Here is a 42,515-nt window from a genome sequence, read left to right as displayed (position 1 = left end):
ACAATCACCACATCCCTCAGAAGGCGCTGCATCATCAATCACCGATCACGGCGATGAAGGAGTGGCAGGCCAAGCGACCTGAGTTATTTACCAAACGAGTGGTTAATCACACGGGACCCGACACTTAACTATTTCTTCGAGAGCTGGCGGAATCTAGTCATTATTCCCATTTCGCGAATTGATGAGGCTTCGGAGGCCTCGAGAATTGGTTCGGGTGTAAGCGATCTGTGATGTTGTCCGTAGTCCATCGCTGATGGCGGCTCGTCGATCCACGATTTCTTTTGGTCTGGCTTTCCACTCGGGGGCATGTTCTCCGAGGCGGAGAGTGGGCGATAAAGCGCAAAGGAAAATGCCATGAATATCAAAGGAACACGTCTATTCCCGTTGGCCGTACTCGTGATGGCTATTTCAATGGCGGGGTGTAGTGGAAGCTCAACCCTTACGCTACCTTCCGACGACGGCGGGGTAACCGATGGTGGCGGCGATGGCGGCGGCGATGGCGGCGGCGATGGCGGCGGCGATGGCGGCGGCGATGGCGGCGGCGATGGCGGCGGCGATGGCGGTGGCGGTGGCGATGGCGGCGGCGATGGTGGCGGCGATGGCGGCGGCGATGGCGGCGGCGACCAGGCGGGGTTGACTGTGCTGGAAACGATGGTCCGGGACGCCGGTGATGCCAGCGAAGGCGTAGGAAGCACGGTGGCGGTGCTGGGCGAGGGCATCAGTCAGCAGGAACTTCCCTTGATCGGTGGTGTGACCGATGGCACCGGAGACGTCCTGGTTCATCTGGGCACCGGCGTAAATACCCTGGCCGGCGGCCTCCGGGATGGCTTGGGTAGCTATGCCACCAATGATAATGCCCTGGGGACGACCCTGGGTGGGGTGACCGGCACCGTCGGGGATGCCGGGCGCGGCGTAGGAGCGCTGGGCGATACCGTTACCTCGTTAAAGTCGCTGCCGGTATTGATGCAGGTCGATAACGCCTCGGGACTGGTCACCACTCTCGGCAAGACGGTTGGCGAACTGGGAGGAAGCGTATCGGCCCTGGGGGATTCCTTGACCCTGGCGCTGACCGATGGGAATGGTCATCTGGCCGGCCTGACGACCGAGCTGACGGGGGTGGTGCGCCCGGTACTGCTCTCGGTGGAGGGGACGACGCAGCAGTTGGGTGATGCCCTGGTAATCGGGCCGGTGGCCAATGACCTGCTCAACGAGGCAGGTGGTGTCGTGGTGATGCTGGGTGACTCCCTCGGCGGCCAGGATCCCTTGCTGGGCGGCTTGGGGGGCACCCTGGGGGGCGTCGGTCAACTGGTTGCCGACACCGGAGGCCTGCTGACCACGGGAGAGGCGTCGGGCCTATTGGAGGGCGGCCTGCTAGGCGATGGCCTGCTAAGCGGTAATGCCGGCTTGCTGGGCGGCGAAGGTGGTCTACTAGGCGGCGAAGGCGGACTGCTCGGTGGTGATGGCGGCCTACTGGGCGGCGTCACCGGGACCGTGGATGGCGTGACCGGAGGCTTGCTGGGCGGCGAAGGCGGCCTGCTCGGTGGTGATGGCGGCCTGCTGGGTGGCGTCACCGGGACCGTGGATGGTGTTGCCGGAGGCTTGCTGGGCGGCGAAGGCGGCCTGCTCGGTGGTGATGGCGGCCTGCTGGGTGGCGTCACCGGGACCGTGGATGGTGTTGCCGGCGGCTTGCTGGGCGACGAAGGCGGGCTACTCGGTGATGGCGGCTTGACTGGCGGCGAGGCTGGCCTGGTAGGTGGCCTGCTCGGGACCGTCGATGACGTTGCTGGGGGCCTGCTGGGCGGATCATCCGGCCGGGGCGAATAAGCCATTCTTCACGGGTCCTGGGTCGCCTGGTAGGGCGGCCCGGGACCCTGTTTTGTCCAAATCCTCATAGTGATTAATACTCGGGGTGGTGTGGCAAGCATTCGTGTGATAGAAAGTAACGAATGGTAACGGAAGTAGTGCAGATGACGAAGATCATCATGGGTCCAGGGAAAGGATGCTATGCAGTCAAGCTATCGTGGTTTATTCAGGAAGCCGTCGGGCGTTTCGCCGCTTTCGTCCGTATGCATAAGTGTGTTGGGCCTGCTGGCGCCAGTTTCTATAGCGAATGCCAGTGATTCTCCGTCTTTTATTGACGAGCGCCAGCCGACTCAGGTGCCAGGCCTGGAACAGATTCGGGAATCCGAGGCGCGGCGAAGTGCCACCAGTGTCTCCCTGCCTCGGGTGGCCGGTGCCATTCGTCGCGAGACCGTGGTTCCGGTCGCGCATCTCGATTTTCGTGGCGGTACCGTCTTCGAACTCGAGGATCTCGCGGGCGGCTTGAGTCCCATGCTGGGGCAGCGGGTCACGGTAGGCGAATTGATCGATGCCGTCGAGGCAATCACCCGCCGTTATCAGCAGGCCGGTTACCCGCTCTCCTACGCTTATCTCCCCGATAACAACTTCCGTAATGGCGTGGTGACCGTGGTGGTCGTCGAGGGCTATATCGCCCGCACCGAGCTCGATATCGACAAGGCCGCGGTGGCGAGTCGCGTGCGGCGCCTCGCCGCCCGAATCCTCGACGAGCGCCCCCTGACTCGGGCCACCTTCGAGCGCTATACCGCCCTGATGGAGCGGATACCGGGGGCAACGCTTGCGATCAATGCTCCGGTGCCTCGCACTCCCAGCGGCGGTACCACCCTGAGGGTAGAAGAGCGCGCCATGCGCTCCCTGGATGGCGGCTTTTCCCTGCAAGGGGGCGATGAGGACGATATCCAGCTGCTGGCCAACCTGACGCTGCAGTCCAATACGCGTCATGCCGAACGCCTCTCCCTGGCGGCCCTGGTCCCCGTCGATACCGACGATGCATTCTACGCCGCCGAGTACCAGCAGGAGCTGGGCGTCGAGGGGCTGCGACTCTCCCTGGCGGCTAGCCGCTTCGAGACCGAGGAGCCGACCGGTATCAGCCTGTTGGGCAACCAGCAGGCGACGGAGGAGAAGATCACCGAGCGCTATCGTGCCGGACTCGACTATCCGCTGCATCTCTCTCGTCGCTTTACCTGGTTCGTGGGCGGCCAACTGGATCACCACCATCAACGCACCCGCTTCGTCGAGCAGGGGCTGGCCCTGCTGGAGCAGCGCCTGAACTTCTCGGCCTTCGAGTTCAATACGCGACTGCGCCGTGCCAGCGAGGAACGCATCCTCGAGTGGCGGGGCGACCTGCGCCAAGGCGTCGATCTGGGCGCTAACCGCAATCGCCTGAGCAGCGCAACCGGCTCGATCAATCAGCCGGAAGAGCTGCATTTCACCCGCCTGGGGAGCGAAGCCCGCTGGGTGGAGCAACTGGCGTCGCGCTGGCGGCTGACCAGCCGTATCGCCGGTTTCTGGTCGGATGACACCCTGCCGTCACCGGAACAGGGCAACTATGGTGGCAGTCGCTTCGGTCGCGGCTATGGCGATAGCCAGGCGGAGGGTGACTATGGGGTGGCCGGCGAGATCGAGCTGCGCTATCTGCAGCCGCTGGAGAGCGACTGGGTCAGCTCGGTGGAGCCCTATCTCCTGGTCGATGGGGCCCGTACGCGCTTTAACGAAAGCGATACCGAACACGAGATCGCCTCGGCGGTGGCCGGCGTCGAGTTAAGCCGGGGCAGTCTCTACCGCCTGGGCGTCGAGTATGCCCAGCCCATCGGCGACCGGGACCTGGATACCGACAGTCGGGATGGTCGCATCAATGCCCGGATCAGCTGGAACCTGGGCGGCTAGTCGTCGGGGTATGGGTTGCCCCGAGAGAGTTAATGTTTCGTTGCTGGCTGAATTAGTGAAATTTCAATAAGTCGGCTACTTTCGTACAGAGCCTAAGGTGGTAGATGCTTAGGTAATAGCCCCCATTTCGAGGGGATTTGGTTAACGCAGGGAGTGATAACCATGAAAAACATGTTCGAAAAAATCACCGCACTGATGCAGCGGGGCGCCGTGACCATGCAGCTTAATCGTCCGAAATTCCGTAAGCAGCGGGGGGCCAGTGCGATTGAGTATGTGGTCATTGCCGCGGTAATTGCCCTGGCGGTATTTGTGGGCTCTGAGTTGGGGCTGGCGGATGCTTTTAAAACTTTCTTTGAGAAGGTGAAGACCGCCGTAAACTTTGATAATGCCACGTAAGTATAGTGATAGGCTGGGTTTTTCATAGCAAGTTAAAATAACGCGCAGGGAAATGCGTATGTCCCCCAATCTGCTTAAGGGTATCGCCGCCGTGCTGGTGGCGATTGCCATCGGCCTGGCCTTCGCCGGTTGGCAACTGACCCGTGATCTGCCGCCGGCCATGGAGCCGGCCCCGGTGGTGGAGGCGCCATCTCAGGAGGTGTCTCCCCCCGGCTTTCCCGTGCTGACCGCCGCCGAGCCGCTCGCTATCGGTACCCGTCTCGAGGCCCGCCCCGAGGCGGGGGACCCCATGCTGCGCACCGTGGACTACCCGGTCGCGGTGGCGGAAAGTTTCGCCGAGATCGCCGAGGTGGAGGGGCGGGTGCTGACGCGTCCCCTGGCGGCCGGAGATATCCTGCGCCCCGAGCATTTTGCCCTGGGTGGCTTGCTCGCCGAGGCGGTGCCGCCCGGCAAGCGTGCCCTGGCGGTCAGCATCGACGAGGTGATCGGCGGGGGCGGTTTTATCGCCCCGGGTGATCGGGTCGATGTCTTCTACTATGCCCAGGGCAACGACCCAGCGCGCACCCAGCTGGCGCGGCGACTCTTCCGTGACGTGGAGGTGCTGAGCTTCGGCGCCGACCTGCGTGGGGTGCCCGCCGACGGCGAGCAGGAGGCTCAGCGCAGCGGGCGCACCGCGGTCTTGGCCCTCGACGAGGCCCAGGCACCGCGGCTGCTGCTGGCGGAGACCACCGGGCGCCTGCGTCTGGCGGTGATCGGCGCCAGCGAGCGCGCCCAGGGCCTGGTCGCGCCCCAGGAGCACGGCCTGACCCCCTTGCCCGGCCTGAGGCATGCCGCCCTGAGTGACGAGGCCGCCAACGGCCATGCCTCGGCCGACGGCGACGGCCTGGGGCCTGCGGTGCGCTTCGAGGAGCTCACCGGGGTTTCCACCCTGGGGTCTCGCCCGCCGGCGGCGGCCGCTCCGGCGCCGCATCGCGCATCGAGTCGCGCGTCGCATGGCGCCTCCTCGCGTCGCGTGGTCCAGCATGTGGGGGGAGAGGTGCGTGTCGTCGAAGTGCCCGGTGGCTGACCTTTCAAGATGATGGTTTCGGCATGATTTCATGCCTAAAGGATATCAATGCATGGCTAGATCGACGGCATCTCAGTGGCTCTTTCGTCTGGTGTTTCTGGTGCTGCTCCTCGGGGCCGCCCCGCTCGTCCAGGCCGATATCACCCCGCCCAGCGATCGTATTATCGATGTAATAGTCGGCGACCAGCAGCGACTGCACTTGCCTCGAGCGGTCGAGCGTACCGCCATCGGCTCGGGCGAGATCGCCAATGTGCAACTGGTCAGTGACAGCGAGCTACTGATTACCGGACTCGGCGTGGGGGCCACCTCGCTGCGGGTCTGGCTCGAGGGCGCCGGGGAACCACGCCTCTATCGACTCGAGGTCGCGCCCAGCGGCTCCCTGGGCCTGGAGGGGGAGTATCGGCTCAGCCAGGCCTCCGGGGTGCCGCGGATGATCGGCGACACGGCGTCCCTGGAGCGCCATGACCAGGCGCGGCAACGCTTCGAGGACCTGCCGCTGGTGGATGCCAGTCGCCAGGTGGGGCCCCTGCAGGTGCAGGCGGATATCCGGGTGATCGAGGTCAATCGCCGTCGCCTGGAGTCCGTGGGCTTCTTCCTGGGGCGTGACAACGGGGGAAATACCCAGTTTGCCGTCGGCAACACCGGCAGCGGTGCCGCCTTCCTCAATGACGGCAGCCTGATACCGCCGCTCTCGGAAGGGTTCTCGATTATCGGCGGCAACGCCAGTCGCGGTTATCTGGGAGCCATCAGCGCCCTGCGCAACAATGGCTTCGCCTATACCCTGGCCGAACCCAGCCTGGTGACCCTCTCCGGGCAGAGCGCCACCTTCCTGGCCGGCGGCGAGTTTCCCTTCCCGGCGCGCAGCAGCGACGGCGAAATCACCGTGGAGTTCAAGGAGTTCGGGATCCGCCTGCAGCTGACTCCCACGGTGCTCGACGAGAACCGCATCATGCTCAAGGTGGCCCCCGAGGTCAGCGAGCTCGACTTTACCCGCAGCATCCAGTCGGGGGGCGTCCAGGTACCGGCCCTCAACGTGCGGCGTACCGATACCACCATTCAGCTCGGCAATGGCGAGAGCTTTATCATCAGCGGCCTGGTCAGTAACAACACCCTGCAGAATGTCGACAAGATCCCCGGGCTCGGCGACCTGCCGGTGCTGGGGGCCTTCTTCCGCTCGACCCGCTTCGAGCGTGACGAGAAGGAGCTGATCATGATCGTCACTCCGCACCTGGTATCCCCCATGGCGGCGGGTACCACCTTCGACGAGTTGCCGGGGGATACCCTGCGACGCTACGACCCGACCTTCCTCGAGCTGCTCTTCGATCCCCAGGATGCCCGCGCCATCGAGCGCCTGGGTGAGGTCGGCTTCTCACGCTAAGGAGGTCCGCGATGCCCTTGAAACAATTCCAGCGTGGTCGCGGTGAGGCCAAGCGTACCCTGGTGGATGCGGACGACCCGGCCCTGAAGAATGACCTGCATCGGGCGGTGATCGAGCGTCTCGAGGACGAGAATGGCCTGCTCGACGATGACCCCACGGTGATGCTGATGCGGGTCGAGGGACTGGTTCGCGAGTACCTGGATGCCCGCCACCTGACCCTGCTGCCCCAGGCCCTGGAGCCGCTGACTCGTGAGGTGCTGCACGAGCTCACCGGCTTCGGCCCGCTGCAGCCGCTGCTTCGCGACGACAGCATCTCCGACATCCTGATCAACGGGCCGCGGCGGATCTTCGTCGAGCGTGACGGCGTCCTCGGCCGGGTGCCGGAGCGCTTCCTCAACGACGCCCATATCCTGCGGGTGGTGCGGCGCATGCTGGCTCCCCTGGGGCGCCGCCTGGACGAGTCGAGCCCCATGGTGGATGCCCGCCTGCCGGATGGCTCCCGGGTCAATGTGATCATTCCGCCGCTGGCGCTCGACGGCCCTTGCGTGTCGATCCGCAAGTTTCGCCGCGAGGCGTTGACCGCCGACGACCTGATCGAAAGCGATGCCCTCACCGCGCCCCTGATGCGCCTGTTGCAGCAGGCCGTGGCTGAGCGGCGCAATATCCTGATCAGCGGGGCCACCGGCTCCGGCAAGACCACTCTTCTGAATATTCTCAGTCGCGAGATTCCCCCTCATGAGCGGGTGGTGACCATCGAGGATGCCGCCGAGCTCCAGCTGGGCAATAGCCATGTGGTGCGCCTCGAGACCCGGGCCCCCAATAGCGAAGGGGAGGGCGAGGTCGGCGCCCGGCAACTGGTCAAGAATGCCCTGCGTATGCGTCCCGACCGGGTGATCCTGGGGGAGAGCCGCGGCGACGAGGCCCTGGACATGCTGCAGGCCATGAATACCGGTCACCTGGGCTCCATGAGCACGGTGCACGCCAACTCCGCCCGGGATGCCCTGGTGCGTCTGCAGATGATGGTGCGCCTGGCGGGCTTCGAGGGCACCGATGGTCTGGTCAATCAGATCGTCGCCACGGCCCTGGACCTGGTGATCCATATCACCCGCGATGCCGAGGGGCATCGCCATGTGGTGGAAGTGCAGCAGGTGCAGGGGCTCAAGGCGGGACAGGTGCTGCTCGAGCGACTCTACCACCGGGAGGATCGCCAACTGGGCAGGGAGATCGTCTGGCACAAGCGTATCGAGGAGCCGGCATGACCCCCTGGCAGCTATGGCTGGTTACCCTGGCGCTGCTGTTGGCCGCCGCCGGGCTGCTATGGAAGAGCGCCCAATATCAGAGCGAGCGGGCCCTGGGTGGCGATACCCTCACCACTCACCGTAAGCGTTTACCCCGCGACTCGCTGCAGGAGGTGGTGCTGGACTATCTGCTCGCGGCGGGGATTCATCTGGGAGGGCGGGGCTTGCTCCTGCTCGGCGGGCTGCTGCTGGTGATGATACTCGGCAGCCTGTTGATGTTCGGCCACCGCCTGGGGGCGCTGCTGGTGCTGGGCGGTCTGGTGGTGATCAATCTCGGGCTCGGCCTGCGCGCCCAGCACCTGCGCCGGAAGATTCGTGATCAGCTGCCCAACTTCATGGAGCAGGTGGTACGCGAGATCGGCGTGGGCGCCACCCTGGAGATCGCCTTTCGCCGCAACGTGGAGCGCGTGCCCTTGCCGCTGCGCGATGCCCTGAGCCGTATCGCCGTGCGCCGGGACCTCGGCATGGAGCTCCACGACGGGCTGCGGCGCGAGGCACAGCTGCTGAAGATTCACGAGTTCGACCTGCTCGCCGCGGCGGTGGAGGTCAATCAGGTGCATGGCGGCAGTCTCAAGGAGATTCTCGGCAGCTTCGTGGAACTGCTGCGCCAGCAGGAGCGTGGCCGCCGCGAGCTCAAGGCCCTGACCGGCGAGACCCGGGTAACGGCGGTGGTGCTGGCGGGAATGCCGCTGGCCCTGGCGGGCTTTATGGTTATCAACAATCCGGAGTTTCTGGCCCCCATGCTGGAGAGCCCGAGCGGCAAGCTGGCCCTCTGGGTGGCCCTGGGGCTGGAACTGGGGGGATGCTTCACCCTATGGCGGATGCTGCGCTCCGTCTAGGACAGAACGGCGTCGCCTGAGTGGCACGTGCCACCCATAATCTCGCCGTCACTTCGCAATCAGGGATCGAGTCTATGGCGATATTGCTGATATTGGGAGCCTGCACTCTTCTTCTGGCGGCCTGGGCCTGCTGGCTGGCGGGCCGCCGTGAGGCGATGCAGCGCGCCCGGGCTTCGACCGACCAGGGGGGCTGGCCGGGCCAGGCGCCAGAGCTCGAGCTGGCCCCGGGGGAGGCGGGGCAGGCCGCCATGCAGCGCCATCATGCCTATCTGGAGTCGCGCCTGCTGGGCGGCGGGCGTAGCCTGTGGCGCCGTCAGGCCAGCCGTCGTCCCTGGCTGGCCGAGCTGGCGTTGCTGCTGCGGCAGGCGGGCTTTATCGGTACCCGGGCCCAGGTGCAGGTGGTCGGGTCGGTGCTGCTGGTGGCCCTGGGCGCGGTGACCTGCGGGACCCTCTTCGGCTGGCAGCAGGGGCAGGCCTGGTCCCGCGCCATGCTGGGTGGCCTGGCCTTCGGGCTCCTGGTCGGCGTGCTGGGCTGGTGGTGGATCAAGGGATGCCGCGCCCGGCGCGCCGCACGTCTGGACGAGGAAGTGGAGGTGGTGGTGCAGGTCACGCGGATGCTCTGGGATGCCGGCATGACCCTGGAGGGGGTGCTGCGCGGCCTGATCATCAACCTGGCGCCGGTGGCCCCGGAGTCGGTGCGCGAGCTGCGCCTGGCCCTGCACCGTATCGAGGCCGGCCAGGCTCGGGAAGAGGTCCTGGAGGCGCTGGCCGAGATTCAGTGCTGCGAGGGGCTCCAGGACCTGTTCAAGCTGCTGGCCCAGGTATCCGCCTCCGGGGGCGGGGCCCGGCAGTCGCTGGTGACCCTGAGTGACCTGATTCGCGACCGTCGCCGTACCCGTATTCAGGAAGTGGTGACCAAGATGTCCGGCAAGATGTCGCTGGTGATGATGCTGTTTCTCTTCCCGGCCCTGCTGATCGTGTTGGCCGGGCCGGCGGTGATCAATCTGGGAGGGCTCTTCGATGCCCTGGGGAACTGAGATGTCGCCGCGACGCTGGCGCACCACGCTCTCGCTCCTGGCCCTGGTGGGCCTGCTCGGTGGATGCACCACCACCACGACCCTGGTATCCGGGGCCCTGGCGCCGGAGGAGGCGGATCGACAGGCCCGCGGGGCCTGTGGCGAGCGCTATGACGGCGAGGTGGGCGTGCAGTTGGCGATGATCGGCCAGCAGCTCGATGACGACCGCCCCCGGGCCGCCCTGGCCTACCTGGATACCTTCGGCTTCGACTATCCGCAGGCCAAGCTGCTGCGGGCCGAGGCCCTGCGGCGGATCGATCGGCGTGCCCTGGCGGATCGGGTCTACCTGGAGCTTCGCGAGACCTGCCTGGCGGCGGATGCCTACCGCGGTCTGGCCCTCAATGCGGCACACCGTGGCGCCCTCGACGAGGCCCTGGCGTTGATGCAGTCGGCCCGGGATCGGCGTCCCGCGGATGCCCGGATCCGCAACGACCTCGGTTATCTGCTGCTGCTGGGGCAGGAGCATCGCGAGGCTCGCCAGCAGTTCCTGACGGCCCTGGAGTTGGATGAGGGGCAGCGTAACGCGGCCACCAATCTGGTGCTTAGCCTGATGCAGGAGGGACGCCAGGACGAGGCCGAGCGCGTGGCGCGTCGCTATGGGGTGGATAATGCCCTGCTGGCGCGGTTGCGCCGGCTGGAAACCAATCACTGACGGTTCGATACCAGAGCCCGTGGGGGGATAGTCATATGAACGGATTCACCAAGGTCGCTGCTTCCTGTCTGCTGGTGCTTGGCATGAGCCTGAGCGGCTCGGCACTGGCCCAGGGGGTTACGGCCTCGTCCCGGGCCGGGACCACCACCTACCACAGAGAAACGGCGCCGCGGGTCACCGCCGGGAGTCACTCCGTGCGGGAGCTGCTGGCCCTGCAGCGCCACGGTCAAGCGGCCTCGCCCCATCGTCAGCATGTCTCAGGCGAGGTGCAGGCGCGCATCTACCGGCGCTACCTGGAGAGCTTTGGCCACCCGATTCCCGAACGCTATATCGACACCGATTTCTCTGGCGAGTAGGGCGGGCGAGCATGGCTATTGATCGCAGGGAAGCGGGCTCTCGCCGCCAGCGCGGGGCCATCGGCCTGATGGCCGCTCTGGTCATGGTGCTGCTCATCGCCTGCATCGTGGTGGCCCTGGATACCGGGCGCCTCTACTGGGAGAAGCAGAACCTGCAGCGGGTGGTGGACCTGACCGCCTTGACGGCGGTGGCAGAGGCCGACGAAGGCCTGGAGAGTATCGACCGCGCCACCCTCGAGGCGGCGGCCCGGCGCAATGGCTTCGATGTCGACCAGGCGGACGACAGCGGTTACCGGCGGGTCCTGGTGATGGAGCCCCCGCAGCTCGGCGGGCTCTGCCGCCTGACCCGGGGGGAGGAGGGCAGTGTCCATACCCTGCGCGAATTCGCGCCCATTGCCGAGGGCCAGACGCTGATCGAGTGTGCCGAGGTGTCCCGGGCCGATGGTCGCGGCTATGAGGCGGGAGTCGCCGGACGCAACGCCATCCATATCGCCGCGACCCTGACGACCCGCCCGAGCCTGGTCGAGACCATGCTGGGAGACACCACGGCGACCCTGCGCGCCGAAGCCACCGCCCAACGTCCCGCCGATAATATCGCCACCTTCTCCGTGGGGTCGCGGCTCTTGAGGGCGGATGGCAGCGGCCTGCTGGGCACCCTGCTGGGGCCGGGCCTGGACGTGACGGCGGTGGGGTACGAGGGGCTGGCCAATGCCTCGGTGTCCCTGCTCGACCTGATCGACCTGGCCGCCGATGCGGGTACCGCCCAGGGGCTTGTGGATGGCGTCAGCCTGAACCTGGCACAGCTGGCCAATATCACTGAACTGCGGGCATTGAGTCGCGACGAGGGCCTCTCCGAGTCGACCCTATCGGCAGGCGTCGAGCTCTTCGCCGAGGCCATCGAGCTGTTTATCGACCTGGGACTCGATAGCATCGAGCTGGCCGAGGTCGTGCGGGTGGACCCCGCGGCGGAGGAGAGCGCCCTGAATGCCCAGGTCGGCTTGCTGTCGCTGCTCGAGGCCATGGCCTTCGTGGGCAACGGTCGCTTCCTCCAGGTGGAGGACCTGGGGGTCGACCTGGGCCTGTTGGGGGGGCTGGACGTGGTGCTCGAGGTGATCGAGCCCCCGCGTATCGCCATCGGTCCCATCGGCTGTGCCGATGGCTCCCAGGGGGCCTGCGGGGGGCAGTGGCAAACCGAGGCGCGCACCGCCCAGGTCAAGCTGGGGATCGGCGCCGACGTCAGCGTGCCCCTGCTGGCGGAGGTGGGCATTCGGCTGGGGGTGCTGGCGGGCGGGGCCCGCGCCGGCATCGATCGGGCCGAGCCGCAGGGGCAGGGGCATCGGTTGATGGTCTCCGCCTATCAGCAGCCGACGGCCATCGCCCTGGACCTGGATGTCGGCATCCTCGGTACCCGGGTCTCCGACCGTCCCGATACCGGCTTCAGCGAGGCCGGCCTGGCCTCGGGCATCACCTCGTCGCTGGGTATCGATGAAGACTCGCCACTGGTTGGTCGCGTAGTGGACACCGCCGGTGGCCTGTTAGAGGGTCTGCTGAGCCTTGTTGGAAGCCTGCTGCCGCTCGGCCATCAGACCCAGATCAACCCAGATGATACGACCTGGATACAATCTCGCGATTGCCTGGTTTACTGCACCGACTGGGAGAATGAAAGAGAGGTACCCACCCTGGACGAGGAGATCGGCAGCCAAGGCGGCAGTACCGGGGGCTGGCAGGAGGATCTCGCGACCTGGCTCGCCGACCTGGAGCAGAGCTGGGCGGGTAGCGTGATGTCGCCCCAACCGGGCCTGGGGACCTGGCCGCCGCAGGTGCCCGAGGATAGCCGCATCGAATTCGGCGGCTCCTCGTCCGATCTGACCGAGTCACTGAGCGAAGCGCTGGACGAGATCGACCTGAGTGTCGATGTGCTGGGGGTGCCCCTGGGCGGGCTGGTCACGCCGGTGGTCGACCTGACCCAGGAGGTCCTCGGCGGCGTGGTGACCGGGATCCTGGCGGCTCAGGTGGTCGAACCGCTGCTGGAACAGCTGGGGTTGGAGGTCTCCGGGGCCGACGTGAATATCCTCGATTTCGAGCCCGGATTGGAGCAACAGGGGGCGGAGCTGGTGCTATGAAAATGATCGCTAATCCATACCATCAGCGGGGCGCCGTGGCCATCGAGTTCGCGCTGATCTTCCCGCTATTTCTGATCGTGCTCTATGGCATGATCAGTTACAGCATCTACTTCGTGGCACTGCATGACCTGAACCGTCTGAGCGGCGAGGCGGCCCGCTCGGCCGTGGCCCTGGAGCGACAGGAGGATGGTCTGCCGGCGTCGGGCGCCATCGCTGGCCTGGTCGACACGCTGATCGGCGAGCGGGCGCTGTTCGCGAGCCTGATCGCCCGCTGCGATGATGGCGACTTCTTCCCGTCGGGGAATCGCGAGCTGGAGGTTTGCCTGCGCCTGGACGCGGCGGCCTTCCCCCTGCCCGCCATCACGCTGGGGGAGGTCACCGTTCCCGACGTGGGTAATGCGACGATTCGCTCTAGGGTCACCCTATGAGGCGTCATCTTCTTGCCTGGGTCTGGCTGCTGGGTGTCTGGCTCGGCGCGGCGCCGGCCCTGGCCGCCGATCGGCCCGAGACCCTGATCATCGCCCCGGGCAGTCCCGGCCAGCCCCAGGATGCCGCCCTGATACGGGCGCTGGTCGAGGCGCTCGAGACGCGGGGGCAGCGGGCCGAGGTGGCCTATCTGCGCCACCAGGAGGGGCAGGGACTGCCGGGACGGCAGGCCCTGGCGCTCGCGGCCCTGGCACCGCGCATCGTGCTGCTGCACGAACCGGCCCTGCGCTTCTATCGCCAGCAGGCCCAGGCGCTGGGACGCCGGGAGCTGGTGGCCTATGGGATCTTCGGCCGCGAGCAGCGCGACTGGCTCGCCGCGCGGGGGATCGCCTTGATCGACCTGGCGCCCGTGCTGCGCCGCAGCCTGGCATGGGTGATGCACCGGGAGGCCACGCTGCCGGTGATATGGGGCGCCGGCGCGGCCCAGGAGTCGCGGCTGGCGCCCTATCTGGCGGAGGGGGCGGAGTTCAGCGGGCGTCAAGTGCGCTGGGAACGGCTGAGCCGCGATCCCTTGCCCCGGGCCGAGCATCGCCTGGCCTCCGGTGACGTCAGGCGCGACCAGGGGTTCCTGGTGGCGCCGCCGACGCCCCAGGCCCGTCGCCAGGCCGAGGCGCTGCGCCGCCTGGGATGGCGGCTCTGGTGCCTGGATCCGGCCTGGCTGCCGGAGGGGTGCCTGGGGGGCATTATCGCCGACGAGACGGCGGTGGCCGCACAGCTACTGGATGCCCTCGATGGCGTCTCGAGCCAGGACGGCGGCGGCGGGGTGGCCGCCGCCGCCGCCACGCCACGCCTTCACTACGCCGAGCGCCTCGGCTCGGGCGGCCAGGACGTCACCCGCTTCGGTCTCGACGAGGCGCAGGCCGAGCGTCAGCGGCGCGGCGGCTGGTTGGTGGCGGTCGCCGTGGGCGCCGGGGTGCTGGCGCTCCTCTTGCTGCTGCTGGCCGGTTGGGCGGAGATGCGTCGACGCCAGCGTCGGCGCCGGTTGTCACTGGATGAGCGCACGCGCCTCCCCGAGTGGCCGGCCCTCGAGGCGCGCATGAGCCGCTACCTGCAGCAGGCCTACCCCTTCCAGCTCTGCTGGATCGGCTTCGACCGCCTGGCGGCCCTCGAGGCCTCGGGAGAGGTCGAGCCGGCGAGTCGACTGCTGCCCGCCGTGGCGAAACGCCTGCGCACGCTGGTGGGCAGTCAGGCCTATCTGGCGCGCCTCGATGAGGGGGCCTTCGCGGTCATGGGCAGCTTCCCCGATGAGTCGCAGGCACGGCTATTCATGGAGCGCCTGCAGCGGGGCCTGGAGGACAGCATCGAGCTGGGCGGCGAGCATCATCGGCTGTTGCCGCGGCTGGGAGTGGCAATGAGCGAGGGGGACAGCCCCCGCGCCCTGCTGCTGGCGGCCAGAAACGCGGCGGATCGGGTGGCCGACGACGGCGCCCGGCGCCCGGCCTGGTTTCGTCCCGGGGAACTGGACCGCGCAAGCCAGCAGGCGGCGCTGCTGGAGGAGTTGCGACGCGATGCCGTGCCGCCGGCGGAGCAGTTGCGTGTTCTGGTCACCCCGCTCTACCGGCTTTCCACCCGCCAGCTGGCGGGTGGCACTTTCCAGCTGGAGTGGCAGCACCCCCGGTGGGGGAGGATGGCTCCCGCTACCTGGCGCCCCCTGGCGCGATTCTGCCAGCAGGTCCTCGGCCTGGAGCGCTACCTGATCAGCGTCGGGCTGCGACAGTTGAGCCAGCAGGCCCTGCTGCCGGGGGTTAGCTGGTGTTTCCCCCTCGCCGCCGAGCACCTGGAGTCACCGATGTTCAGTGACTGGTTGGAGGCGCGCTGCGAGGAACAGGGCATACCCCCGGGGCGTATCGAATTGTGTCTGGACGGCCTTGTCCTGCCGCCTGGCGAGACGGCCTGGAAGAACCTCAAGCGCCTGCGCAGGCTGGGCGTGGGGTTGTCCGTGGAAGGGGAGACCGGGGGGGTAGAACTCCTGGCGTTGCTGCGTCTACCGCTGAGCGTGCTGCGGCTGCCCGGGGAGATGATCCGGACCCTGCCCGGCGACCAGCGGGCGCTGCTGCTGCTCAAGGGCATTCGTGACACGGCGGTGATGCTGGGGGTGCGGATTCTCGTCACCGAGCTCGATAACGAAGAGCGGTTGAGCAGCCTGCGCGGCCTGGGCTACCAGTGGGGAAGTGGGCCCTTGCTGGGCCCGCCCGAGCCCCTGGCGTCGCTGCTGCAACGCCAGGGGGCGGGCGTTAGCGATTCGCCACCTCGATGACTTCATAGATCCCTTCCACCGGGGCGGGATCCGCTTGCGGTGCCCGGGGGGCCTCCTCGGCCTCGCGCAGCACCGCCACCGGCTGACCGCTGGGGGACTCCACCGCCTGACGCAGTTGGGCATAGTCGATCGGCGGCTCCTCGTCGCCGAAGGCGCGGCTCAATACCTCCAGGGCATTGAGCACCGGCTCGAAGCTCGCCTCGTTCTCCTCCAGGGCCGGGTAGGCCTGGACCATCAGGGTGTCGCCGGCCCAGCCCGCCTTGAAGGGCTGGTCGACGATATTGACCCGGGTACCGTTGGGCACCCGCTCGTAGAGGCTCTCGATGTCCTCCGGGAACATGCGGATGCAGCCGCGACTCACCCGCATGCCCACGCCGTCGGGACGGTTGGTGCCGTGAATCAGGTAGCTGGGCAGCCCCAGCAGGATGGCATGACGTCCCAGGGGGTTGTCGGGCCCGGGGGGCACGATGGCCGGCGGCGGCTCGCCGCGGGCCGCGGCTTCCTCGCGCATCGACTGGGGCGGCGCCCAGGCCGGGTCCTTGACCTTGACGGTGGTGCGGGTCACGCCCACCGGGGTGGCGAAACCGTCGCGCCCCACGCTGATGGGATAGGTCTCCACGCGGCCCGGATCCTCGGCGGGGAAGTAGTAGAGGCGCAGCTCCGAGAGGTTGATGACGATCCCCTCCCGCGGGGCATCCGGCAGGATGAACCGGGTGGGCAGCACCACCTCGGTGCCCTCGCCGGGGTACCACAGGCTGACGTCGGGGTTGGCGCGGCGGATCTCCTCGAAACCGAGGTTATGGCGCCGGGCGATATCCAGCAGGGTGTCCTCCTCGGCGGCGTCGATGATGCGCACCTCGCCGATCACGTCGCCCTCCTCGGGCAGCGCATAATGGCCGCGGGGCAACTCCTGCGCCCAAGCGAGCGCGGGCAGCAGGGCCAGGGTAAGCGGGGCCAGGCCCCGGGTTAGCACTTTCATGGTCAATGTCCTATGGGTTGCCCGGGCGGCCTTCCTGGCCGCCGCGAAATCATCGTCTAGGCTGCCTGGGTCTTGCGATTCAGGGTTTCCAGCAGCCGTTCCAGCGCCTCGAAACGCGATGCCTCGTCCTCCATGGCCGCCTCGAAGCGCAGGGTGTCGGCGCCCTCCAGGCGGTAGTGGCGCGGTTCCTTCTGGATCAGCCCCACCAGGGTCATGGGGTCAACCCGGGTGGTGGCGGCGAAGATCACCCGGCCACGGGCCCCGCCCGCTTCCAGGCGGCGAATGCCCAGACGCTCGGCTCGCTGACGCAATCGGGTCTGGCGCAGCAGCGTCTTGAGCGGCGCCGGCAGCAGGCCGAAGCGGTCGATCAGTTCCACCTGCAGCTCCTTGAGCTCGGCGTCGTCCGCGGCGCTGGCGATGCGTTTATACATGATCAGTCGCTGCTGCACATCCGGCATGTAATCCTCGGGGATCAAGGCGGGCAGGTTGAGGCTGACCTCCACCCCGTCGTCCAGCGGCGCCTCGATATTGGGCGTCTGGCCCGACTTGATCGCCTTCACCGCCCGGTCGAGCATCTGCATATAGAGACTATAGCCGATGGTCTCCATCTGACCGCTCTGCTCGTCGCCGAGCAGCTCGCCGGCGCCGCGGATCTCCATGTCATGGCTGGCCAGGGTGAAGCCGGCCCCCAGGTCCTCGGCGGCGCCGATCGCCTCCAGGCGCTTGAGGGCATCGCGGGTCATCGCCTTGGGCGGCGGGGTCAGCAGGTAGGCGTAGGCCTGGTGGTGACTGCGTCCGACCCGACCGCGCAACTGGTGCAACTGTGCCAGGCCGAACTTGTCGGCGCGCTCGATGATGATGGTGTTGGCGCTGGGCACGTCGATGCCGGTCTCGATGATGGTGGAACAGACCAGCACATTGAAGCGCTTGTGGTAGAAGTCCGACATCACCCGCTCCAGGGAGCGCTCCGGCAGCTGGCCGTGGGCCACCGCCACCCGCGCCTCCGGGACCAGCTCGCGGACCTTCTCGGCGGCGGCCTCGATGGTCTTGACCTCGTTGTGCAGGAAGTAGGCCTGGCCGCCGCGCAGGATCTCTCGCAGCAGCGCCTCCTTGATCACCGGCTCGTTGCGGTTCTGTACGAAGGTCTTCACCGACAGGCGCCGCGCCGGCGGGGTGGCGATGATCGACAGGTCGCGGATCCCGCTCATCGCCATGTTCAGGGTGCGCGGAATCGGCGTGGCGGTCAGGGTGAGGATATCCACCTCGGCGCGCAGGCTCTTGAGGCGCTCCTTCTGGGCGACCCCGAAGCGGTGCTCTTCGTCGATGATCAGCAGGCCCATCTTGGGCAGTTTCATCGACTTGCCGAGCAGCTTGTGGGTGCCGATGACGATATCGGCTCGGCCCTCCTGGATGCGCGCCAGGGTCTCGGCCTGCCCCTTGCCGCCGGTGAAGCGCGAGATCAGCTCCACCTGCACCGCGGTATCGGCGAAACGGTCGCGGAAATTCTCGTAGTGCTGCTGGGCCAGCAGGGTGGTGGGCACCAGTACCACCACCTGGCGTCCGGAATGCACCGCCAGGAAGGCGGCGCGCATGGCCACCTCGGTCTTGCCGAAGCCCACGTCGCCGCATACCACCCGATCCATGGGCCTGGGCGAGGTCATGTCGCGGATCACCGCCTGAATCGCCTCGCGCTGGTCCGGGGTCTCCTCGAAGGGGAAGCTGGCGGCGAAGCGCTGGTATTCCTCGACGGGGAGCTCGCAGGCGAAGCCTTCCCGGGCCTCGCGGCGGGCGTAGACATCGAGCAGCTCGGCGGCGGTGTCGCGGATCTTCTCGGCGGCCTTGCGCCGTACCTTCTCCCACTGCTCGGAGCCCAGGCGGTGCAGCGGGGCGCCCTCGTCGCTGGCGCCGGCGTAGCGGGCGATCAGGTGCAGGCTGTCCACCGGCACATAGAGCCGGGCGCCATCGGCATACTCCAGGGCCAGGAACTCCGCGGCCTGGCCGCCGGCCTCCAGGGTCTCGAGCCCCAGGTAGCGCCCCACGCCATGAGTCTGATGGACCACCGGGGCGCCGGGCTTGAGCTCCGCCAGGTGGCGTACCGCCAGCTCCCCCGCATCGGTGGCCTTCTCGCGGCGCCGGCTCTGGCGGACCACCTCGCCGAACAGCTCGCTCTCGGTCAGTACCGCGATGCCCTCGTCGAGCCACAGGCCGCTGGCCAGGCCCCCCTCGGTGATCGCCAGGCGGCTCTCGGCGGCGAGGAAGGCCGACCAGTCGTCCAGGTGGGGCAGGGACAGGTGCAGCGGGGCGAGCAGCTCCTCCAGGGCCTCGCGGCGGCCCCGGGATTCCGCCACCAGCAGCACCCGGGTCGCGGCGGCGTCGTCGAGGAAGGCCTCCAGGGCCGCCAGGGGGCGCTGGGCGCGGTTGTCGATGGCCACCGCCGGCGGCGTGCGGCTGGCGGGGCGACGGGCATGGAGGTGGTCGTCGTCTTCGACCAGGGCGACCCGGGGTCGCGCCTTGATGGCGGCAAACAGCTCGGCCACCGGGATAAAGGCGCGATGGGGCGGCAGCAGGGGGCGGCTGGGGTCGACACCGAGGTTCTCGAAGCGACTCTCGATGGCCGCCCAGTGATGCTCCGCGGCCTCATGGACCCGGGGCAGCAGGGCCACGCGGGTGCCCTCGTGAAGATGATCGAAGAGACTCGCCGTTTCCTCGAAGAACAGCGGCAGGTACTGCTCCAGGCCGGGGGAGGGGATGCCCTTGAGGGCATCCACATAGAGCGGGCACTGGCGCGGGTCGACGTCGAAGAGGGTCTCGAAGCCCTCCCGGAAGCAGGCGATGGCGCCGCGGGTCAGGGGGTACTCGTGAGCCGGCAGCAGCTCCACGGCATCGACCTTGTCCTGGCTGCGCTGGGTATCCGGGTCGAAGTGGCGCAGGCTGTCGATCTCGTCATCGAAGAGGTCGATGCGCAGCGGCAGATCCGAGCCCATGGGGAAGAGGTCAATCAGGGCACCGCGCAGGGCGTACTCGCCGGGCTCGTAGACGGTCTCCACCGCCCGGTAGCCGGCCCGGGCCAGGGTCTCCCGGAAGCCCTCGCGATCGAGGCGCTGGCCCACCGCCAGGCTCAGCACCCGCCCGGCCACATAGTCGGTGGGGGGCAGGCGCTGCATCAGGGTATTGATCGGCACCACCACGATGCCCCGCTCGACCTGCTGCAGGCGGCGCAGGGTACGCAGCCGCGCCGAGACGATGTCCTGGTGGGGCGAGAAGGCGTCGTAGGGGAGGATCTCCCAGTCCGGGAAGGGCAGGACCGGCACCTCGGCGAAGAAGCGCAGCTCCTCCTCCAGGCGCTGGGCGTCGGCGGTATCGGCGGTGACCACCAACAGGGGGGCGGCATCGGCCAGTCGCGCCAGGGCCAGGGCCTGGGCGCTGCCCTGGGGGGCGCTCCAGTAGCGGGTGTCGCGGGTGCCGTCGGGGGGCGGAGGAGCGAGGGGCGAGAAGTGGGACATGGGTCGAGTCGAATCCGGTCGGTGTTGCGCGTCATCGGCCTGGACGCAGGGGGTAGGCCCATATCGCGTTTGTAGTCAAGGGGCCGTTTCTGTAATTGACCTACAACGGGTGCGACCATCCAGCAATTGCTGCATCGCCGTTGGCCCGGGATAATAACAAAAGTTTATGGCACGTGATGCGTGCCAGGTTCGCACCGCGCCGGTATCCCGGCGAGGCTGCCGACGACCCCTAGCCGTAACCAAGCCCAAGCCAAGAGAGGCCCCCGTGACTCAGCAAAAGCTCGACACCGTCTTTGAGGAATGGCAGAGCAACGAAGCCCTTGCCGAGGAAATGATTCCCCTGCTGGGCAAGCTCTATCGCCAGTACAACATCGTCTCCTCGCTGTTCGGGCGCTCGCTGATCAACCAGAGCGTGATTCGCATCCTCAAGGATCATCGCTTCGTCAAGAAGGTCGAGGGCACCGAGCTCAGCGTCCAGGATACCTATCCGCTGGTCAAGGCCATGGTCGACCTCAACCTGGGCCCGGCCCACGTGGATGTCGGCAAGCTGGCGGTGGCCTTCAAGCACTCCGGCGAGGGCGACGTGGTGGCCTTCCTCAAGCGTGAGCTGGCCGAGATCGTCGACGGCCATGGCGGCAACGGCAGCACCGGCGAGCCCAAGGACGTGGTGCTCTACGGCTTCGGGCGCATCGGTCGCCTGCTGGCGCGCATCCTGATCGAGAAGGCCGGCGGCGGCAACATGCTGCGCCTGCGCGCCATCGTGGTGCGTGGCCGCGGCGATATCGCCAAGGACCTGGAGAAGCGCGCCAGCCTGCTGCGTCGTGATTCCGTGCACGGGCCCTTCTCCGGGACCCTGAGCGTCGATGAAGAGGCCCGTACCATTACCGCCAACGGCAATGTCATCAAGGTGATCTACGCCGACTCGCCCAGCGAGATCGACTACACCGCCTATGGCATCGACAACGCCATCGTGGTCGACAACACCGGCATCTGGCGTGACGAGGACGGCCTGAGCCAGCACCTGGCCTGCAAGGGGGCCGCCAAGGCGCTGCTCACCGCCCCGGGCAAGGGCGATATCAAGAACGTGGTGTATGGGGTCAACCACGGCGATATCACCGCCGATGACCGCATCGTCTCCGCCGCCTCCTGTACCACCAACGCCATCGTGCCGGTGCTCAAGGCCCTCAATGACCACTACGGCGTCGAGCATGGCCACGTCGAGACCGTGCATGCCTACACCAACGATCAGAACCTGATCGACAACTACCACAAGGGCGATCGCCGCGGCCGCAGCGCGCCGCTCAACATGGTGCTCACCGAGACCGGCGCCGCCAAGGCGGTGGCCAAGGCGCTGCCGGAGCTGGCCGGCAAGCTGACCGGTAACGCCATTCGCGTGCCGACCCCCAATGTCTCCATGGCGATTCTCAACCTGCGCCTGAACCAGGCCACCGACGCCGCGGCCCTCAACGACTACCTGCGTCGCATGGCCCTGCATTCGCCGATGCAGAAGCAGATCGACTACGTCGACTCCGCCGAGGTGGTCTCCTCCGACTTCGTCGGCAACCGCCACGCCGGTATCGTCGATGCCAAGGCGACCATCGTCGACGGCAATAACGCCGTGGTCTACGCCTGGTACGACAACGAGTTCGGCTACAGCTGCCAGGTGGTGCGTATCCTGCAGCACATGTCCAACGTCAGCTTCCTGGCCTTCCCCAAGGAGCGTGACTAAGCGCCAGATGGCCGGGTCGCGACAGGCGTGATGCCTGCCGCGACCAAGGTCGCATGCCTCGACCGCCCCGCCCGGGGCGGTCGCCTCTCCCGCCGCTTCTCCGCCATCACGCCGACCCTATGGCGCCTATTTGCGACTTAGGCCATGTGGCCTTTCGTCGCGTATCTCTTTATAATGCTCGCGTTTTTGGGACGGCCTGCCACGTTCGGGCCGAACTGCTAACCTTCTGATAAGAAAGAAAATCGTAAGCCGTGGCTAGAACCGGGTGGGGCACAATGCCAGGCTATCCGGTGTCGTGCGCGTCTGCCGACCCCCTTTCTTGAACATCAGATCCGAAACTGGGCGAGACTATGATCGAAGTCAAACGAGGCCTGGATCTCCCCATCACGGGGGCGCCCGAGCAGCGCATCGAAGATGCGCGCCCGGTCCGTCACGTGGCTGTCCTGGGCACCGACTACGTTGGCATGAAGCCGACCATGGAGGTCCGGGAGGGGGACAGAGTCAAGCTGGGCCAACTGCTCTTTACCGACAAGAAGATCGACGGCGTCCGCTTTACCGCGCCGGCGGCCGGTGAGGTGGTCGCCATCAATCGCGGCGAGAAGCGACGCCTGCTGTCGGTGGTGATCAAGGTCGACGAGGGCAGCGAAGAATCCGAAACCTTTGCCGCGCACGGGGCCGACGCCCTGGAGCGGCTGGATCGTCAGGCGGTCGTGGAGCAGCTCAATACCGCCGGCCTGTGGACGGCGCTGCGTACCCGGCCTTTCTCGCGGACGCCGGCCCTCGACGCGACCCCCGCGGATATCTTCGTCACCGCCATCGATACCCACCCGCTGAGCGCGGATCCGGCGCTGATCATCAATGAGCAGCCGGAGGCCTTCGAGCAGGGCCTCAGGGTGCTGACGCGGCTGACCGAAGGCCGGGTCTACCTGTGTACCGCCCCCGAGGCCAAGGTGCCCGGCGGCGATGTCGACGGCGTGCGGGTGGAGACCTTCCGTGGTCCCCATCCGGCGGGCCTGGTGGGGACCCATATCCATTACCTGTCGCCGGTCGGCCTGCACAAGCAGGTCTGGCATATCGGCTATCAGGACGTCATCGCCTTCGGCAAGCTGTTCGTGGAAGGCCGGCTCGACACCGCCCGGGTCGTCGCCGTGGCGGGCCCCCGCGCCGAGAATCCGCGGCTGCTGCGTACCCGGGTCGGGGCCAGCACCGAGGAACTTCTCGCCGGTGAAATTATCGATGCCGATAGCACCCGCGTGATCTCCGGTTCGGTGTTCTCCGGCTTCACCGCCGAGGGCAAGCTGCGTTACCTGGGGCGTTTCCACCACCAGGTCAGCCTCCTCGAGGAGGGTAACAAGCGCGCCTTCATGGGCTGGATGTCGCCGGGGACCAACCGCCACTCGGTGATGGGCATCTATGTGTCCAAGCTCCTGGGGCTCAAGGACTATGCGCCGACCACCTCCACCAACGGCTCCGAGCGGGCCATGGTGCCGGTGGGTGCCTACGAGCAGGTGATGCCGCTGGATATCCTGCCCACGCAACTGCTGCGCACGCTGATCGTCGGCGATATCGAGGTCGGCATGCAGCTGGGTTGTCTGGAGCTGGACGAAGAGGACCTGGCCCTGTGCACCTATGTGTGCCCGGGCAAGTATGAGTACGGTCCCATCCTGCGCGATAACCTCACCACGATCGAGAAAGAGGCTTGATGATGGGTATCCGACAGACACTCGACAACCTCGAGCCGCACTTCCACAAGGGCGGCAAGTACGAGAAGTACTATCCGCTCTTCGAGGCGGTGGACACCATCTTCTACTCCCCGCCCAGCGTGGCCAAGACCACCGCTCATGTGCGCGACGGCATCGACCTCAAGCGCATCATGATCACGGTGTGGCTGTGCACCTTCCCGGCCATGTTCTTCGGCATGTGGTCGGCGGGCTGGCAGGCCAACCTGGCCATCGCCGACGGCTATGGCTCCATGGGCGGCTGGCGCGAAGCCATCCTGATGACCCTGGCCGGCGGCCACGATGCCGGCAGCTGGTGGTCCAACCTGGTGCTCGGGGCGACCTACTTCCTGCCCATCTACCTGGTGACCTTCGTGGTGGGCGGCTTCTGGGAAGTGCTCTTCGCCATCAAGCGGGGTCACGAGGTCAACGAGGGCTTCTTCGTCACCTCCGTGCTCTTCGCCCTGGTCCTGCCGGCCACCATCCCACTGTGGCAGGTGGCGCTCGGCATCACCTTCGGCGTGGTGATCGGCAAGGAGATCTTCGGCGGTACCGGCAAGAACTTCCTCAACCCGGCGTTGACCGGCCGCGCCTTCCTCTACTTCGCCTATCCGGCGCAGATCTCCGGGGACGCGGTATGGGTGGCGGCCGATGGTTTCACCGGCGCGACCGCGCTGTCCATCGCCTTCCAGGACGGCATGGCGGCCCTGTCCAGCCAGTACAGCTGGTGGGATGCCTTTATCGGCTATATTCCCGGCTCGGTGGGTGAGGTCTCGACCCTGGCCATCCTGATCGGCGCGGTGGTGCTGCTGTGGACCAAGATCGCCTCCTGGCGGATCATGCTCGGGACCTTCCTCGGCATGGTGGCCACCAGCGCGCTCTTCAACCTGATCGGCTCCGACAGCAACCCCATGTTCGCCATGCCCTGGTACTGGCACCTGGTGGTGGGCGGCTTCGCCTTCGGCATGGTGTTCATGGCCACCGACCCGGTGTCCGCCTCCATGACCAATCAGGGGCGCCTGCTGTTCGGCGCGCTGATCGGCGTGATGACCGTGCTGATCCGCGTGGTCAACCCGGCCTTCCCCGAGGGCATCATGCTGGCGATCCTCTTCGCCAACCTGTTCGCCCCGCTGATTGACCATTTCTTTGTCCAGGCCAATATCAAGCGTCGTCTTAAGCGCACCGGCGCCACGGCCGAGGAGACTGCCTGATGGCACAAGGTAACAATTCCATCAAGAAGATCCTGGGCGTGGCCTTCGCCCTCTGCATCGTCTGCTCGGTGATCGTCTCCACCGCGGCGGTGGCCCTGCGTCCCCAGCAGCAGCTCAACCAGGAGCTGGATCGCAAGACCAACATCCTCAACGTGGCCAATCTCTACGAGCCCGGCATGGATGTGGAAGCGGCCTTCGGCGAGGTCACCCCGCGGGTCGTCGACCTGCGCAGCGGCGACTACTCGCCGACCCACGACCCGGCGACCTACGACGGCTTCGAGGCGCGTCGCGATCCGGCGGCCTCGCGGACCCTCTCCGGCGAGCGGGATCCGGCCGGCCTGGTGCGTGTCGAGAACTTCGCCACCGTCTATCTGGTCGGTGACCCGGAGAACCCGGAGCAGATCATCCTGCCGATCCGCGGCCAGGGGCTGTGGGGGCTGATGCGTGGCTTCCTCTCCGTGGAGGGTGACGGCAACACCATCGTCGGCATCACCTACTACGAGCATGCCGAGACCCCGGGGCTGGGTGCCGAGGTGAACAATCCGCGCTGGCAGGCCCAGTGGGAAGGCAAGGAGGTCTTCGCCGACGGCGATAGCCTGGAACCGGCCATCCACCTGACCAAGGGCGGGGCCAGCGGCGAGAACGAGATCGATGCGCTCTCCGGTGCCACCCTGACCAGCAACGGCGTGACCAATATGCTGCAGTTCTGGCTGAGCCCGGAAGGCTTCGGCAACTACCTGGCGCGGTTCCGTAGCGGCGTGACCCAGGACGACGCCGAGCGCGCCGACGTCGAACCCGAAGCGGAAGGAGTCTGATCATGGCGGATGCAACTCCCAAGGGCGTCATCACGACGCCGGTATTCAAGAACAACCCCATCGCCCTGCAGGTGCTGGGGATCTGTTCGGCCCTGGCGGTGACCACCAGCATGAGCGTGTCGCTGGTGATGACCTGTGCGGTGATGTTCGTTACCGCCTTCTCCAACCTCTTCGTGTCGCTGATCCGCAACCATATCCCGTCCGCCATCCGCATCATCGTGCAGATGACCATCATCGCCTCCCTGGTGATCGTGGTGGATCAGATCCTCAAGGCGTACGCCTACGAGATGTCCAAGCAGCTCTCGGTGTTCGTCGGCCTGATCATCACCAACTGCATCGTGATGGGCCGGGCGGAAGGCTTCGCCATGCAGAACAGCCCGGGACTCTCCTTCCTCGACGGCCTCGGCAACGGCCTCGGTTACGGCTTTATCCTGATGACCGTGGGCTTCTTCCGCGAGCTGTTCGGCTCCGGTAGCGTGTTCGGTTTCACCGTGCTCGAGACCGTGCAGAACGGCGGCTGGTATGTGCCCAATGGCCTGCTGCTGCTGCCGCCCTCGGCGTTCTTTATCATCGGCCTGATCATCTGGGTGTTGCGCTCGATCAACCCGGAGCAGGTGGAGGAGAACGAGTACAAGATGAAGCACAACACCGAACCGAAGGAGGCCGTGTAACATGGAACATTATCTGAGCCTGTTCGTCGCCTCGGTCTTCGTCGAGAACCTGGCCCTGGCGTTCTTCCTGGGCATGTGTACCTTCCTGGCGGTCTCCAAGAAGGTCTCGGCGGCCTTCGGCCTGGGCATCGCGGTGATCGTGGTGCTGACCATCTCCGTGCCGGTGAACAACGTCATCTACAACGGCCTGCTGGCCGAGGGGGCGCTGGCCTGGACCGGGATCAGCGGCGCCGAGAATATCGACCTGTCGTTCCTGGGGCTGCTCAGCTATATCGGCGTGATCGCCGCCCTGGTGCAGATCCTCGAGATGTTCCTCGACAAGTACGTGCCGGCCCTCTACAACGCCCTGGGCGTGTTCCTGCCGCTGATCACCGTGAACTGCGCCATCCTCGGTGGCGTGCTGTTCATGGTCGAGCGTAACTACAACTTCGGCGAGTCCGTGGTCTATGGCCTCGGTTCCGGGGTGGGCTGGGCCCTGGCCATTACCGCCCTGGCGGGGATCCGCGAGAAGCTCAAGTACAGCGACGTGCCTGGTGGCCTGCAGGGTCTGGGCATCACCTTCATCACCGTGGGATTGATGTCGCTGGGCTTTATGTCCTTCTCCGGCATCTCCCTGTAACCGGGATGGTCGTGTACCGATCAGGCAACGAAACCCAATAGGAACCCGACATGGTTGATACATCCGTCATCTTGCTCGGCGTCGTCATGTTCACGGTGATCGTTATCGCCCTCACCGTGATCATCCTGGCGGCCCGCAGCAAGCTCGTCAGCACCGGGGACGTGACCATCGAGGTCAACGGTGACCCCGAGCACACCCTGACCACCCAGGCCGGGGGCAAGCTGCTCAATACCCTGGCCGCCAACGGCATCTTCCTCTCTTCCGCCTGTGGCGGCGGCGGCTCCTGCGCCCAGTGCAAGTGTCGCGTGGAGGAGGGCGGTGGCGCCATCCTGCCCACCGAAGAGTCCCACTTCACCATGCGCGAGAAGAAGGAGGGGTGGCGCCTCTCCTGCCAGGTGCCGGTGAAGCAGGACATGAAGATCGAGGTGCCCGAGGAGGTCTTCGGCGTCAAGAAGTGGGAATGCGAGGTCATCGAGAACCCCAACGTGGCCACCTTTATCAAGGAGCTCAACCTCAAGCTCCCCGAAGGCGAAAACGTCGACTTCCGCGCCGGTGGCTATGTGCAGCTGGTCTGCCCCCCCTACGATATCAAGTTCTCCGACTTCGATATCGAGGAGGAGTACCGGGGTGACTGGGAGAAGTTCGATCTGTTCAAGATCTCCCACAAGAACCCGGAAGAGACCATCCGCGCCTACTCCATGGCCAACTATCCGGAAGAGAAGGGCATCCTCAAGTTCAATATCCGGATCGCCACGCCGCCTCCCGGCACCAGCCATCCGCCGGGCATCATGTCCACCTATGTCTTCGGCCTGACGCCGGGTGACAAGGTGACCGTGATGGGGCCCTTCGGCGAATTCTTCGCCAAGGACACCGACGCCGAGATGGTCTTCGTCGGCGGGGGCGCCGGTATGGCGCCGATGCGCAGCCATATCTTCGACCAGCTCAAGCGCCTGGATACCAAGCGCAAGATGACCTTCTGGTACGGCGCGCGCTCCTGGCGCGAGACCTTCTACAACGACGAGTACGACAAGCTCGCCGAGGAGCACGACAACTTCGAGTGGCACCTGGCACTGTCGGATCCGCAGCCCGAGGACAACTGGGAAGGCCCCACCGGCTTTATCCATAACGTCCTCTACGAGAACTACCTCAAGGATCATCCGGCACCGGAGGACTGCGAGTACTATATGTGCGGTCCGCCCATGATGAATGCCTCGGTGATCAAGATGCTGCTGGATCTGGGCGTCGAGCCCGAGAACATCCTGCTCGACGACTTCGGCGGTTAAGCGGGGGCCTGGCCCTCGGCGCGGGGCCGGTCCACGAGGGCCGGCCCCGTTGTCATTGCGGGCCATCGTCGATGCGCCACCCGCTCTCCATGGCGATCGCCTCGGTCGCCATCGATAGCGAGTGGCCCCCCTGGCGCGGGGAATGACCGCTCGCCATGGGGGTCTCAGGGGCAGGGCCTCGGGCCCTGGCCGCATTATCCACGAAGGAGAGTCCCGATGATGATCTGGGTACTGGTATTCGCCTTTATGCTGCTGCTGGTGGCCGCCATGGCCATCGGCGTGATCCTGGGGCGCAAGCCCATCGCCGGCTCCTGTGGCGGGCTCAACCAACTGGGCCTCAAGCAGGGCTGCGATATCTGCGGCGGCAAGGACGAGGTGTGCGAGGAAGAGAACCGCAAGCGCCAGGCCGGCGCCCGCCGCCGCAGCGACGAGAGTCGCGGCGCCGACCTGGGCTATGACGCCACCAAGCGCTGAGCGGGCGTCGCCCGAGCGATGGGCTACGAGGCTTCTTGTGGCCCGCCGCGTCGGGAAATCTTGCCGTGCAGCGAAACAGAGATCAGGGAATTAGGAGAATCAACGACCCATGGCAGTTCATAGCTACGACGTGGTGGTGATTGGTACCGGTCCGGCGGGGGAGAGTGCCGCCATCAATGCCGCCAAGCATGGCAAGCGGGTGGCGGTGGTGGAGAAGCAGTCGGCGGTGGGGGGCAACTGTACCCACCGGGGCACCATCCCCTCCAAGGCGCTGCGCCACCAGGTTCGTCAGATCATGGCGTTCAACACCAACCGCATGTTCCGCGATATCGGCGAGCCGCGCTGGTTCTCCTTTCCCAAGGTACTGGCCCGCTCCCAGCGCACCATCGATCAGCAGGTGGCGATGCGCACCAACTTCTATGCCCGCAACCGGGTCGACCTCTACTTCGGGGTGGCGCGCTTCAAGGATGAACATACCCTGATGGTGCGTGACGACCACGAGGGCATCGAGGAGCTTCACGCCCAGAAGGTGGTGATCGCCACCGGCTCGCGGCCCTATCGGCCGGCGGATATCGACTTCCGCCATCCGCGTATCTACTGCTCCGACACCATCCTCGGCCTCAACCATACGCCGCGGACCCTGATCATCTTCGGCGCCGGGGTGATCGGCAGCGAATACGCCTCCATCTTCTCCGGCCTGGGCGTCAAGGTGGACCTGATCGACACCCGCGATCGCCTGCTCTCCTTCCTCGACGACGAGATCTCCGACGCCCTCTCCTATCACCTGCGCCACCACGGCGTCCTGGTGCGCCATAACGAGGATTACGCCAGCGTCGAGGGGGACGAAGCCGGGGTCACGGTGGAGCTGCAGTCCGGCAAGCGGCTGCGCGCCGACGCCTTCCTGTGGGCCAACGGCCGCACCGGCAACACCGACGAGCTGGGCCTGGAGAGCATCGGCCTGCAGGCCAATGGGCGTGGTCAATTGACCGTGGACGAGCACTATCGCACCGAGATTCCGCATATCTATGCGGTGGGCGACGTGATCGGCTGGCCGAGTCTGGCCAGTGCCGCCTACGATCAGGGCAAGAATGCCAGCGACGACCTGCTCGACGAGCCCTTCCGCATGGTGGAGGACGTGCCCACCGGTATCTACACCATTCCCGAGATCAGTTCGGTGGGCAAGACCGAGCGCGAACTGACCCAGGCCAAGGTGCCCTATGAAGTGGCCCAGGCCTTCTTCAAGGATACCGCCCGCGCCCAGATCACCGGCGATACCGTGGGCATGCTGAAGATCCTCTTTCACCGCGAGACGCTGGAGATCCTCGGCATCCACTGCTTCGGCGATCAGGCCTCGGAGATCGTGCATATCGGCCAGGCCATCATGCAGCAGAAGGGCGAGGCCAATAGCCTCAAGTACTTCGTCAGTACCACCTTCAACTACCCGACCATGGCCGAGGCCTATCGAGTGGCGGCCATGAATGGCCTGAACCGGCTCTTTTAAGGCGTTATGCAGAGCGGCGTGGTAGACCCTGTGGGAGTTCAGCTACGCTGAACGATTGGCGCCGCCAGGCGCCTGGGACACCACGAATTCGAGGGCGCCGTGTGGCAGGCGCCCTCGGCGATTATCGCTCCACAAACCAGCCCTTCATGGCGCCGGTGATGCGGCGCATCTCCTCGGGGGTGGTGATATAGGCCGGCATGGTATAGAGCCAGCGACCGAAGGGGCGTAGCCAGACGCCGCGCTCCCGGGCGAAGGCCTGGACGCCGTCGAGGCTCGCCGCCTCCTCGACCTCGATCACCGCCGTGGCCCCCAGCACCCGTACCTCATTGACCGCCGGATGCGCGCTGAGCGCCGCGTCGTCGAGCAGTTCCCGGCGCAGGATGGCGTTGAGCTCGGCGATCTTGCCCAGGTAATCCTCCTCCTCGAAGACCGCCAGGCTCTCCAGGGCGACCCGGCAGGCGAGGGGATTGCCCATAAAGGTGGGGCCGTGCATAAAGGCGTGGTTCGGGTCGTCGCCGAGGAAGGCGTCGTAGACGCGGCCGGTGGCCAGGGTCGCCGCATGACCCAGGTAGCCGCCGGTCAGCCCCTTGGAGAGCACCATGATATCCGGGGTGACCCCGGCATGGTCGGCGGCGAACATCCGCCCGGTACGCCCGAAGCCGGTGGCCACCTCGTCGAAGACCAGCAGCACGTCGAACTCGTCGCACAGCTCCCGGGCCGCCCGCAGGTAGTGGGGCGAGGTCATGTTCAGGCCGCCGGCGGCCTGCAGCAGCGGCTCCATCAGCAGCGCCGCCACCTCGTGATGGTGCGCCTCCAGGGTCGCCCGCAGCGCCTGGATATCCGCCTCTACCGCCTCCGGCGGGGCGTCGTAGGGGGCGCTGGGCGCCGGCGCGAAGGGGTGCCTGGGCAGGAAGCCGGCGAACAGCGAATGCATGCCTTCTTCCGGGTCGCAGACCGCCATGCAGCCGCTGGTATCGCCGTGATAGGCGCGCATCAGCGACAGCATGCGGTGCTTCTCGGGGCGGCCACTCAGGACCTGGTACTGCACCGCCATCTTCATGGCCACTTCCATGCCCACCGAGCCGCTGTCGGAGAAGAACACATGATCGAGGCCCGGCGGGGTGATGCGCACCAGCGCCTCGGCGAGTTGCTGGGCCGGCTCGTGGGTCAGGCCGCCGAGCATCACATGGCAGAGGGTGTCGGCCTGTTGCTGGATGGCGGCCACCAGGCGTGGATGACCATAGCCGTGGATCATGCACCACCAGGAGCAGGTGGCATCCAGCAGGCGCTCGCCGCCGGCCAGGGTGAAGTGGGCGCCGCTGCCGCCGGTGACCATCGGCGGCGTGGGCTGGGTCTGCATCTGGGCATAGGGGTGCCAGAGAGGCGAGGCAGGCATAGGGACCTCTTTGTTAACCTTGTGAAAAACACAGGTTAACATTGTCCAGCGTCGAGCGTCACGACGCCCCCGGAGTGGTACACCGCGCGGCGCCGCCGCTCGGTCGATGCCGCCTGGTGACGGCTTGCCGGGATATCGAAATAAATAATACTTTGATGCGTGCTCGAGTAGATGGCGAGTTGTGTTGAGAAGTTTGCCGCCAGGGTGAGTTTATTTGGCCAAGTTGCCTGGGGTTATGCTATAAAAAATAGAGTAAGCCTTGGCAAGGCGAGATATTTACGGTATTAATGTCCGCACATCCCGACACCGACTCCTATATAAAGGAACTACCATGTCCCTGATTAACGAATACCTCCAGCAGGAGCAGCAACTCAAGGCACTCCAGGAGCAGCTCGACAAACTGCAGAATGACCCGCGTCTCAAGGCGGAACTCGAGTTCAAGGAGAAGCTCGAGGCCCTGATGCAGGAGTTCAACAAGAGCGCCAAGGAAGTGATCGAACTGCTCGATCCCAAGCCGGCCGCCAAGGCCGCCGCCGCTCCGGCCAGCGCCCCGGCCGCCGGTGGGCGTCGCAAGCGTAAGCTGAAGATCTACAAGAACCCCACCACCGGGGAAGTCGTGGAAACTCGTGGCGGCAACCACAAGACCCTCAAGGCCTGGAAAGAAGCTCACGGCGCCGATACCGTGGAGTCCTGGCTGGTGCGCGTCGAAGGTTAAGTCTTCCGCGTCCACTGCCATAACGAAATCGCCCCGCCTCGTGCGGGGCGATCTCGTTATGGCGTGCCCGCGTTCCCGGAATAAAAAAGAGACCGCCGTGGCGGTCTCAAGGGCAGACACGTCAGGCAACCTAACGTGCATCGCAACGCTCTTCAGGTCGGTATCAGGCAGTGTTTGACTTCCAGGTAGGCGGCGAGTCCCCAGGGCCCCAGTTCGCGGCCGATACCGCTACGCTTGAAACCGCCCCAACCGGTCTGCGGTAATACCAGCTGTTCGCTATTGATCCAGGTGGTCCCGGACTGCAGGCGCCGGGCGATGGCCGAGGCGCGCGCCTTGTCGCGACAGATCACCGTCGCGGCCAGGCCGAAATCGCTGGCATTGGCGAGTGTGATGGCCTCCTCGTCGTCGGCCACGCTGCGCCCGCAGAGCACCGGGCCGAAGATCTCCTCCTGCCACAGGCGACTCGTCACCGGGACGTCCCGATAGAGGCTGGGCGCCAGGAAGAAGCCCGGCGTGGGCACCTCTCGGCGACGACCGTCGCGCACCGGGGTCAGCCCCTCCTGGTCGGCGATGGCCAGGTAGTCGAGCACGGCGTCGCGCTGGCGGGCGCTGGTCAGGGGGCCCATGTCGCTGCCGTCGACGAGGGGATCGCCGAGCGCCAGGGCATCGATGCGCGCCGCCAGGGCCGCGTAGAGCGGTTCGGCGATGTCCCGGTGGACCAGCAGCCGCGAGGTGGCCGAACAGATCTGGCCGGCATTGAAGTAGATGCCCGCCATCACCCATTCGGCGGCCTGCTCGGGGTCGGCGTCCTCCATCACCAGGATCGGCGACTTGCCGCCCAGCTCCAGGGAGACCCCCTTGGTGCCGGCGGCTGCGGCGCGCATCACCGCCTCGCCGACCCGGTTGCTGCCGGTAAAGGAGACCTTGTCGATGCCGGGGTGGCAGGCGAGGGGGGCCCCGATGCCCTCCCCGTCGCCATGCAGCAGGTTGAGCACCCCCGCCGGCAGCTTCACCTCTAGGGCGATCTCCGCCAGTACCCGCTCGGGCAGCGGCGTCACCTCCGAGGGCTTGAGCACGGCGGTGCAGCCGGCGGCCAGGGCCGGGGCGAGTTTCCAGGCGCTGGTCACCAGGGGGAAGTTCCAGGGGGTGATCAGCCCCACCACCCCCACCGGGTCGTGATAGCAGCGCGCCTCGACACCCTCCATTTCCAGCGGCACTTCCTGGCCCTGACGCTCGTCCAGGCGACGCGCTTCCCCGGCGTAGTAGCGGTAGCAGGCGATGGCGTCGTCCAGGTCGATACCGGCCTCCGCCAGCACCTTGCCGTTATTGATGGAGGAGAGGCGCATCAGCGCGTCGCGGCGCCGGCTCAGGGCCTCGGCGAAGCCCTCCAGGTAGACCGCCCGCTCGCTCCCCGAGAGCGCCCGCCAGGCGGGCAGGGCGCGGCGCGCCGCGGCCACGGCGGCATCCACGTCGTCCGGGTGCCCCGCGGTGACCTCGGCGAGCGTCGCCTCCGTGGTGGGGTTGACCACCGGTAGCCGCCGCTCGCCCCGGGAGGCCACCCAGCGGTTATCGATAAATTGTTGCAGCAGTGCTTGCATGGCGATTCCTCTTATCGCTGATACGGCGGACTCTGGGCAGCTCCCCTGGGGGTGTGGGACCCTGCTCTAGCAGTGGTCCGACGGTTCGGCGAGAGGCAAATCGCCGGCTAAAGCCAGCTCCTACCACCCCGGTGGCACCTCTAACCCAGTGGGAGCCAGCTTCAGCTGGCGATTGGCGCCGTCAGGCGTCCAGGGCTCGCTGCCAGGCATGGGCATCCACCTCGACCAGCAGGGGGCCGTCGGTGGGGCGCGTCGCCAGTGTCTGGGCGAGTTCGCCGGGGGAGCCGACCCGGGTGGCGGCACAGCCGAAGCCCTGGGCCAGGGCCTGGAAGTCCGGGGCCTGGATATCCACGCCGAGTCGCGCCACCCCATGGGCGTCCATATAGCGGCGGATCTCCTCATAGCCGGCGTTGTGCCACAGCAGGATCACCACCGGCAGGCGCTCCTCCACGGCGGTGGCCAGCTCCGAGAGGGTGAACATCACTCCGCCGTCGCCGACCAGGGCGATCACCGGCTGCTCGGGGCGGCCCAACTGGGCGCCGAGCGCCGCCGGCAGGCCGTAGCCGAGGGTGCCGTAGCCGGTGGAGGCATTGAAGTAGCGCCGCGGCTGCGGCAGCGACAGCAGGTGGTTGGCGGCATACACCGGGGCGGTGGAGTCGCCGACCCATAGTGCCTCGGGCAGGGCCGCCTCGAGGGTGGCGCAGAGCGGCACGAAGGGTGCCAGGGCCGGGTCCTGCGCCAGCGCCAGGGCTTCGCGCACGGCGGCGGCGCGGGCCGCGCCATCCTTGCTCAGCGGCGCCTCGACATGGGCCAGCAGGCCTTCCAGGGCACGCCCGGCATCGCCCACCAGGCCGAGGGCCAGCGACTGGTTGCGCACCAGCTGCTGGGCGTCCAGGTCGATGCGAATCAGCCGGCCGGTGAGGGCGAAGCCATCGTCGAAGACCACGTCGTAGTCGGTCTCGCCGAGCTCGGTGCCGATGGCCAGGATCACGTCGGCGTGGCGGGCCAGCTCGCGCACCGGGGGCAGGGCGGTGTTGGCGCCCAGGTCCAGGGGATGGGCGCAGCCCAAGAGCCCCTTGGCATTGATGGTGGTGGCGGTGGGGGCATCCAGGCGGCTGACCAGCTCGCGGGCCGCCTCGGGGGCGGCCACGCAACCGCCGCCGAGCAATACCAGCGGGCGTTCGGCCTCCTTCAGCCAGCCGGCCGCGGTGGCCAGGCCCTCGGCGTCCGGGGCCGCCGGGTAGAGCCGTGGGCGGCGAAAGGAGGCGGGCTCGGTCACCTCGGCGGCGAACAGGTCGATGGGGATCTCGAGATGCACCGGACCGGGGCGCTCGCCATCGAAGACCGCGAAGGCCCGGGCCAGCACCTCGGGCAGGGCCTTCGGGTCGAGCAGGGTATGGCTAAAGCGCGAGACCCCCGCCATCAACTGTTGCTGGCTGGGCAGTTCATGCAGCCGGCCCTGGCCGCGGCCCAGGGTATCGCGGCGGTTGACGCTGGAGATCACCAGCATGGGAATGGAGTCGGCCAGCGCCTGGCCCATGGCGGTGGCGATATTGGTCATGCCGGGGCCGGTGATGATCAGGCAGACCCCGGGCTTGCCGGTGGCGCGGGCATAGCCGTCGGCCATGAAGCCGGCGCCCTGCTCGTGGCGCGGGGTGACATGGCGGATATCGCGGCCTTCCAGGCCGCGGTAGAGCTCGACGGTATGCACCCCGGGGATACCGAAGAGGGTATCGACGCCGTAGCGCTCGCCGAGCAGGCGAATCAGGAGTTCGGCACAGGTCATGGACGAGTCCTTGTATCAGAGGCCCGGCCGGATAGGCCGGGCCGCGATCTCAGAAGAAGAAGGTGTGCGCCATAAAGGCGATGATCGGCAGGGTGATGGCGGTGCGCAGCAGGAAGATCGCGAACAGCTCCCACAGCGACAGGGGGATCTTCGACTTGAGCAGCAGGGCGCCGATCTCCGACATATAGATCAGCTGGGTCAGCGACAGGCAGGCCACCACGAAGCGGGTCAGCTCGCTGTCGATGCTGGTGGCCAGCACCGCCGGCAGGAACATGTCGGCGAAGCCCACCAGGGTCGCCGGGGCGGCGGCCTCGGCCTCGGGAATGCGCAGCAGTTCCAGCACCGGCACCATGGGGTAGGAGAGCCAGGTGAAGATCGGCGTGAACTCGGCGAGGATCAGCGCCAGGGTGCCGATGGCCACCACCAGGGGCAGCAGGGCCAGGAAGATATCCGCCACATTGAACAGGGCGTTGCGAACCAGCTCGCGGGCGCCGGGGGCCTTCTCGGCACGCGCCACGGCGCGGGTCAGGCTGTAACGGAAGACACCCATGTCGGCGCTGCGCTTCTCGGCCAGTTGGCAACCCACCGGCTCATAGTAGGTGTCCGGCTTGCGCGACAGCGGCGGCAGGCGCGGCACCACGATGGCGGCGATCAGCCCGGACACCACCACCGTCAGGTAGAAGGGCACGAACATATGGTTGAGGTCGACGAAGCTGGTTATCAGCAGGCTGAAGGCGATGGAGACGATGGAGAAGTTGGTGGCGATCACCGCCGCCTCGCGGCGGTTGTAGAAGCCCTTCTCGTACTGCTGGGCGGTGATCAGCACCCCCACGGTGCCGGAGCCCATCCAGGAGGCGGTGGCATCGATGGCGCTGCGCCCGGGCAGACGGAAGATCGCCCGGAAGGGCTTGCGCACCAGGCTGCCGATAAATTCCATGAAGCCGAAGTCGACCAGGAAGGGCAGCAGCAGGGCGGCGAAGAAGAAGAAGGTCAGCAGCACCGGGGCCAGGTCGTTGAGCATCACGCCGCCGGTATGGCCGGCGATCACGAACTCGGGGCCCACCTGGAAGTAGGTCATGGTGGCGAAGGCCGCCCCCAGGAGGCGCATCGCGAACCACAGGGGCCCCACGTCGAACATCTCCTGCCAGAGCCCCTGGCGGGCCCAGCCGGGCCGGGTCAGCTTGACCAGGCCGGTGATCACCACCGAGAGGCAGAGCACGGCGGTGGCGATGGCCGGCAGCCAGTCGCCGAGCAGGTCCTGGAGTCCCTTGGCCATCAGGCCCATGCCGATATTGACGGTATCACCCACCGAGAAGGGGATCAGGAAGAGGCCGACCCCGAACAGCGAGGGGAGCAGGAACTTCAGCAGGCCACGCCGGCCCAGGCCGGGCCGGGCGGTGGCGGTGGAGTCGAGGGAGGAGGACATCGTTGGTTACCCCATGGCTTGTTTTAGTGAACGGTGTGGGTCACCGGCTGGCGCGCCGTCCCCTGGCGCGCCGGGGGCCGCATGGAGGTGCCATGCGGCCCGGTGGCCGGAATCAGTCGCGACGCATCACGCCGGGCAGTACGCAGAGCATCTCGTAGAGCAGGGTGGCGCCCATCAGGGCGGTGTTGCCGGTCGGGTCATAGGGCGGCGCCACCTCCATCAGGTCGCCGCCCACCACGTTGAGCCCCCAGGCGCCGCGCACGATCTCCAGGCCCTGGGCCGCGGTCAGGCCGGCCATCTCCACGGTGCCGGTGCCCGGGGCCACCGAGGGGTCGAGGCCATCGATATCGAAGCTGATATAGACGGGGCCGTCGCCCATCTGCTCGCGCACCTCGGCCATCAGCGGCTCCAGGGACTTGTGCCAGCACTGCTCGGCGGTGACCACCCGGAAGCCCTGGCGGCGACACCAGTCGAAGTCGTCGGCGGCGTAGCCGGTGCCGCGCAGGCCGATCTGCACCACCCGCTGGCTGTCCAGCAGGCCCTCCTCCTGGGCGCGACGGATCGGCGTGCCGTGGGCGATGGATTCGCCGAACATATGGTCGTTGACGTCGGCGTGGGCATCGATATGGATCAGCCCCACCGGGCCGTGCCGGCGGGCGATGGCGCGCAGGATCGGCAGGGTGAAGGTGTGATCGCCGCCCATGGTCAGGGGCGTGGTGCCGTGGCTCAGCACCTCCTGGTAGAAGGCGTCGATGATGTCCAGGTTCTTCGGCAGGTTGAAGGTGTTGACCGGCACGTCGCCGATATCCGCCACCTGCAGGCTGTCGAAGGGCGCGGCGCGGGTGGCCATGTTATAGGGGCGCAGCATGCGCGACTCGTCGCGGATCTGGCGGGGCCCCAGGCGGGCCCCGGGGCGATTGGAGGTGCCGATATCCAGGGGCACGCCGATAAAGGCCGCATCCAGGCCCCGGGCGTCGGCCTGGGTCGGCAGGCGCATCATGGTGGCCGGGCCGCCGAAGCGGGGCATCTCGTTACCGCCCAGGGGCTGGTTGAACTCGCTCATGGAAACTCCTCGATGGGTCGCACACAGTGGCTTCCCTGGCTCTAATGCATAAAGCGTGCCAGATTTTACGCCCATGATTTCGCGAGGGTTTCCAGCCAAGTGATGCATTTTTACATTGCTGAGACGCGATCGGTGATGCAAAAATGCATGATTGATGCAGTAATGAATCGGAGGGCGGATGAGCGAGATCGATGCCCGGGTGCTGACGACCCTGGTGGAGAATGCCAATGACCATATCTTTATCGTCGACGGCGAGGGGCGGGTGCTGGACGTCAGCCCCGGCGCCGCCGCGGTCTATGGCATGTCCCGGGAGGCGCTGTGCGCCACCACGGTCCAGCGGCTCGAGGCGGAGAGGGTCCTGACGCCGTCGGTGAGCCTCGAGGTGATGCGCAGCGGCCGACCGGCCCAGGTGATGCAGACCACCAGTACCGGGCGTCGGGTGATTGCCCAGGCCTACCCGGTCTTCGTCGGGGAGCGCCTCGAGCGTATTATCAGCCGCTCCATGGACCTCACCGATTTGCAGTGGCTGCAGCAGGAGTACCAGCTGCTGCAGCGCCGCTTCAGCGAGCACCTCAAGCGCAGCGCCGCGGCCTCCCTCGGCGATGACCTGGCGCTGGATGAGTCCCAGGGAGAGCTGCGCATCCGCAGCGAGCTGATGCGCGAGATCGCCCTGCTGCTCAAGCGGGTCGCCCCCACCGATGCCAGCGTGCTGATGCTGGGCGAATCCGGCGTCGGCAAGACCGCCTTCGCCCGCCAGCTGCACCGCTGGAGTCGCCGCCGCGAGGGGCCCTTTGTCGACGTCAATTGCGGGGCCATTCCCGAGAGCCTCTTCGAGTCGGAGATGTTCGGCTATCAGCCGGGGGCCTTCAGAGGCGCCGCCCGCCAGGGCAAGGCGGGACTGATGGAGCAGGCCCAGGGTGGGACCCTCTTCCTCGACGAGATCGGTGAGCTGCCCCTGGCCATGCAGACCAAGCTGCTCAAAGTGATCCAGGACGGCAGCCTGACTCGCCTCGGCGATACCCGGGCGCGGCGCGTCGATTTTCGCCTGGTGGTGGCCACCAACCAGGACCTGGCGCGGCGGGTCGAAGAGGGGCGGTTTCGTCTCGACCTCTACTACCGGCTCAACGTGATTCCGGTGACCCTGCCACCGCTGCGCGAGCGTCCCGAGGACATTCCCGGTCTGGTCGAGCTGCAGCTGGCGCGCCTCAACCGCCGCTATGGTCATGACAAGCTGCTGGCGCCGCCTGTCTGGCAGGAATTGATGGGCCACGACTGGCCGGGTAACGTACGCGAGCTGGAGAACTGGCTGGAGCGGGCCTGGCTCTCCGCGCCGGGGGAGATGATCGAGGCCCTGGGCCTGGCGCCGCGCCATTCCAGCCGGGCCCCGGAAGGCGCTATACTAGGCGCCGACGCTTCTTCCCCGGTTCCCGGGGCGGCCCGGCTCGCCGATGACGAAGGCCTCAAGGCAGGCCTCGCCCGCATCGAGCGCGAAATCCTGGCCGAACTCTGTGCACAGTTGCCCAGTACCTATGCCATGGCCAAGCGCCTGGGGATCAGCCAACCCAGTGTGGTGCGCAAACTGCAGCGCCATGGACTCCGAATTTCCGATGGTCACCGATAGACGCGAATGAAACAGCAAAAGAAAGCCAACGCCATGGACGAGCGCGAAAAGCTGCGCAAGTTTCGTGAGCTCGACGATGCCTTCGCCGAGGCCTTGAAGCAACTCGATGACCCCGACCAGCGCCTGGATATTCCCACCGGCCCCCCGGCCGCCTCGGCGCAATCCCGGCGCAAGCAGGAAGCCGCGGCGCGTTTCGAGGAGCGCCTGGACGCCTTGATGCGCGAGTATCGGTTGTCCCCCGAGGCGGTGGTGGCCCTGCTCGAGTCACTGCCTGCCGAGGCGCCCTCGGCCTGAGCAGATGGCGACATTTTCCCCGGAAGATTTGCCTCGCGGCGCTTTTTTATCAATCATGTAAGGGCCTGCATTGGCAAAGGCGCCGGTCAGGGGTCGGCGCGATAATAACGCATCAAGCAATAGCATGGAGCGTCACGCAAGTCAGGGCGCTAAAGGGAGAATGGAATGGTAGCGATTCAAGGGAAACACGGCCGTAACGCCTGGATGGGCGCCCTGGTCGGGGCGGGTCTGATGCTGGCTGGCGTGAGCGGCGCCCAGGCCAATGATCTGAACTGGCAGGCGACCCCGACCTATGGCTCGATCAGCCTGAGTTCGGGCTTTATGCCGGACCCGCAACAGGTCAATCTCTCCGCCGGTGGCAGCACCCAGGTCACGTCCAGCCTGGGCAGCGGCTGCGCCGGTTATGTGCATGGTGGCGCCCCGGACGTCGACCTCTACTATGACGCGGGTAGCCTGCCGCTGCATATCTATGTCGAGTCGCAGACCGATACCACCCTGGTGATCAATGCGCCGGACGGTCGCTGGTACTGCAACGACGACGCCATCGGGCTCGATCCCATGGTCAGCTTCCCCAAGGCGCAGAGCGGCATGTACAACATCTGGGTCGGGGTCTGGGGTAGCAGCGACCTGCGCAACGCCACCCTGAACTTCACCGAGATCACGCCCCGCTAAGCGCCGGCCCGGGCTGCGTCCGGAGCTTGAGGTCGTAAGCTGGAAGCGGAAAACAAGACACCCCCGCTGGTTCTGCCGGCGGGGGTGCTTTGTTGTGGGTCGGGTAAGTGAGCTTGCGAGCGCACCCGACGCTGGGAGCCACGTCGGATGCCCTCGCCTCCGGCTCGTTTATCCGACCTACGCTTCAGTGGCGGAAGTGGCGCATGCCGGTAAAGACCATGGCGATGCCGGCCTCGTTGGCGGCGTCGATCACCTCCTGGTCGCGCATGGAGCCGCCGGGCTGGATCACCGCGGTGATGCCCGCCGCCGCGGCGGCATCGATGCCATCCCGGAACGGGAAGAAGGCATCACTGGCCATCACCGAGCCGGGCACCGAGAGGCCCTCGTCGGCGGCCTTGATGCCGGCGATCTTGGCGGAGTAGACGCGGCTCATCTGGCCGGCGCCGACGCCGATGGTCTGGCCTTCCTTGACGTAGACGATGGCGTTGGACTTGACGAACTTGGCCACCTTCCAGGCGAACATCAGGTCGCGCAGCTCCTGCTCGCTGGGGGCGCGCTGGGTCACCACCTGGAGCTCGTCGCGGCCGACCATGCCCTGATCGCGATCCTGCACCAGCAGGCCGCCGTTGACGCGCTTGAAGTCGTGGGCGGGAAGGGCGGCGACGCCCCACTGGGCGGCCACGTCGAGCAGGCGCACGTTCTGCTTCTCGGCGACGATCTCGCGGGCGGCGTCGGCAACCCCGGGGGCGATGATCACCTCGACGAACTGACGATCGATGATCGCCCGGGCGGTCTCGGCGTCCAGCGGCCGGTTGAAGGCGATGATGCCGCCGAAGGCGCTGGTGGGGTCGGTGGCGAAGGCCTTCTCGTAGGCCGCCAGAGGTGACTCGCCGAGGGCCACGCCACAGGGGTTGGCGTGCTTGACGATCACGCAGGCCGGCTCCTCGAAGGCCTTGACGCACTCGAAGGCGGCGTCGGTGTCGGCCACGTTATTGAAAGAGAGCGCCTTGCCCTGCAGGCTCTCGGCGGTGGCCACGCTGGGTTCGCTGGCGTCGTCTTCCACATAGAAGGCGGCCTGCTGGTGAGGATTCTCGCCGTAGCGCATTTCCTGCTTCTTGCGGTACTGCACGCTGTAGGTGCGCGGGAAGCCTTCCTCGCCGCCCTCCACGCGCTGGCCCAGGTAGTTGGCGATGGCGGCGTCGTAGCCGGCGGTATGCTCGAAGGCCTTCACCGCCAGGTCGAAGCGGGTGGCGAGGCTCACCGCGCCCTCATTGGCGTCCATGTCGCCCAGCACCCGGGCGTAGTCGCCGGCATCCACCAGGATGCTGGTGTGGGCGTGGTTCTTGGCGCAGGCGCGGACCATGGTGGGGCCGCCGATATCGATGTTCTCGATGGCGTCCTCCAGGGTGCAGTCGGGCTTGGCCACGGTCTGGGCGAAGGGGTAGAGATTGACCACCACCATGTCGATGGGATCGATCTCGTGCTCCGCCATCACCGCGTCGTCCTGGCCGCGGCGACCCAGGATGCCGCCGTGGATCTTGGGGTGCAGGGTCTTGACCCGGCCATCCATGATCTCGGGGAAGCCGGTGTGGGCCGATACCTCGGTGACCGGAATCTGGTTATCGCGCAGCAGCTTGAAGGTGCCGCCGGTGGAGAGCAGCGCCACGCCGCGTTCGACCAGGCCGCGGGCGAATTCGACGATGCCGGTCTTGTCGGAGACGCTGAGCAGGGCGCGACGCACCGGCAGGGTGGAAGAGGAGGGGGAGGCGG

35 protein-coding genes and 1 pseudogene are annotated in these 42,515 nt (G+C 66.8%); 27 read left to right on the top strand and 9 right to left on the bottom strand.

From position 1 onward, the window contains the following. Positions 1 to 128: pseudogene (locus NFU04_RS13045) on the top strand (IS481 family transposase); the annotation flags it as partial. Between the two features lie 316 nt (positions 129 to 444). Here the strand turns inward: NFU04_RS13045 and NFU04_RS13040 are convergent. Then, a complete protein-coding gene (locus tag NFU04_RS13040; protein WP_251309899.1) occupies positions 445 to 783 on the bottom strand; it encodes a hypothetical protein in 339 nt (112 codons plus the stop codon). Between NFU04_RS13040 and NFU04_RS13035 the strand changes: the two genes are divergently transcribed. From NFU04_RS13035 to NFU04_RS12975, 13 genes are all read left to right on the top strand, one after another. After that, positions 739 to 1,824 (top strand): collagen-like triple helix repeat-containing protein, encoded by a 1,086-nt coding sequence (locus tag NFU04_RS13035; RefSeq protein WP_251309898.1) that lies wholly within the window; start codon positions 739 to 741, stop codon positions 1,822 to 1,824. The two genes, NFU04_RS13040 and NFU04_RS13035, sit on opposite strands and share 45 nt — an antisense overlap. A gap of 333 nt (positions 1,825 to 2,157) precedes the next feature. Further along, positions 2,158 to 3,744, top strand: a complete 1,587-nt coding sequence (locus NFU04_RS13030) for a ShlB/FhaC/HecB family hemolysin secretion/activation protein (RefSeq protein WP_251309897.1) — start codon at positions 2,158 to 2,160, stop codon at positions 3,742 to 3,744. A gap of 162 nt (positions 3,745 to 3,906) precedes the next feature. Beyond that, positions 3,907 to 4,140: a Flp family type IVb pilin gene (locus NFU04_RS13025; RefSeq protein ID WP_251309896.1), complete on the top strand. Its 234-nt coding sequence runs from the start codon at positions 3,907 to 3,909 to the stop codon at positions 4,138 to 4,140. 58 nt (positions 4,141 to 4,198) lie between these two features. Continuing rightward, positions 4,199 to 5,206 carry a Flp pilus assembly protein CpaB gene (cpaB, locus tag NFU04_RS13020; RefSeq protein ID WP_251309895.1) on the top strand — a complete coding sequence of 336 codons (1,008 nt, stop codon included), beginning with the start codon at positions 4,199 to 4,201 and terminating at the stop codon, positions 5,204 to 5,206. 52 nt (positions 5,207 to 5,258) lie between these two features. Further along, positions 5,259 to 6,584 carry a type II and III secretion system protein family protein gene (locus NFU04_RS13015; protein ID WP_251309894.1) on the top strand — a complete coding sequence of 442 codons (1,326 nt, stop codon included), beginning with the start codon at positions 5,259 to 5,261 and terminating at the stop codon, positions 6,582 to 6,584. Positions 6,585 to 6,595: 11 nt separating this feature from the next. Then, the gene (locus NFU04_RS13010) at positions 6,596 to 7,843 is read left to right on the top strand and encodes an ATPase, T2SS/T4P/T4SS family (RefSeq protein ID WP_251309893.1); all 1,248 of its coding nucleotides are present in this window, start codon (positions 6,596 to 6,598) and stop codon (positions 7,841 to 7,843) included. After that, complete coding sequence (locus NFU04_RS13005; RefSeq protein ID WP_251309892.1) at positions 7,840 to 8,721, top strand: type II secretion system F family protein; 882 nt, start codon at positions 7,840 to 7,842, stop codon at positions 8,719 to 8,721. Before NFU04_RS13010 ends, NFU04_RS13005 begins: the two co-directional genes overlap by 4 nt. A gap of 74 nt (positions 8,722 to 8,795) precedes the next feature. Then, positions 8,796 to 9,758 (top strand): type II secretion system F family protein, encoded by a 963-nt coding sequence (locus tag NFU04_RS13000; RefSeq protein WP_251309891.1) that lies wholly within the window; start codon positions 8,796 to 8,798, stop codon positions 9,756 to 9,758. Further along, on the top strand, positions 9,742 to 10,449 hold the full coding sequence (locus NFU04_RS12995) for a hypothetical protein (protein ID WP_251309890.1): 708 nt from the start codon (positions 9,742 to 9,744) through the stop codon (positions 10,447 to 10,449). Before NFU04_RS13000 ends, NFU04_RS12995 begins: the two co-directional genes overlap by 17 nt. Before the next feature lie 35 nt (positions 10,450 to 10,484). After that, positions 10,485 to 10,805: a DUF3613 domain-containing protein gene (locus NFU04_RS12990; protein ID WP_251309889.1), complete on the top strand. Its 321-nt coding sequence runs from the start codon at positions 10,485 to 10,487 to the stop codon at positions 10,803 to 10,805. Between the two features lie 11 nt (positions 10,806 to 10,816). Further along, complete coding sequence (locus NFU04_RS16400; protein WP_285835153.1) at positions 10,817 to 12,928, top strand: pilus assembly protein TadG-related protein; 2,112 nt, start codon at positions 10,817 to 10,819, stop codon at positions 12,926 to 12,928. After that, positions 12,925 to 13,356 carry a TadE/TadG family type IV pilus assembly protein gene (locus NFU04_RS12980; RefSeq protein ID WP_251309888.1) on the top strand — a complete coding sequence of 144 codons (432 nt, stop codon included), beginning with the start codon at positions 12,925 to 12,927 and terminating at the stop codon, positions 13,354 to 13,356. Before NFU04_RS16400 ends, NFU04_RS12980 begins: the two co-directional genes overlap by 4 nt. After that, positions 13,353 to 15,671, top strand: coding sequence for an EAL domain-containing protein (locus NFU04_RS12975; protein ID WP_251309887.1), 2,319 nt, complete (start codon positions 13,353 to 13,355; stop codon positions 15,669 to 15,671). Before NFU04_RS12980 ends, NFU04_RS12975 begins: the two co-directional genes overlap by 4 nt. Here the strand turns inward: NFU04_RS12975 and NFU04_RS12970 are convergent. Continuing rightward, entirely contained in the window at positions 15,649 to 16,650 is a 1,002-nt protein-coding gene (locus NFU04_RS12970) for a L,D-transpeptidase family protein (RefSeq protein ID WP_251309886.1), read from the bottom strand. The two genes, NFU04_RS12975 and NFU04_RS12970, sit on opposite strands and share 23 nt — an antisense overlap. A 56-nt stretch (positions 16,651 to 16,706) precedes the next feature. Next, a complete protein-coding gene (gene mfd, locus NFU04_RS12965; protein ID WP_251309885.1) occupies positions 16,707 to 20,153 on the bottom strand; it encodes a transcription-repair coupling factor in 3,447 nt (1,148 codons plus the stop codon). Positions 20,154 to 20,418: 265 nt separating this feature from the next. Between mfd and NFU04_RS12960 the strand changes: the two genes are divergently transcribed. The 9 genes from NFU04_RS12960 (at position 20,419) to sthA (ending at position 30,174) form a co-directional block, all read left to right on the top strand. Next, on the top strand, positions 20,419 to 21,882 hold the full coding sequence (locus NFU04_RS12960; RefSeq protein ID WP_251309884.1) for a glyceraldehyde-3-phosphate dehydrogenase: 1,464 nt from the start codon (positions 20,419 to 20,421) through the stop codon (positions 21,880 to 21,882). Positions 21,883 to 22,232: 350 nt separating this feature from the next. Then, positions 22,233 to 23,585: a Na(+)-translocating NADH-quinone reductase subunit A gene (locus NFU04_RS12955; RefSeq protein WP_251309883.1), complete on the top strand. Its 1,353-nt coding sequence runs from the start codon at positions 22,233 to 22,235 to the stop codon at positions 23,583 to 23,585. Then, on the top strand, positions 23,585 to 24,811 hold the full coding sequence (locus NFU04_RS12950) for an NADH:ubiquinone reductase (Na(+)-transporting) subunit B (RefSeq protein WP_251309882.1): 1,227 nt from the start codon (positions 23,585 to 23,587) through the stop codon (positions 24,809 to 24,811). Before NFU04_RS12955 ends, NFU04_RS12950 begins: the two co-directional genes overlap by 1 nt. Further along, on the top strand, positions 24,811 to 25,626 hold the full coding sequence (locus tag NFU04_RS12945) for a Na(+)-translocating NADH-quinone reductase subunit C (RefSeq protein ID WP_251309881.1): 816 nt from the start codon (positions 24,811 to 24,813) through the stop codon (positions 25,624 to 25,626). The genes NFU04_RS12950 and NFU04_RS12945 overlap by 1 nt, the downstream gene beginning before the upstream one ends. Positions 25,627 to 25,628: 2 nt before the next feature. After that, a complete protein-coding gene (locus NFU04_RS12940) occupies positions 25,629 to 26,297 on the top strand; it encodes an NADH:ubiquinone reductase (Na(+)-transporting) subunit D (RefSeq protein WP_146803171.1) in 669 nt (222 codons plus the stop codon). A 1-nt stretch (position 26,298) separates the two neighbouring features. Then, positions 26,299 to 26,916 (top strand): NADH:ubiquinone reductase (Na(+)-transporting) subunit E, encoded by a 618-nt coding sequence (gene nqrE / locus NFU04_RS12935; RefSeq protein WP_146803170.1) that lies wholly within the window; start codon positions 26,299 to 26,301, stop codon positions 26,914 to 26,916. Between the two features lie 50 nt (positions 26,917 to 26,966). Continuing rightward, on the top strand, positions 26,967 to 28,199 hold the full coding sequence (nqrF, locus tag NFU04_RS12930) for an NADH:ubiquinone reductase (Na(+)-transporting) subunit F (protein WP_251309880.1): 1,233 nt from the start codon (positions 26,967 to 26,969) through the stop codon (positions 28,197 to 28,199). 216 nt (positions 28,200 to 28,415) lie between these two features. Beyond that, positions 28,416 to 28,673: a (Na+)-NQR maturation NqrM gene (gene nqrM, locus NFU04_RS12925; RefSeq protein ID WP_251309879.1), complete on the top strand. Its 258-nt coding sequence runs from the start codon at positions 28,416 to 28,418 to the stop codon at positions 28,671 to 28,673. 109 nt (positions 28,674 to 28,782) lie between these two features. Next, on the top strand, positions 28,783 to 30,174 hold the full coding sequence (gene sthA / locus NFU04_RS12920) for a Si-specific NAD(P)(+) transhydrogenase (RefSeq protein WP_251309878.1): 1,392 nt from the start codon (positions 28,783 to 28,785) through the stop codon (positions 30,172 to 30,174). Between the two features lie 121 nt (positions 30,175 to 30,295). Here sthA and bioA read toward each other — a convergent pair whose 3' ends face one another. Further along, positions 30,296 to 31,570 (bottom strand): adenosylmethionine--8-amino-7-oxononanoate transaminase, encoded by a 1,275-nt coding sequence (bioA, locus tag NFU04_RS12915; RefSeq protein WP_251309877.1) that lies wholly within the window; start codon positions 31,568 to 31,570, stop codon positions 30,296 to 30,298. Between the two features lie 331 nt (positions 31,571 to 31,901). On the opposite strand from bioA, the gene NFU04_RS12910 reads away from it, so the two are divergent. Beyond that, positions 31,902 to 32,285, top strand: coding sequence for a histone-like nucleoid-structuring protein, MvaT/MvaU family (locus NFU04_RS12910; RefSeq protein WP_198058344.1), 384 nt, complete (start codon positions 31,902 to 31,904; stop codon positions 32,283 to 32,285). A gap of 152 nt (positions 32,286 to 32,437) precedes the next feature. On the opposite strand, the gene NFU04_RS12905 is transcribed toward NFU04_RS12910, so the two are convergent. The 4 genes from NFU04_RS12905 to speB all read right to left on the bottom strand — a co-directional run bounded on the left by NFU04_RS12905 (position 32,438) and on the right by speB (position 38,158). Further along, entirely contained in the window at positions 32,438 to 33,883 is a 1,446-nt protein-coding gene (locus NFU04_RS12905; RefSeq protein WP_251309876.1) for an aldehyde dehydrogenase family protein, read from the bottom strand. Between the two features lie 181 nt (positions 33,884 to 34,064). Further along, the gene (locus NFU04_RS12900) at positions 34,065 to 35,669 is read right to left on the bottom strand and encodes a 5-guanidino-2-oxopentanoate decarboxylase (protein ID WP_251309875.1); all 1,605 of its coding nucleotides are present in this window, start codon (positions 35,667 to 35,669) and stop codon (positions 34,065 to 34,067) included. Positions 35,670 to 35,718: 49 nt separating this feature from the next. Next, positions 35,719 to 37,095, bottom strand: coding sequence for a YjiH family protein (locus NFU04_RS12895; RefSeq protein WP_251309874.1), 1,377 nt, complete (start codon positions 37,093 to 37,095; stop codon positions 35,719 to 35,721). Between the two features lie 112 nt (positions 37,096 to 37,207). Continuing rightward, positions 37,208 to 38,158 (bottom strand): agmatinase, encoded by a 951-nt coding sequence (speB, locus tag NFU04_RS12890; RefSeq protein ID WP_251309873.1) that lies wholly within the window; start codon positions 38,156 to 38,158, stop codon positions 37,208 to 37,210. 178 nt (positions 38,159 to 38,336) lie between these two features. Between speB and NFU04_RS12885 the strand changes: the two genes are divergently transcribed. The 3 genes from NFU04_RS12885 (at position 38,337) to NFU04_RS12875 (ending at position 40,745) form a co-directional block, all read left to right on the top strand. Next, the gene (locus NFU04_RS12885; RefSeq protein WP_251309872.1) at positions 38,337 to 39,779 is read left to right on the top strand and encodes a sigma-54 interaction domain-containing protein; all 1,443 of its coding nucleotides are present in this window, start codon (positions 38,337 to 38,339) and stop codon (positions 39,777 to 39,779) included. A gap of 33 nt (positions 39,780 to 39,812) precedes the next feature. Then, a complete protein-coding gene (locus NFU04_RS12880) occupies positions 39,813 to 40,073 on the top strand; it encodes a hypothetical protein (RefSeq protein ID WP_251309871.1) in 261 nt (86 codons plus the stop codon). Between the two features lie 165 nt (positions 40,074 to 40,238). Continuing rightward, positions 40,239 to 40,745, top strand: coding sequence for a hypothetical protein (locus NFU04_RS12875; RefSeq protein WP_251309870.1), 507 nt, complete (start codon positions 40,239 to 40,241; stop codon positions 40,743 to 40,745). A 184-nt stretch (positions 40,746 to 40,929) separates the two neighbouring features. On the opposite strand, the gene purH is transcribed toward NFU04_RS12875, so the two are convergent. After that, complete coding sequence (gene purH / locus NFU04_RS12870) at positions 40,930 to 42,492, bottom strand: bifunctional phosphoribosylaminoimidazolecarboxamide formyltransferase/IMP cyclohydrolase (protein WP_251309900.1); 1,563 nt, start codon at positions 42,490 to 42,492, stop codon at positions 40,930 to 40,932. Between the last annotated feature and the right edge of the window lie 23 nt (positions 42,493 to 42,515).

It is taken from the genome of Halomonas sp. NCCP-2165 (assembly GCF_023708045.1).
In the GTDB taxonomy this organism is placed as follows: domain Bacteria; phylum Pseudomonadota; class Gammaproteobacteria; order Pseudomonadales; family Halomonadaceae; genus Bisbaumannia; species Bisbaumannia pacifica.
Note: the sequence above shows the minus strand (reverse complement) of the source record. Positions and strands in the feature narration are given on the sequence as shown.

Excerpts from the sequence above, each read along its gene's own strand:
- NFU04_RS12950 (WP_251309882.1), top strand. The coding sequence starts at position 23,585 with ATGATGGGTATCCGACAGACACTCGACAACCTCGAGCCGCACTTCCAC.
- speB (WP_251309873.1), bottom strand. The coding sequence starts at position 38,158 with ATGAGCGAGTTCAACCAGCCCCTGGGCGGTAACGAGATGCCCCGCTTC.
- NFU04_RS12880 (WP_251309871.1), top strand. The coding sequence starts at position 39,813 with ATGGACGAGCGCGAAAAGCTGCGCAAGTTTCGTGAGCTCGACGATGCC.
- NFU04_RS13025 (WP_251309896.1), top strand. The coding sequence starts at position 3,907 with ATGAAAAACATGTTCGAAAAAATCACCGCACTGATGCAGCGGGGCGCC.
- NFU04_RS12895 (WP_251309874.1), bottom strand. The coding sequence starts at position 37,095 with ATGTCCTCCTCCCTCGACTCCACCGCCACCGCCCGGCCCGGCCTGGGC.
- cpaB (WP_251309895.1), top strand. The coding sequence starts at position 4,199 with ATGTCCCCCAATCTGCTTAAGGGTATCGCCGCCGTGCTGGTGGCGATT.
- NFU04_RS13040 (WP_251309899.1), bottom strand. The coding sequence starts at position 783 with ATGAACCAGGACGTCTCCGGTGCCATCGGTCACACCACCGATCAAGGG.
- NFU04_RS13010 (WP_251309893.1), top strand. The coding sequence starts at position 6,596 with ATGCCCTTGAAACAATTCCAGCGTGGTCGCGGTGAGGCCAAGCGTACC.
- NFU04_RS16400 (WP_285835153.1), top strand. The coding sequence starts at position 10,817 with ATGGCTATTGATCGCAGGGAAGCGGGCTCTCGCCGCCAGCGCGGGGCC.
- NFU04_RS12940 (WP_146803171.1), top strand. The coding sequence starts at position 25,629 with ATGGCGGATGCAACTCCCAAGGGCGTCATCACGACGCCGGTATTCAAG.
- nqrM (WP_251309879.1), top strand. The coding sequence starts at position 28,416 with ATGATGATCTGGGTACTGGTATTCGCCTTTATGCTGCTGCTGGTGGCC.
- nqrE (WP_146803170.1), top strand. The coding sequence starts at position 26,299 with ATGGAACATTATCTGAGCCTGTTCGTCGCCTCGGTCTTCGTCGAGAAC.
- NFU04_RS12980 (WP_251309888.1), top strand. The coding sequence starts at position 12,925 with ATGAAAATGATCGCTAATCCATACCATCAGCGGGGCGCCGTGGCCATC.
- NFU04_RS12975 (WP_251309887.1), top strand. The coding sequence starts at position 13,353 with ATGAGGCGTCATCTTCTTGCCTGGGTCTGGCTGCTGGGTGTCTGGCTC.
- NFU04_RS12875 (WP_251309870.1), top strand. The coding sequence starts at position 40,239 with ATGGTAGCGATTCAAGGGAAACACGGCCGTAACGCCTGGATGGGCGCC.
- NFU04_RS12990 (WP_251309889.1), top strand. The coding sequence starts at position 10,485 with ATGAACGGATTCACCAAGGTCGCTGCTTCCTGTCTGCTGGTGCTTGGC.
- NFU04_RS12955 (WP_251309883.1), top strand. The coding sequence starts at position 22,233 with ATGATCGAAGTCAAACGAGGCCTGGATCTCCCCATCACGGGGGCGCCC.
- sthA (WP_251309878.1), top strand. The coding sequence starts at position 28,783 with ATGGCAGTTCATAGCTACGACGTGGTGGTGATTGGTACCGGTCCGGCG.
- bioA (WP_251309877.1), bottom strand. The coding sequence starts at position 31,570 with ATGCCTGCCTCGCCTCTCTGGCACCCCTATGCCCAGATGCAGACCCAG.
- NFU04_RS12900 (WP_251309875.1), bottom strand. The coding sequence starts at position 35,669 with ATGACCTGTGCCGAACTCCTGATTCGCCTGCTCGGCGAGCGCTACGGC.
- NFU04_RS12945 (WP_251309881.1), top strand. The coding sequence starts at position 24,811 with ATGGCACAAGGTAACAATTCCATCAAGAAGATCCTGGGCGTGGCCTTC.
- nqrF (WP_251309880.1), top strand. The coding sequence starts at position 26,967 with ATGGTTGATACATCCGTCATCTTGCTCGGCGTCGTCATGTTCACGGTG.
- NFU04_RS13000 (WP_251309891.1), top strand. The coding sequence starts at position 8,796 with ATGGCGATATTGCTGATATTGGGAGCCTGCACTCTTCTTCTGGCGGCC.
- NFU04_RS13005 (WP_251309892.1), top strand. The coding sequence starts at position 7,840 with ATGACCCCCTGGCAGCTATGGCTGGTTACCCTGGCGCTGCTGTTGGCC.
- NFU04_RS12905 (WP_251309876.1), bottom strand. The coding sequence starts at position 33,883 with ATGCAAGCACTGCTGCAACAATTTATCGATAACCGCTGGGTGGCCTCC.
- NFU04_RS13015 (WP_251309894.1), top strand. The coding sequence starts at position 5,259 with ATGGCTAGATCGACGGCATCTCAGTGGCTCTTTCGTCTGGTGTTTCTG.
- NFU04_RS12970 (WP_251309886.1), bottom strand. The coding sequence starts at position 16,650 with ATGAAAGTGCTAACCCGGGGCCTGGCCCCGCTTACCCTGGCCCTGCTG.
- NFU04_RS12885 (WP_251309872.1), top strand. The coding sequence starts at position 38,337 with ATGAGCGAGATCGATGCCCGGGTGCTGACGACCCTGGTGGAGAATGCC.
- NFU04_RS12995 (WP_251309890.1), top strand. The coding sequence starts at position 9,742 with ATGCCCTGGGGAACTGAGATGTCGCCGCGACGCTGGCGCACCACGCTC.
- mfd (WP_251309885.1), bottom strand. The coding sequence starts at position 20,153 with ATGTCCCACTTCTCGCCCCTCGCTCCTCCGCCCCCCGACGGCACCCGC.
- NFU04_RS12910 (WP_198058344.1), top strand. The coding sequence starts at position 31,902 with ATGTCCCTGATTAACGAATACCTCCAGCAGGAGCAGCAACTCAAGGCA.